Raw genomic sequence first — 57671 nt, 5'->3', positions numbered from 1 at the left:
TTTTTCAGCAGGCCAAGGGTCTCCTCGCCGCCTTCGAGGATGCCCCGCACCGAGGGCGGTACCCGCCGGGTGATCGGGCCGGATGCGGTCGCGGCGAGGTCGAGGACGTCGCCGGTGCCGAGCAGTGCTCCGGCGTGGCCGTCGGCGCCCGCGTCGATGGTCAGCAGTCTCATTCGTGCTCTCCTGTCAGTGCCGCCGGTCGTAGCGGTGGAAGGCCACCCGGTCGGGGTCCCACTCCAGCCCGATCCCGGGCCGGTCGGGGACGATCGCCTGGCTGTCGCGGATCTGCAGGGGGTGCCGCAGCAGGGGGCCGGCCCAGTCGACGTACTCCAGCCAGTGGGCGGTGGGGCCGGCCGCCAGGAGGTGGACGCTGATCTCGGGGAACAGGTGGGACGAGATCGGCGTCCCGCGCGCCGCGGCGAGCGCTGCCGCGCGCAGCCAGCCGCTGACCCCGCCGATCCGGGCGACGTCCGGCATCACCAGGTCGCAGGCCCCGCGATCGACCGCCTCGGCCAGTTCCTCGGGACGGTTGAAGTTCTCCCCGAGCTGGATCGGGACGTCGAGCGCGTCCGCCAGCCGGGAGTTTCCCGCCAGGTCGTCGTGGCGGATGGGCTCCTCCAGCCAGGCGATGCCCTCGTCCTGCAGGGCCAGGCCGCGCCGGAGCGCGTCCTCGACGGTGAGCGCCTGGTTGTAGTCGGCCAGGAGCCCGGTACCGGGTACCCGCTCCCGGATGGCGTGCAGCACCGCCAGGTCCTCGTCCAGGGTCGGGTGGCCCAGGCGGACCTTGAGCGTGCCGAACCCATGGGTCAGCAGCCGGGCGGCCTCATCGGCCGCGGCGTGCGGTGCCATCAGGCCCAGCCCGCTGGAGTTGTAGGCGGGCACGGCGGTTCGCGTGCCGCCGAGCAGCGCCGCGAGCGGGCGGCCGGCGGCGACGGCGAGCGCGTCCCACAGCGCGATGTCGATCGCGGACAGCGCCATGCGGACCAGGCCCGTCACGCCCACGAGCGTGGCACGGCGCGCCAGCTCCGCCGCCGCCTGCCGTGGCGTGAGCGGCCGTTGCGCGATGAACCCGGCGGCGTCGTGGAGCAGGAGGTCGAGGGCGCGCATCGCCGCGATGGAGTAGCAGAACAGGTACGCCCGTCCGTCGGCGCCCTCCCGCGTCCTGAGGGTGCACAGCAGCAGCGGGGCCGTGCGCACCGTCGTGGCGCTCGTGCCGAGGGGGAAGCGCATGGGTAATTCGAGTGGGATCGTCTCGATCGACTCGACGCTCAGCGGGCGCTCCGCCCGCTCAGCCTCGTGCATGGCCGTCGGCGTGCGGGGCGAGGATGTCGGCGACGGCCCGGTTGAGCGGGGTGCCGACTCCCGTCCTGCTGCCGAGCTCGACGACGCCGCCGGACAGCCACCGCACTTCGAGGGGACGTCCGGCGTCGAGGTCGTGGAAGAGGGAGGAGGTCATGTCGTAGGCGACGTCGTCGACGAGCTTCAGGCACTCGCGCGCGTAGTCCTCGGCGAGTGCGACGCCGGACGCCCGCCCGACCGCGACGACCTCCCGCATGAGGTCGAGCAGAAAGGCCCTGGTCTGCGGGTTTTCCCGGACGGCGCCGATGGGCAGGCGGGTGGTCGCGGTCGTGGCCGACAGGCCGGTGAGGAACACGAACTTCTGCCAGATCTGGCGCCGGATGTCCGGGCTGACCTCGGCGTTGATCCCGCCCGCGACGCATGCCTGGTGGAAGGCGGTGACCCGGGCCGAGACGCGGCCGTCGAACTCGCCGAAGACCAGCCGCTGCAAGGAGCCGGTCTGTGCGATCACCCCCGGGCGGGAGATGCGCGTGGCGACGTAGGCGACCCCGCCGATCACCCGTTCCGCGCCGAAGGCGTCCCTGAGGTAGTCGTCCTTGAGAACGCCGTTCTGGAACGACACGACCGTGGTGTCCGGCCCGATGAGCGGCCGGATCTGCTCCAGGGCCGCCTCGACGCCCCACAGCTTGACGCACAGCATCACCAGGTCGGCCGGGCCGGCCTCGGCCGGGTCGTCGGTCGCGCGCACCTCCGGAAGGTGGACGGGATGGGCGCCGCCCTCGATGCGGAGGCCGTCCCGCCGCATCGCCTCCAGATGGGCGCCCCGGGCGACGAACGTGACGTCCGCGCCGCCCCGGGCCAGCAGCGCGCCGAAGAACCCGCCGACCCCGCCGGCGCCGACGATCGCGATCCTCATCGCAGCGCCCCGTCCGGCACGGTACGGACGCCGCTGTCGGTAACGGGTGTGCTCAGCCAGGAGCCGAGCAGCCCGGGCAGCCTGCGCGGGTCGTCGGCGCGGAAGGCGAGATAGCCATCGGGCCTGACCAGGAACACATCGCCCGGTCTGGCGCCGAGCTTGTGCAGCACCTCGCGCCGGGCGTCGAGGAACGTCGGCACGTCTCCCTGGCGGGGCAACCCCTCGCCCAGCACCATCAGGCACTGCAGCGAACCGGCGTAACGATCCTTCAGCCGGGCCAGCTCGGCGGCCATCGCCTCCTTCTTCCGGCTGGAGGTGTAGGAGGAGGCGTACCCGATGAGCACGAATCCCGGCGTGCGCATCAGGTCGTACAGGCGGACGCCGAGGCCGTCGCTGTCGGCCAGGTCGAGGTCGGGGACCCGGTCGCCGGCGTTGATCGCGCTCTTCGGCAGCCCGCCGAAGCGCTGCGCTTTCGACAGCGCCGTGTGCCGGTACTCCACCCCCGTCTGGGAGACCCGGCCGCTCATGAGGTTCTGCACCGGGGTCGTGGACAGGGCGAGCCCCATGACCTTGCTGCTGATCTTGCGGTACGTCGTCGAGCGTGCTTGTTTGATGAACAGCTGGAAGAGCAGGTCGGAGAGCTTGCGGGTCCGCTCGCCGATGAGGTGCCGTTCCTCGTTGTAGCTGTCGAGCAGCGACTCCGGCGCCCGGCCCCGGCACACGAAGCTCAGCTTCCACGCGAGGTTGAAGGCGTCCTGGATGCCGGTGTTCATGCCTTGGGCGGCCACGGGGATGTAGAGGTGCGCCGCGTCGCCGGCGAAGAACAGCCGTTCGTTCCGGTACGTGCTCAGCAGCCGGTTCTGGGCGCGGAACCTGGTGATCCACTGCGGGTTCCCGATGCGCAGGGGATAGGGGACGATCGCGTCCACGGTCTCCTGGACCTCCTCGATGTCGAGGGGTTCCTTGGGTGAGATCTCCATCTTGGCCAGGTCGAAGGCGATGACCCGCACGTACTCGTTCTGGAAGGGCAGCAGAGCGAGGCCGCCCCGTTCGTTGGTGTGCAGGCTGACGAATCCGCGCGGCAGGTCCCCCTCGACCAGGACGTCCGCGATGAGCGCGGTGCCGCGGAACAGGGGGCTTTCCTCGGTCGTCCCCCATTGTTGGCTGAGCACGCTGTGCGATCCGCTGCAGTCGATCAGGTAGCGGGCCGTAACGGTGCGCTCGCCCGACTCGCCGGTCAGCTTGGCGGTCACGCCCTCGCGGTCCTGGGCGGCGCTGACGAGCTTGAGCCCGCGGTGGAGGGTCCCGCCGAGTTCGCCGAGACGCTCGGTGAGGGCTCGTTCCGTCTCTTCCTGCGACAGGGTCAGCATGAACGGGTAGCGGCTGCCGGTGTGATACATCTCCACGATCGCGGGCGTGCGGTCGTCGGCGCCGAAGTTGAAGCCGGGAGCCAGGTACCCGTCGCGGACGAACGCGTCGCTGAGGCCGTGCAGCTGCAGCAGCTCCAGGGAGCGTGCCTGCAGGACGAGCGCGCGCGAGTAGCGTGCGGGCTCGCTGCGCTCGTCGATCAGCATGCAGTCCACGCCCTGCCGGAGCAGCTCGATCGCCGCGGTCAGCCCCGTGGGCCCGGCTCCCACGACGAGCACCTGTGTGTCGTGGACGGTCATGACGTCGCCTCCTTGGTCATGGTGCAGGTGAGGAAGTAGTCGAGATGTGCCTCGACGAGGCTCCTGGCGCCGATGAGCTCCTCATCGGAGGCGTCCGGCGGCAGGCGCAGGAACCAGATGGTGTCGAGCGGCGCCATCAGCTCCCACACCAGTTGCTCGGGAGGCTGGTCGGCACGGAGCAGGCCGGCCGCCTGCCAGGCCTTGAACGGCCCCGCGAGCCGGTGCTTGGCCGCCTCGATGGCGGTGTGCAGCCCGCGGACGCCGTCCTGGCCGGAGCCGTCGCGCTGGATCACCCGGGCGAAGCGGCGTCCCCGCGGGCTGGACCACACTTCGAAGAGGCGATCGACCAGCTCGCGGATGGCCTGGTCGGGTGCCGTGGACGCCATGGCGTCCAGGTCGGGGCACAACGCCTCCAGCGAGGGCGGGCCCATCTGCTCGAACAGCGCCGTGTACAGGGCGTCCTTGTTGGCGAAGTGGAAGTAGATCGCGCTGTCGTGCACCTCGGCCTGCTTGGCGATCTCGCGCACGCTGGTCGCGGCGTACCCCTTCAGCGCGAACAGCTCCAGCGCGGCATCCAGCAGGAGTTGCCGGGTGTCTTGTCCTTCGTCTCTGCGCGGCCGTCCGGGCCGCCGCTTTCTCTCGTCCGTCACATCCGCCATTAAAACCAGCGGTTGCTTAATTAGTCAATTCAGCGGGCGCTTAATTTTTGCCGGGGGCGGGCCGGGCGTCCGTCTCCGCCTCACACGAAGGGGCCGCCCGGCGTCACGCTCCATCGGGATCAGCGCACCACGGGAGTGAGCAGCGCCTCGCTCGCCCGGGACAACATCACCTCGCCGGTGAAGGTGTGCGTCTCCTCCACCTGGAACTCGGCCAGGCTCAGGCGGATGTCCCGCGCTCCCTGCTCCGCCCGCCGGCAGGCCTCCTCGGTCTCGAACAACGTCACGGTGATGATCGTGTCGTCGCCTGCGGCGATCGCCTGGTAGCTGACGATGCCGGCGGGCACCTGCACGGGGGCGCCGGAGGCGGCGTCGCCTTCAGGGGAGAGCTGGCTCGCGAACTGCCTGTTGACCTTGCTCATGAGGTCGTCGATGGAGCCGGTCCCCATGCGGTACCGGCGGATGAATGCGTGCATGATCGGTCCTTTCGTAGGATGGTCCTGATACTAGGACTTGTCTTGAGTCAAAGACAAGTGTAAGTTCCAGGTATGGAGACCGACGCCTACGTCGAGGAAGTGGCCACGGCCGTACGAGGCCATCTCACGCGGACCGGGAGAGAGGCGAGCGAGCTGACCCTGGAGGACATCGCCGCCGTGATGGGAGTGTCACGGAGCACGCTCATCCGCCGCATCGGCCACCGATCCCGCCTCGACGAGGCCCTGGCCAGGCAAGGCGCGAACGTGGCCCGCCGGTCGGCGCGGGACCGGGCAGTGGAGTCCGCCGCCCGCCTCTACGGCACGTACGGGGTCGGCGAGGTGACGCTGGAGATGATCGCCGCCGACGCGGGATGCACGGTGCAGGCCATCCAGGGGCAGGCGGGCGGCCGCGACGGTCTCCTCGCGGCGGTCTTCGACCGCTACAGCCCGATGCCACGCGTGGAGGAGGTCCTGGCCGACCCGCCGGCGGGCCTCGAGCCGGCCGCCCGGCTGCTGTACGAACCGGTGCTCGACGCGATGATGGGCGAGGCGCGGGTGATGGCCGCGATGTTCGCCGAGATCGCCTCCCGGCCCGGCGGCGCGCTGGCCGTGCACGTGCGGGAGAACTACGCGCCCCGCTTCGTCGGCCTGATCATGGGCTGGCTGAGAACGCACATCGACGCGGGGGCGGTGCGTGACCTGCCGGAGAAGACACTGCTCAGCCAGTTCGCCGGCCCGGTGCTGGCCAGGAGCGTGGCCGCGCTGGCCACGGGCGAACACCTGAGCGCTGCGGCACGCGCCCGGCTGGCGGCCGACCTGGCAGAGGCGTTCTGCCGCGCCGTGCGAACCTGAAGTCCTGGTGGCGTCCCCGAGGAGGCACGGCTCCATGTACAGCTTCTACCTTTTCGAGGGGTCCTTCTACCAAGGGGGTGGCGGATGGGCTTGCTTCGACATCCGCCACGATCTGCCCGCCATCACACGGGCGGCGATGCGCTACATCCGGCAGGGGCACTGGCTCGGATCCTGGGGCGACACCTGCGTGATCCGGGTCTACCAGCGCGACGACGTCGACCTCGAACTGCGCGTCTACCCGTTCGCCAGGGTGAAGATCCCGGGCTTCTCCGAGATCTGCTTCGACCCTGAGGGGCTGACGGTCGGAGGCGTTTCCGAACCCGGCAGCGGCTATGAGGACGTCGCGGAGATCGACCTGGAAGGGGCGGTGCTCCTCGATCTCATCAACGAACATCCGGACGAGATCCAGGTGACGATCGACTGGGGCGACGTCACCTGGCCAGACCTCGAACCGCCGCTGCTTCCCGAGGACGCCTCGGTGCTCGTGGACCTGTCCGAAGGCACCGCGGACGCCTTTGGCCACGACCTGCCTGACGATGAGCATGACGCACTCAGCGACAGGCTCATCGAAGAGCTGACCAACGACCAGCGCATTCTCCGCTTCGGACACAACCGGGTGCTCTGACGATCTCGCTGTCACCGTTGGATCAGGGCGGCGCCGGACGGAGTGGCGCCGGACGGGGGCGTGCTGAGCGGCATGGGGCTGGTGCCACGGGGCTGAACGAGATCGTGCTCCTCGACGTCGATGAGCCCAAGCTGCGGCTGCTCGGCGGCGTTGCGGCCCACCTGGCACGGCGCCACGGCGATGTGCGGGTGGTGGCCACCACAGACGCGCGGCGGGCGCTCGACGGCGCGGACTTCGTGGTGACCACCGTACGCGTGGGCGGGGATGCGGCGCGTGTCGCCGACGAGCGGATCGCGGTCCGGCACGGCGTGCCCGGGCAGGAGACGACGGGCGCGGGCGGACCGTCGGCATCTGTGACAGCGCCAACCTGGGCCAACCTGGGCCAACCTGGGCCAGCAGGCCATGGCCGCCGTGCACGGTCTCGACGCCAGACCTGCGGCCCGAGGCCCTGGCCACCTGTCGTGGGGACGGGCGGTCCGCGATCAGCAGGGTCGCGACCTGCCGGCGCCAATGCCGGCCGGCCCCCGCTTCCACGCCGGTACTCACAGATCGCGACCCGGGCCAGCGCGCCGCCAACCTCCGGCGGGACGCCGGGAAGGACCTGCACCCGTTCGAGACGGGCCGTGGTGCGCTGTTCGTCCTCCCATGACGCGGCCGCGTGGCTGACGAAAGGTCCGCCACGAGCGCTGTCGACGTAGGCCTGCAGCCAGCAGACGAGCCTGCCCTGGGCGATCAGCCCTCTCCGGAGGTCCACCTCCGTCCCTTCCCTGGCCAGCCAGGCGCGGCCGCGGTCGCATGCGAGGGGACCGAGCTGATGAAGAAGCCGGGGGGATGGAGATCAGGGGCGTCGCGCGGGTCCAGCAGGACGTACTCGTCTCGAACCGTCCGGTGTCCCCTGCGGACCAGCCCGGTCGCGAGTTCCTCCGCGAGCCGCCCCTCGACGTCCGCGGCCCATTCGGCCGCCGCGTGCACCGGCAGGCCGGTCCACGGGCTGCGCGGCGCCGCCGGGTACTCGACCGCGAAAAGCGTAGAGGTTCGGATCCCGCCGCCAGCGAAAGAGCACGACCATGCCGTCGGGCTCCGTCCGGACATCGACATAGGAGTAGCCGTCCGTCACGGCACCCGCCCGTGACAGGCACGTCCTGACCGCTGCGACAATCTCCTGCCGAGACCACCCGATCGCTATGCTTCCACGCTCCCACACCCGTCTCGCCCCAATAAGTCGGTAGGACCAGGTGAACGCTGGATCCTCTTCCGTTGCACAGCCGGCGGGCGGCGTGCAGGCCGCAGCGCCAGCAGGTCGTAGAGCACTTCCAGTCCCTGCCCGGCCCTTGGGTGCCGGGCACCGGACGCTAGCGCGCGGCGGGGCGGTGGCGGTTCGCCCAGATGGAGCGGGCCACAGTGGCAGGTGTCATGAGGGTGGCGGGGTGGGCGGTCATGTTGGTCACGTCGGCGAAGCGACGCGAGATGGTCTCGTCGGCCAGCGAGGCGTCGACGATCTGCTCGCCGATCCAGCGTGCGAGCCGCCTCCGGACGGGGAGCACCGCGCCGCTCTGCTGCCGGGCGAGGTCGGCCGCCGTGGACAACTGCCAGGCGGCGTCGACGATCACTTGCTGCAGGTCGAAGAACTCGTGGGCTGGCATCCGGGCGTCCGGCGTGCGCCACAGGTAGGCCGACAGGCTGGAGGCGTGCAGCGTGGCCGATGTGATGCCCTGGCCGTAGATGGGGTTGAAGGAGGCCACCGCGTCGCCTACACTCACCAGGCCGCCGGGCAGGCGCGTCAGCCCGGCGTAGTCACGGCGGCGGGCGTCGGCCTGGCGGTAGGTGGCGATGGGCTTGAGCGGCTCGCCCGCGACAGCCCGCGCAAACGCGGGCGGCAGGTCCTCGCGGCAGCGTAGGAGAAAGCCATCCAGGGTACGGTTCGGGCGGTCGTCGTCGTAACCACCCAGCATGACGAGCCATGCGCCCCCTTCCACGGGGCTGACCGCGCCGCCGGCGGTGCGGGCCGCTGCGAACGCGGAGCTGCGGCGGGCCAGCGCCCCGAAGATCGGAGCGTCCGGTGAGCGGGCGAAGAGTCCCGTGGCGTAGTTGACGTTGATGGGCACCCGGTGCAACGACGGCTTCTGCCAGCCTGCCTCTTCCAGCCAGTCTCCGAGCTTGCTGGCGCGGCCCATCGCGTCCACCACGAAGTCGGCGTCCTCCACCGCCTCCTCGCCTCCGCTGACCCAGCGCACCCCCTGCACCCGTCCGCCGCCAAGGCCCAGCCCGGTGACCCTGCCCGGCATCACCTTCACGTTCGGCAGATCGAACGTACGGCGGCGAATCACGTTCTCCAGGAACGGGCGGGTGCCACTGAGCAGGTCGTAGGGGGCCGTCGCGGCCTGCGGGACGTTGTCGACGTAGGTGCGCACCTCCCTGCCGGGCAGCAGCACCGCGCCCTCCTGGCGGGCCTGCGCGGTGATGCCGGGGAACCAGCGTTCGAGCTGCCGGAGCCCGCCCACCAGCAGCGCGTGCGACTGGCTGCCCTGCGGCACACCTGGACGCGGAATCCGAGTCTCGCCCAGATCGTCCCGCTCGATGATCACGACGGTCTCGGCATGGTCGGCGAGCACGCGCGCGGCCAGCAGCCCGGCGACGCTCCCGCCCATGACCACCGCCTTGCCGGCGACGATCCGGGTTCGCTCGATCGGCCTCGCCGCGCTCAGGGCATTGAAGATCTGCACAGGTGTTCCAAGCGGCATAGGACGACCGTACAAGCGCCGTCCGCCTGGAGAATCAGTCAGATGACCAGCTGGTCGGCCGCCTCACCCATTCGGCCGGACCACGCCTGCCCCAGTCGTCCGACGGATTCGGGGGCCATGCGCATCTTCGTGGCGTGATGCGATGATCGAGAGTTCTGATCCACCGAGCCCCCGGGCTCCGGCGGCGCTCTTGATGTCGTGGAGGCGGTCCGCCTGGGGAGCGACGGACCCAGCACAAGCTGGTCTGCGAGTGGTTCGACAATCGGGGCCGCCGTGCCACCGTGACCTGGCCGGTCCGGAAGGGCGATGAGCTGACGGCGGATGCGGCGATCCTGCACGCGGAGCGGAAGATCCGCGTGCAGGAGGCGTTCACGCGGCGCGATGAGAACTCTTGGGAGCACACCGCGCGGGTGGACTTCGGCCAGGGCTGGGTGCAGACGGAGGCCCAGACCTGCGGCGGCTGAGGTGGCCCTCGTCATGTCAACCGGGGGAGGGGGCGCAAGGGGCGATCCGGTAGGCGCGGATGATGGTCTGCTCGATGGTGTTGCCCGCGCTGTCCTTCGATCGGGCGCGCAGTGAGACGAACCCGTCCATGGCCGGGTGGCGCAGCGGGACCGTGCCGTTCGCCCCGGACCAGGTCACCTTCCAGGAGGCGCCGTCGTCGTAGGAGACGTCCACGGACAGGTCACGGGACCTCGCCAGTGGTCGATCCGGCCTGTGTCCGTACGGTCAGCGGCACGGTGAACGGCCGGCCGGTGCGGTGTTGCGCCGGTCCAGTTCGGGGGAGAAGCCGACCACCGACAGCGGTAGCGCCGTGGTGCCGTCCTGGACGGTGGCGGAGCGGAACGTCCAGGTGACCGACACGCGGGTGGACAGCGTGGCCGCCGGCGCGCCCGGCCTCGGCCTGGAGGTTGTAGGCCGCGTCGCCGGGCGGCACCTGCACCGCTTGGAGGAACGGCCGCGGCGCCTCGGTCACGAGCCGGCCGTCACGGTTGAGGGCGATCGGCGCCGCGGTGGCGCTCGAGGTGCCCGTGCGTCCCGCCCCGTCGCCGAAGAGCGCCGGCAGATCCACCGGTACGTCGCGGGCCGGCTGGGCACGCAGGCGGCCGACGGCCTCAACGGGGAGATCTTCCTCGCGGCCTTCCACGATCGCGCCAGCTTCGACGCCCGCCAGGGCGTGGTCCGTGGCTGTACGGCATCGCCACCAACATCGTCGCCCAGCACCGCCGCAGGGAGATTCGCCGGTTACGGACGCTGCGGCGGGCCCCCACGAAACGGTCGATCCCGGGCACGAGTCCGCGGTGGTCGGGCGTGCGGCGGCCGCGAGCGTGGCGGAGCTCAGCTACGAGGAGATCGCGCAGGCGCTCGACATCCCGACAGGGACCGTGGGGTCCCGGCTCAACCGGCCCGCAAGAAGGTGCGCGCCGCTTTCGGCGGCGTCAACCCGATGAAGGAGGAGACGGATGGATGACCTGGCTGCGATCGGCGAGCTGTTCTGGGCTCCGTCGGCCGGCGCGACGTCGAGGCGGAGGGCCGGGCCCGGCTAATGGCGGCCCTGCGCCGTACCACGCGGCGAGCCTCTATCGAGTTGCCAGCCATTCGGTACTGCAAGTACCACTACCTTGAATGGTACTTGTAGTACCGGAACTGGTCAGGAAGGCGCTCACGGAATGGTCGGGACGACCGGCCACCTGAAGCCGCTGTGCACCGACTTCTGTCGCCCACCAGTCACATGACAGATACGCGGCCGGTCCCCCCACAATACCCTGTGCGTCGGGTCGAAACATGAAGCGGAGGTGAACAGAAATGCGTTACATTTCGCTAACTGTCGAGGAGCTCGAGCGCTCCGACCGCAACAACTGGCATTGGAGCCATTAGCCGCGATCGCGAGGGATCGCCTGTCGAGCGGGCCGCAGCCCACTCGACAGGCGCATCTTCACGATCGGGATGAGGATTTAAGATTCACATGCGCTTGCGCAGAGCACGATGCCTGGTCTGCTATTGGCACAACGGGGCATTCGTCGCCCACCCTTTCCTGCGAGGAAAAGGCCTCGTCCTGTCGGTCGCCATCGCGGAAGTACTGGACGCCTTCACCGATTGGCGCACCGTGGACGAGGCCGTCGAATGCCTGCCGCACGAAGCTCGCGAATCGGTGGCCGTGGTCATTCCCGAGCTGGTCTCGCGCGGGCTTCTGCTCGCCGAAGGCAGCCAGGAGGATACGCGAGACGAGGCGCTCGACGCTCGATGGGGGCCATGGTCTCCAGAGGCGTCGTTCTTCCACTTCGCCACGCAGAATCACATCTACTCCGAGGCGAGCGGCGACGACCGCGAGGCGCTGGCGGCCCAGGGCCGGCCGCCCATCTTCACCACGTATCCCGAAGCCGATCGAATCCTGCTCCCGCGCGTCCCCGGCCGACTCGACGAGCCGTTGGGACAGGTGCTGTACCGGCGGCGCACCCACCGCTCCTTCACGTCGGCTCCCGTGCCGTTAGTGCCTTTCGCCGCCCTGCTGAGCAGCACCTTCGGGCCCGCCGACTACATTGATGCCGGCGCTTTCGGCGCCCTCATCCGCCGCACGAGCCCATCGGGCGGCGCCCGGCAGGAACTGGAGGCCTATCTGGGTATCCGCCAGGTCAGCGGCGTCACGCCCGGGTGGTATCACTACAACTCTTTGGAACACTCGCTGGAGTTGATGGCCGAAGGATGCACCGGCGAAGACCTTTCAGCCATGTGCGGAAATCAGCAGTGGGTGGAAGACGCCGCGTTCATTGTCGTCCTGACGGCGGAAATCGAGCGTATGCTCGCCAAATACCGGAATCCGCGTGCCTACCGCGTCTGCCTCCTCAACGCCGGCCATCTGGGCCAGACCTTCGCCCTCTCCGCTGTGGCGCTCGGGCTCGGTCCTTTTCAGACAGGCGCGTTCCACGACAAGGCCCTGGCGGAACGGCTGAATCTGGACAATGTTTCTCGGACGCCGCTCTATGTGCTGGGCGCCGGCCTCCCGGAGGGGGAGTGGGCTTCGATCCCGGCCGGAGCAGACATGGAAACCTTCGGCCTGACAACTCTCCAGGCGAAGACCACAACGCCTCCGGCCCGCCCAGCATGACGACCCGCGTCATCAAGATCACCACCCGCTTGCCGCCGCAGGGCTGAGATGGGCCCGTCATCGGCGCCTCTTCTGGACGGACGGCCAAACGCAGGTCAGGCATGCGGCGCAGGAGTGCCGCATATGCAATCCGCATTTCGATCCTGGCCAAGTGCTGGCCCAGGCACTGGTGGATACCGTGCCCGAAGGCGAGGTGACCGGCCGCAGGGCGAGAGACATCCAACTGCTCGCCGTCAGTGAACTTCGCGGGGTCGCGGTTTGCCACGGGGAAGTACAACGTGACCGCGTCACCCTTCTTGATGACCGATCCGCCGATCTCGACGTCCTCAAGGGCGGTCCTGAAGGGGCCGACATGGACAATCGTGAGGTAACGCAGCAGTTCCTCCACCGCGTTCTCCATCAGGGACGGATTCTGCCGCAGCGCGGAGAGTTGGCGGGGGTGGGTGAGCAGCGTATAGGTCCCAAGAGCGAGCATATTGGCGGTAGTTTCGTAGCCGCCGTTGAGCAGCAGAAGCGCGACACCGGTGAGCTCCTCGTCGTTGAGGTCACCACGTTCGATGATCTTGCTGATGAGATCGTCGCCGGGCTTGGCGCGCTTGCGTCCGACATGAGTGCGCAGGTAGCTCGCCACTTGCTCAAGTGCGCCGCTCGCTTCTTCGAGGGAGATGTTGATGGCGAAGAGCAGTTTGACGGCGGTCAGGAACCACTGATTGTCGTCGGAGGGTATGCCGAGCAAGTCACTGATCACCAGTGCTGGGATTGGTTGCGCGAAAACCTGCACCAAGTCGGCGGGTTGGTCTGATCTCTGCATGCGGTCGAGGCAGACTTCGACGATCTCAGTGATTCGAGGCGCCAGCAGATTCATTCTGCGGACAGTGAACAAGCCTGCGAGCAGGCTGCGGTAGCGGGTGTGGTCGGGCGCGTCCATTCGCAGGAAGAATCCGGGAGGCACTTGCCTGATCAGCTCTGCTCGGCCTGGAACCGGTGAACGGAACAGCTCCGGCCGATTGCTGAAACGCGGATCGGACAGCACCGCGCGGGCGGCAGCGTGGCCGGTGATCAGCCAGCCCATGTGGCCGTCGGGATACACCAAGGAGTGTAGGGCCGCTTGCTCTTGGTGCTCTTTGTACCTCTGAGGCGGATCGAGCGGATGCTCTCGCTCCATGATCATGGCGATGGTGGACACACTGCTCCTTCTCAGATAGACAGGGCCCTGCGGCGCAGTAGTGGCAGACGATTCGGCTGGAGGCGGCAGCCGAAGGACCTCCTCAGCAAGAAATTGGCCTCAAGCGGACACACCGACATCTTCGCCCAGCGAAGCATGTGTCGAATCCGTCATTTGACTTGTTCGATGAAACGCATTTGTCGGATCGCGATCGCTAACCTTCTTGGTTGCCAGTCCGAACCGAATCTTTCCGGGCGGAGCGCCGGTCACTCATTCCAGTAGCGTTTGAGTCGCGGAGCATCGCCGGAGGTAGAGGTGTCGCCCGCGTCGCCCGCGCTGTCTGTGCTGTCTGCGGGGGAGGCGGTGTCCGGGGTGGTCCATCGGCGCAGCCCGGTCGTGGCTGGGTAGGCGGCGGGCAGCGGTTCGTCGTGCAGGGCCAGCAGGGTGTCGACGACGGTGGCGCGGGTGGCGAGGCGGCCGCGCAGCTGTTTGCGGCGGGCGTTGCGCGCGGCGGTGATCTCCTTGAGGCTGACGGTCTCGCCGGACAGGTGCGGGCAGATCGCCCGGCACAGGAAGGTGGCGTCGGTGCCGTCAGGTGCGCGGAGGTAGACGCGGATCTCGGTGATGTCTCGGGGGTCGTAGCGGATGGCGACCTGTTCGCCGACGTAGTCGGCCAGGACCGGGTCGATGTAGCGCAGGGCCAGGAACTGGATGCCGTCGGTGTGGACCTTGCGCGGTTTGGCGACGGTGCACAGCAGTAGGTCCAGCTGCTCCAGGCAGTCGGGCATGCGCGGGATGAACGCGCCGGCCTCCCAGCGGGCCTGCGGCGGGAGGCCGGTTTCCGAGTGCGGGCGCAGGTTGTAGACCTCGCGGATGAACCGGCCGATCGCGGCGTCGAGCTCGGGAAGGGTCAGGGTGGCTTGGGCGGCGCGATCCTTGCTGCCCTTTGGGGCGTAGCCGGGCAGGTGGGCCAGGCGCATCTGGTTCATGGTCTCCATGAACCGTTCGATCTTGCCGTGGCCGTGCGGCTGCCCCTTCTTGCTGAACATCGGCCGCACGCGCAGGTCGGCCATCACCTGTTCCAGATGGGCGGAGGTGAAATCCGGGCCGTGGTAGAGGTGGAAGATCTCGGGGATGCCGCACACGTGCCAGCCCGGTTCGGCCTTGCGCCAGATCGCCTGCCGGAAGGCCAGTGCGGTGGACAGCGCTGAGGGCGGCTCCAGGTTGAGCGCGTACCCGGCGATCGCGCGGGAGTGGTCGTCCTGGATGGCGGTCAGCCACGGCCGGGCCGGCCGGCCCTTGGGGTCTATGACCCACAGGTCCAGCTCGGTGTGGTCGGCCTGCCAGATCTGGTTCGGCTGGGACGCTTCCCTGCGATGCACCAGCTCATACACCTCCCGGTAGCGTTTGCTGCCCTCCACGCCGAGCGCCACCAGCGCCGGGTCGAGGTTGCGGACGATTTCGTGCACGGTGGAGTAGCCGGGGACCCGCCAGCCCTGCGCGGTGGCGACGCTGGCGGCCTGCCGGTGGATCACCGCCACGCTCTGGCGGGGCGGCCGCAGCGCCAGGCCCTCGATCAGCAGCCGCAACGGCTCGGGCATCCGCACCTGGCCGCGGTCCGAACGCGACCGGCGCACCAGCGCGGCCAGGCCGCCGGCCTGGTAGGCGGCGCGCCAGCGGCGCAGCGTCCGCTCGGGGACCCCGCAGGAGGCGGCGACCTGGGAAAGGGGGACATCGTCTTCGAGGTGGGGCCGCAGCAGTCGCCAGTGTTCGAGCGCCTGCAGGCGTTGCGCGTCGCTGAAGCCCGTCAACGGGGGGTCGCCGTCCGGCGCGGCTGCTTGCATGAACCGTCCCTCCCTGACCGCCTCACTGAGCTGGCCTCCTTCGCAGTGTGCCCGGTGCGCTCACGAAACGTGCCGGCAGGTGGCTGAAGGCGCTATGCGTGCTCGTCGGCGGCGCCGCCGTACCGGCGACCATCGTCATTTGGTGTCGGTTTGTGGAGATCGGCGGGAAGTGCGGCGCCGCAGGCGTTCGACGGCCTACGATCAGGTTCCTGACCGGGTCCCTGGTGCGGTGGGAGGGCGTGTGGCAGAGCTTGGGCTGCCGGAGGCGATCGAGCAGATCCGTCAGGAGTTGCGGGAGGCGATCGCTGCGGGCGCCGATGCGGAGATCCAGTTTCCTGTCGGGGAGGTGACGCTGGAGTTCCAGGTCGGGGTGAAGAAGACCGGCGAGGGCAGCGGCAAGGTCAAGGTGTGGGTGCTGGAGGCCGGCGCCGGCGGCAAGATCGAGCACGACCGGGTGCAGAAGGTGACCGTCGTCCTGCAGCCGCCCGTCGATGCGCAGGGTGACCCGGTCAAGGTATCCCGTCACTCGTCCGCCAAGCCGGGTTAGCCACGGAGGCAGCCGTGCTGGTGGCGATCCAGGACCGGTTCGTCGAGGTCATCGCCCAGCTCACCGTCAGCCGCGGCTCGGGGACCCGGACGGAGTGGCAGGTCGCCTCGGGTTTCCTGATCGACGGCCGCCACGTGCTGACCTCGTTGCACGCCGTCGCTGACGGCGACATCGAGGTGCGGCGCGCCATCCCCTGGCCCGACGGCCCGAAGAGGAGCTGGCGGGCGCGGGTGCTGCTGCGGGGAGATGTCGGGCACGCGGATCTGGCCGTGCTGGAGCTCGCCGAGGACGCGCCGGCGGAGATCGGGCTGCTGCCGATGATCGGGTTCGCGCGGGTCGCCGATCGTACGGAGCGGCTGGAAGTGGTCGAGGGCTGCGGCGCGGTGGGGTTCCCGCGGTTCCTGGAGCGCGGCCAGGGCGCGGCGGCGGTCCGGCAGGCTGCCCAGGTCAGCGGCCGGATCCCGGTCTCGCAGCGGCCGGGGCCGGGCCTGCTCACCCTGCAGACCGGGCATCGCCCGGAGGGGCCGCCGCTGCCGTCCGCCGGAGCGACGCTGGCGGGCTCGGCCTGGTCGGGCATGTCCGGGGCAGCGGTGCTGGCCGGCGACCTGGTCATGGGGGTGGTGTCGGAACACGCGCCGCGTCAGGGCGCCTCGGACCTCACCATCGTGCCGATCACCCTGATCGACACCCTCTCCGACCGTGATGCCTGGTGGACGCTGCTCGGCACGAGCTTGGGTCGGCTGCGCACGCTGCCCGCGGCGGGCGGCGGCGTGGTGTGGACCGACGGCTGTCCCTATCAGGGGCTGGCGCCGTTCGGCCCGGAGCAGGCGGTGCTGTTCCACGGGCGGGGCCAGGCCACTGCCCGGCTACAGGCGATGGTCACCGCCGAGCAGGCAGGCGGCGGGCTGATCATGGTGACCGGCGCCTCCGGGGCGGGCAAGTCGTCGCTGCTGCATGCCGGGCTGCTGCCCGCCCTGACCGCCGCCTTCGGCGATCGCAGCGGTTGCTCGTCGTGGCCGCAAGTGTGCTTCACCCCCGCCGAGCGGCCGTTGCAGGAGCTGGCCGTGCAGTTGGCGGTGCGGTGCGGTGCCGACCCCGATGTCGTGGTGGGCGAACTGCGTGCCGACCCGGTCCGGGCCCGGGCGCGGGCCCGGCAGGTGCTGGCCGCCGAGGCGATCCGCCGTGGCCAGCTGGGCGGGTCCGGCGAGCCCCCGCGTCGGCTGATCATGGTCGTGGACCAGTTCGAGGAGCTGTTCACCTCCTCCTTCAGCGGGCACGCCGAGGAGGTGGACGCGTTCGTGGCCGCGCTCGACGCGATCGCCACCCCTGCTGCCCCGCCAGAGGCCAGCCCGCCAGATCCCGGCCCGCACGTGGTCGGCCGGGAGGAGGCCGGTCGGCAAGGCGCGGACCGGCACGATCAGGAGCCGGCCGGGATCGTGGTGCTGGCGGTGCGCGGCGACTTCATCGACCGGTGCGCCGCCCACCCGGCGCTGGCTCGGGCGCTGGAGCAGCGGGCGTTCGTGCTGGGCCCGATGAGCGAGCCGGAACTGCGCCGCGCGATCACCGGGCCGGCCGCGGCGGCCGGGCTGCGCATCCAGGACGGCCTGGCCGAGCAGGTGGTCCGCGACCTCCTCACCCACACCCAGGTCACCGCCGACGGGTCGCCCGGCGGCGGCTCGGTGGTGGGGGCGCTGCCACTGTTGTCGATGGCGATGGTGCGCACCTGGCAGCACCGCCACGACGGGCAGCTGACCCTGCACGGCTACGACCGCTCCGGCGGCGTCGCCTCCGCCGTCGAGGATGCCGCTGAGGACGCCTACCGCGGTCTGCCCCCGCGGCAGCGGGAGGCCGCCCAAGGGGTTTTGCTGGCGCTGACCCTCATCGGCGCCGACGGGCAGTCCGTGCGGCAGCGCGCGAGCGTCAGTGAGCTGGCTGCCCGCTGCGAGCCGGCCGAGCCCGAGGTGGCCCGCCACGTCGTGACCGCCTTCACCCGGGCCCGGCTGATGGTGACCGGTTCCGCATCACTCGCCCCCGTACCCGCGCCCGCCGATGCACCGGGCGTGTCCACCACGGCGGAGGGCGATCCTCCGGCCGAGCTCACGGATCCGGCACCAGACGGCACTATCGAACTCGCCCACGACGTCCTGCTCACCGCCTGGCCACGCCTGCGCTCCTGGCTGTCCGAAAACCAAGCCGATCGCCGACTGCACGGCGAGATCTGCCAGGACGCCACCGAATGGGCGCAAACCGGCCAGGACGCGTCGTTCCTGTACCGCGGCATCCGGCTGGAAACAGCACAGCACGCCGCGGCGAGCTGGCACGCCAGCCCCGGCCGCCACCTCAAGCTGCCCGAGGTCGCCACCGCCTTCCTGCACGCCGGCGCCCGGGCCGCCACCCGCACTCGGCACCGCCGCCGGACTCTGTTTTCCGCCCTGGCCGGACTTCTGGTCATCGCCATCATCACCGCGATAGCCGCCGTGCGCTCCGCCCAGGACGCCGACCGGCAGGCCGCCGAAGCGGACCGGCAACGCACCAGGGCACGGTCCAGCGAGATCGCCGCCTGGAGCCAGTCCTGGCCCGACGACGACCCGGTGACGTCGGCGCGCCTGGCAGCGGCGGCCTGGGCGATCGCCCAGACCAACGACGCCCGCACAAGCATGTACACGGTGGTCAGCCGGCCTGCACGAGGCGTCTGGAGGGGCCACACCGGCGGCCGGGTGTCCGCGGTGGCGTTCAGCCGGGATGGCAAGTACCTGGCCAGCGGCGGCAACGACGCGACGGTGCGGATCTGGGATACGGCCACCGGCCGCCAGATCCGCACCCTCACCATCTCGGTGGACGCGGTGGCGTTCAGCCCGGACGGCAAATACCTGGCCGGCGGCAGCTTCGATGGGACGGTGCGGATCTGGGATACGGCCACCGGCCATCAGGTTCGCGAACTCACCAGCCTCAACGGTCCGGTGTTAGCGGTGGCGTTCAGCCAGGACGGCAAGCGCCTGGCCATCACCAGCAACGACGCGACGGTGTGGATCCGGGATACGGAAACTGGCCGCCGGATCCGCCAGATCGGCCCCCCTCTCATCGGCCACACCGGTCGGGTGGTCTCGGTCGTATTGAGCCCGGACGGCAAGCGCCTGGCCACCGCCAGCGACGACAAAACGGTGCGGATCTGGGACGCGGATACCGGCCGCCAGGTCGGCGCCCCCCTCACCGGCCACACCGACCGGGTGGTCTCGGTGGTGTTCAGCCCGGACGGCAAGCGCCTGGCCATCACCAGCGACGACAAAACGGTGCGGATCTGGGACGCGGATACCGGCCGCCAGATCGGCGCCCCCCTCACCGGCCACACCGACCGGGTGGTCTCGATGGTGTTCAGCCCGGACGGCAAGCGCCTGGCCACCGCCAGCGACGACAAAACGGTGCGGATCTGGGACGCGGATACCGGCCGCCAGATCGGCGCCCCCCTCACCGGCCACACCGACCGGGTGGTCTCGGTGGCGTTCAGCCCGGACGGCAAGCGCTTGGCCAGTGCCGGTAACGACGAGACGGTAAGAATGTGGGATGCAAACGTCGGCCGCCAGGTCCGCTCCCTTACCGGGCACACCGACATCGTGTGGTCGCTGGCGTTCGACCCGGATGGCAAGCGCCTGGCCGGCGCCAGGGGGTTGTTCGACCCGGATGGCAAGCGCCTGGCCAGCGACGAGGCCAGCGTGTGGATCTGGGATGCAGATGCCGACCGCCCGGTCCGTACCCTCACCGGCCACACCGATGAGGTGGGCTCGGTGGCGTTCAGCCCGGATGGCAAGCGCCTGGTCAGCGCCGGCTTGGATGCGACGGTGCGGATCTGGGATGCGGACACTGGCCGCCAGATCCGCAGACTCGCCGACGGGGGGGCCTTGGTGGCGTTCAGCCGGGATGGCAAGCGCCTGGCCAGCGTCGGCTTGGATGCGACGGTGCGGATCTGGGATGCGGACACTGGCCGCCAGATCCGCAGACTCGCCGACGGGGCGCTCTTGGTGGCGTTCAGCCGGGATGGCAAGCGCCTGGCCACCGCCAGCAACGACAATACGGTGCGGATCTGGGACGCGGACACCGGCCGCCAGGTCGGCGCCCCCCTCACCGGCCACACCGACCAGGTGACCTCGGTGGCGTTCAGCCTGGACGACAAGTACCTGGCCAGCGCCAGCGACGACAAAACGGTGTGGATCTGGGACGCGGACACCGGCCACCCACACCGCACCCTCACCGGCCACACCGATGAGGTGAACTCGGTGGCGTTCAGCCCGGATGACAACCGCCTGGCCACTGCCAGCGACGACAAAACGGTGCGGATCTGGGACGCGGACACCGGCCGCCAGATCGGCGCCCCCCTCACCGGCCACACCGACCGGGTGGTCTCGGTGGCGTTCAGCCCTGACGGCAAGCGCCTGGCCACCGCCAGCTATGACAAAACGGTGTGGATCTGGGACGTCGCCCGGCCGCCCGATCTTCTGCGAGAGGTCTGTAGCATCGCGGTTCAGCCGTTCACACCTCAGGAATGGCAGCAGTACATCCCCGGTGAGCAATACCGGCCCAGCTGTCCCGCTCGCTGAGAGGAACGCCCCGAGGCCGGCCTACTGCAAGTGGCTCGCTGACAGGGGAATTCGCATCCCCTGTCACAGATGCCGTGTCAGCCCGACGTTCACGCAGCTCGGCACTCGCCCGGGCAGGGACGACTCAGTAGTGTTATGTGTCACATCACCCTGGGAGGCTCGTCATGCCGGTCGTCGCCTTTCCCGGCACGCCCGGCGCGGACGAACCCGCCATGCTCCCCAGCGGCCCCGCCGGTGACCGCTCGACCGTGGCCGGCGCCACCGCCCGCTTCCTCGACGCGCTCCAGGTGGCTACCACCCGCCGCAGCTACGCCCGCACCCTGGCCCGCCTGGCCGCCGTCACCGGCCCGCAGCACCCAGTCGCCGACCTCGATCCCGACCACTACGCCGCCGTCATGGCCGCCTGGGACGATGCGGCCGCCGCCACCTGGAACCGGCACCTGTCCGCGCTGGTCTCCCTCACCACCTGGGCCCAGCGCCAAGACCTCCTCGCCACCAACCCCGCCCGCCGCCTGACCCGGCGCACCCCCGCCCGCCGCGGCGACCGCGCCATCCCGAAGACGCGGCTGGAGAAACTGTTCACCGACGACCAGCACCCATTGCGGGAACGAGTGCTGTGGCGGCTCCTCTACGAAACAGCGGCCCGGCCGGAAGAGATCCTCTCGCCCAACGTCGAAGACTTCGACTTTGAGTTCCGGCGCGCCCGCGTGATCTCCAAGGGCGGCGCGATCGAATACGTGTACTGGACCACCGCCACCGCCCGCCTGCTGCCCCGCCTGCTCGGCGGGCGCGAGGCCGGCCCCGTCTTTCTGGCCGACCGCCGCGCCCCCACCTCCGGACCCCGAACCCCCGCAGCCGCCGACATCTGTCCCATCACCGGCCGGGGGCGCCTGTCTTACCCGCGCGTCGAGTACCTGTTCAAGACCGCCTCCGCCAAGCTTGACCCGCACGGCGAGGGATGGACACTGCATCAGCTGCGCCACAGCGCGCTGACCCACCTGGCCGCCGCCGGCCGGACCGCGCCGGAGCTGCAGGCCAAGTCACGTCACCAGCACCTGTCCAGCCTCGGCCGGTACGTGCGCCGGGGTGAGGAGACCTCCGTCCGCATCACCGCCGAACACGACCCCGCCGCTCGACGCCGCAAGCGCTGACGTCAGGTGGGACGCCTGCACCACGGCAGTGCGTTTCTGCCAGTGCCGCACCAGCTCGGCCAGATAACGCCGGAACTTCCTGGCCATTAATCACACTGGAACTCACAGCTGGAGACCATTGAGGGGCTGCTCTCAGCGATGGCCGCCGGTCCACGACCGGTGGACCTCGTGGAGGCGTTCGCGCTGCCCGCTCCGTCGATGGTCACCTGCCGGCTGCTCGGCGTCCCGTACGCCGACCACGCCTTCTTCCAGCAGCACAGCAGGATGATGCTGGATACGCGAGCCGACCCCGATGACGCGGCCGGCGGCGCCGCGCCCTGGCCCGCTACCTCCACGAACTGGTGGTCGCCAAACAGGCCGATCCTGGTGACGACCTGATCGCACGGCTGATCGAACACCACGGACGCACGGGCGAGCTCACCACCCGGCAGATGGTGGCCATGGCGGTCCTGCTGCTGGTGGCTGGCCACGGAACCACCGCGAACATGATCGCCCTCGGCACCCTCACTCTGCTGCAGCACCCCGAGCAGGCTCGACGGCTGCGTGACGGCGAACCCGCCTACGTCAGGGGTACCGTTGAGGAGCTGCTCCGCCTGCTGACCGTCACCCACACCGGCCGCCGCCGCCGACGCCGCCAACTGCGACCCCGAGGTCTTCGCCGACCCCGACCGCTTGTCCCCCGAGCGACCCGCCAACCACCATGTCGCCTTCGGCTTCGGCGTCCACCAGTGTCTCGGGCAACAACTGGCCCGGCTGGAACTGCAGATCGCCTACCCCGCGCTGCTGCGGCGCTTCCCCCGGATGCAGCTCGCCACCGACATCGCACGGCTACGCCTTCGCGATGAGATGCCCGTGTACGGCGTGGACACCCTTCCCGTCACCTGGTGAAACTCCGGTGCCACCGACCGGGCCCCCAGGCGGCTCAGCCCCGGGGGCCGGGTCATTGACGGCAAAACCGCGTCACGGAGCGCAGCGGCCGCGGCTCAGGACACTAGCCGCCGAAGCGGGCGGGGCGGCGGGCGGTGAAGGCCTCGATGCCCTCCAGGAAGTCGCCGGTGGCCGCGCTCTCGCCCAGCGCGTCCTGTTCGAGGTCGAGCTGCCGCTCCAGGTCGCTGCCCCCGCTGAGCGCGAGCAGCCGCTTGATCCGCGCGTAGGCGCCGGCCGGGCCGGTGGCCAGGCGCTCGGCCAGCGCGCGCACGTGCTCGCCGAGCTCCTGTCGTGGCACCACCCGGTTGACCAGGCCGAGCCGGTGCGCCTCCGCGGCGTCCACGGTCTCGCCCAGCATGATCAGCTCCGCCGCGACGTGCCGCCCCACGACGCGCGGCAGGAAGAAGGTGCTGCCGGAGTCGGGCGTGGCGGCGAGCTTGACGAACGCCTGGCAGAACGTGGCATCGTCGGAGGCGACGACCAGGTCGCAGGCGAGCGCGAGGGAGAACCCCGCCCCGTACGCCTGGCCGTGGATGCTCGCGATCACCGGTTTGGGCAGCCGGGCGATCCCGGCGACGGCCTGGTGCACGGCGCCCGCCATCTCGCGCAGCACCGGTGCGCCCCGGCCGGCCCGCACCCCGGACAGCATGTCCTTGACGTCGCCGCCGGCGCAGAAGCCGGCGCCCTCGCCGCGTACGACCACGACCCTGGTACGCGCGCGGGCGCCGAGTTCCTTGACGGCGGCGGCCAGCGCGTGGCCCGCCGCGGTGTTCAGCGCGTTGCGCCGGTCGGGGCACGCCAGCACGATCTCGGAGATCGGTCCGTGGTGCTCGACCCGTACGCGGGCGTCGCGGCCGTTCGCGGTCATCCCGTCACCACTTCCTCATGATGATTCACACAGCCCAGCAGGGCGAGCAGGGCGGCCTGCCTGACGGTCTCCAGCGCGCCCGGCATCGCGCGCAGGTGAGGGGTGCGCGCGATGTCGTTGACGACGGCCAGCGCGGCGTGCACGCGGGCCCGCGCCTGCATCGCCGTCGTCCTCGGGCGGGCGAGGCGCAGCCGGTGCTGCCACTCGCCGAGGTAGTCCTGCTGGGCCTGGACGACCGCGGCCCGTTGCTCGCCGGGCAGATGCCGCACGTCGCTGATCAGCACGTCGATGAGCGCGCTGTTGTCCGCCGCGAACCTGACGTAGGAGTCGGCCAGCCTGCTCAGCGCGTCCGCCGGGCCCGAGGCGCGGGCGAGCGCTCGGTGCAGGTCCTGGCGCAGCCATTCGCTGCCGCGGTTGAGCACCGCGTGCAGGATGTCCTGCTTGGAGGTGAAATGGTGGTAGACGCTGGGCCCGGCGATGCCGGCCCGCGCGCCGATGTCCTCCATGCGCACGCCGGCGTAGCCCTGCGCGGCGAACAGCGGGACGGCGGCGGCGAGCAGCTTCTCCCTGCGTGAGCGCGGGTCGAAGCCGTCGTCCGGCTCTGCGGGGGCCGTGGCCTGCGGCGGGGGAGTGAGGGCGAGTACCGGCCGGACGATCTGCTCCAGGAGCGAGGCGTACTCGGCCCTGGGCAGCTCGACGCTGCTGTGGCCGGCGCTGTTGAGCACCGACCACGCGCACCACGACAGCAGGTCGGCGCCGGCCGGGCCGAGTCCTGGGCGCTCGGCCAGCAGCGCCACGGCCAGCCGGCCCGCGGTCGAGCGCAGCGCGTCGCGCAGTACGCCGCGTTCCTCCTCGGGCAGGGCGCGGGCCTCCCGCTGCCACAGCACGCCCAGGCGGCGATGTTCGAGCGCCACGTCCGCCAGCCGCGGCACCAGGCGGTCGACTGGACCGCCGGTCGCGAGCACCCGCTCGAAGGGCTCGATCTCGGTCAGGACGACGGCGGTCAGCAGCCGCGGTTTGCCGGCGAAGTGCCGGTACAGGGCCGAGGGGCGCACGTTCATCGCGTCGGCGACGTCGCTCATGGCCACCTGGTCATAGCCGTGGCGCGCGAACAGCTCGGCCGCCGCCTCGATGATCAGCGTGCGCCGGTTGCGCGGCCGGGTGCCCCGCGCCGGCGCCGCAGCCGCCGTCCGCTCTGCCGTCACCCATCGTCCCTTCGTCCGCTGCGCGGTCGAGACCGTCTGCTCCACGGTCGACACAGTCTGCTCCGCGGTCGAGACAGTCTGCTCCGCGGTCGAGACAGTGCGCCCCGTGGTCAAGACAGCCCGCCTCGCGGTCAAGACAGCCCGCCTCGCGGTCAAGATACCTGGCGCGCGCCGCCGCTCCAGTACCGGCGGCGCAGCTCCCGCTTGAGGATCTTGCCGGCGCCCGACAGCGGCAGCTCCCCGGCGAAGGCGACGCTGCGCGGCAGCTTGTACGCCGCAATGCGGTCCCGGCAGAACTCCCGCAGCTCCTCCTCCGTGGCGGCCAGGCCGGGCCGCAGCACGACGACCGCGTGCACCCGCTCGCCCCACCGCTCGTCGGGCACACCGATGACCGCGCACGCGGCGACGGCCGGGTGCTTGGCGAGCGCGTTCTCCACCTCGGCCGAGTAGACGTTCTCGCCGCCGGAGACGATCATGTCCTTGATCCGGTCGACGACGAACACGTAGCCGCGCTCGTCCATGTAACCGCCGTCGCCGGTGTGCATCCAGCCGCCCCGCAACGCGGCCGCGGTCTCCTCCTCCCGCCGCCAGTAGCCGGGCGTCACGTGGTCGCCGCGCACCACGATCTCCCCCACGGTGCCGCGCGGCACCTCGGCGCCGTGGGCGTCCACCACCCGGACCTCGGAATGGGGAGCGGCGCGGCCCGCCGCCCGGCGCAGCGCCGGGTCGTCGTGGTCGGCCGGCAGCAGCAGGGTGGCGATAGGGGACAGCTCGGTCATCCCGTACGCCTGGACGAACCCGGCACGGGAGAACACCACGCGGGCGCGCTCCAGCACCGCTTCGGAGATCGGGGAAGCGCCGTACACCAGGTGCTCGACGCTCGACAGGTCATACGACAGGACGTCCGGGTGGTCGATCGCGAGCTGGATCATCGTCGGCACCCAGAGCGTGTCGGTCACGCGGTGCCGCTGGATCGCCTCCAGCGCCCCGGCGGGCGTGAACGCCGGGATGATGACGTGGGTCGAGCCCACGATCATGCCGGCCGTCCAGGCCGCGATGTCGGCGAGGTGGAACATCGGCGCGGCGTGCAGCAGCCGCCCGCGTGGTGTGAGGAACTGACCCGTGGCCAGGCTGCCCAGCGCGGAGGCCGCCAGGTTGCGGTGGGTGAGCATCACACCCTTCGGATGGCCGGTCGTCCCGCCCGTGTAGAAGATGCCGAAGAGGTCGTCGCCGCCGCGCCGGGCGTCTTCGGCCGGCATGCCGTCCTCGATGAGCCGTTCGTAGCCGATCATGCCTTGCGGCGGGTCGCCGTCGCCGCAGAAGATCACGGTGGCAAGGTCGTCCAGCTCGGCGCGCAGCGACGGAACGAGGGGCGCGAACGTGTCGTCCACCAGGAGCACCCCGGTGGCCGACTCGCGCAGCGCGTGGACGATCTCCGCAGGGCTCCAGCGGACGTTGAGCGGCAGGACCACGGCGCCCGCCCACGGAGTGGCCAGCAGGTACTCGTGGTAGCGGTCGGAGTTCATGGCCAGGGCGCCGATCCGGTCGCCGGGGTTGACGCCGAGCGAGCGGAACGCGCCCGCGAGCCGGGCCACCCGGTCGGCGGACTCCGCCGCGGTGCGCACGCGGTCGCCGTGGACGGTCATCGGGGTGGCGGGGGTTTGCTGCACCGCCTGGTGCACGGTCTGGGTGAGGTACATGGGGGCCACTCCTCGAACGGATGGGTCCGATGGCGGGTCAGATCGTGAGGCCGCCGCCGCAGACGAGGGTCTGCGCGCTGATGTAGTCGGATTCGGGTGAGCACAGCAGGTAGACGGCCCCCGCCGCCTCCTGGGGGGTGCCGGCGCGGCCGAGCGGGATGTCGCGTTCCATCCTCTCCATCAGGCCGGTGCCGATGCCGACCCTGATGCGCCTGCCCTGGACGTCGATGGCCGCGCCGTCGGCCGCGGCGGTCTCGGTCAGCCGCGTCCTGATCAGCCCGAACGCGACGGTGTTCACGGTGACGTTGTAGCGGCCCCACTCCTTGGCCAACGTCTTGGTCAGCCCGGTCACACCGGCCTTGGCCGCCGCGTAGTTCGCCTGGCCCGCGTTGCCGCTGAGCCCGGCGATCGAGGAGATGTTCACGACCTTGCGGCAGGGGATCGGCTCGCCGGCCGCCGCGGCCCGCTTGGCGGCCGCCGCGATGACCGGCTGCGCGGCGCGCAGGATGCGGAACGGCGCCTTGAGATGCACGTCCAGCATCGCGTCCCACTGTTCGTCGGTCATCTTCTGGATGACGCCGTCCCAGGTGTAGCCGGCGTTGTTGACCACGATGTCCAGGCCGCCGAAGGCGTCGAGCGCCGCGCCGACGAACCGCTCGCCGAACCCGGCGTCGGTGACGCTCCCGGCGCAGGCGACCGCCTCGCCACCCAGCTCCCGGACCGCCGCGAGCGTCTCGGCAGCGGGGTCTGGGTCGAGATCGTTGACCACGACCCGCGCGCCGTGCGCCGCCAGCTTGAGCGCCACCTCGCGCCCGATGCCCCGGCCGGAGCCGGAGACGATCGCGACCTTCCCGTCGAGTGATCCCATGGACGACGCCTCTCAGTCTTGCGGGGGTGTGGCGGGAAGCTCGATCACGGCTTCACCGGTGAGGGTGACGGTGCCGTCGGCGAGGGTGACCGTCAGCCGGACGGTGGCCACCCCTTCGGCGGTGACGTGGACGACCTCGCCCGTACAGGTGGGCCGGGCGTGCACGGGTGTGAGGGCGGCGAAACGGACGCGGAAGGAGCGGATGCGCTCCTGGGGCACCCAGCCGGTGAGCAGCCGCCCGAGGTAGGCCATGGACAGCATGCCGTGCGCGAACACGTCGTCCAGGCCCGCCGACCTGGCGACGTCCGGATCGAGGTGGATGGGGTTGTGGTCGCCTGAGGCTCCGGCGAACAGCGCGAGCGTGGCCCTGGTGATCGGCCCGGCCTCCAGGACGCGCCGGCCGCTCACCGCGCGCCCGCCGGGTCGCGTACGACGATGACGCTGGTGAGGTCGGCGACCGGGGAGCCGTCCGCGCGGGTCACCGCCGTCTCCTTCACCAGGAACTGCAGGGCGCCGCCCTTCTTGCTGTAGACGTCGGCGATGCGCGGGCGCAGGACGAGCCGGTCGCCCGCGTGCGCCACCGAGTGGTAGGTGAACGCCTGCTCGCCGTGGAGCACGTGGCGCAGGTCCACCCCGAGATCGGTGAGGTAGCCGAACGGGTCCGGCCGCTCCAGCTCCAGCCCGAACAGGAAGGTCGGCGGCACCGGCAGATCCGGGTGCCCGGCCGCCCTGGCCGCTGCCAGGTCGAGATAGACCGGGTCGGTCTCCCCGACGGCCTCGGCGAAGAAGCGCAGCCTGCCGCGTTCGACGTCCACCGTGACGGGCGGCAGCTCGGTGCCGGCGGCGGAGCAGGGGATCGGCACCTCAGGACATCCTCTCGTAGAGCGTGACGACCGCCGCGCCGCCCAGCCCGATGTTGTGCTGGAGGGCGACCGAGGCGCCCTCGACCCGCCGCGGACCCGCCTGGCCGCGCAGCTGCCAGACCAGCTCCGCGCACTGCGCCAGGCCGGTCGCGCCCAGCGGGTGGCCCTTGGACAGCAGGCCGCCCGACGGGTTGGTCACCACCCGGCCGCCGTAGGTGTTGCCGCCGTCGAGGACGAACTTTTCCGCCGTGCCCTCCGGGGTCAGCCCCAGCGCCTCGTAGCTGAGCAGCTCGTTGGTGGTGAAGCAGTCGTGCAGCTCGGCCACCCGGATGTCGCCGGGGTCCACCCCGGCCGCCTCGTACACCTGGGCGGCGGCCTCGGCGGACATGTCGTAGCCGACGAGCTTGATCATGTCGTGCTCGGCGAAGCTGCCCGGCCTGTCGGTGACCATGGCCTGCGCCGCGACGCCGACGCGGGCGTCCAGGCCGTGCGTGCGCGCGAACTCGTCGCTGCACAGCACCGCGGCGGCGGCTCCGCAGGTCGGCGGGCAGCACTGCAGGCGGGTCAGGGGGCCGTACACGCGCGGCGAGGCCAGCACCTCCTCCAGGGTGACCGGGTCGCGGAAGACCGCGTACGGGTTGCCCGCCGCGTGCGCCCGTGCCTTGACCGCGATCCGCGCGAACGTCCCCGGCGCCGTGCCGTGCCGCTCGGCGTAGGCCTGACCGGCGGCGCCGAAGTAGCGCGGCGCCATGGGGGTGGAGCCGTCGGGGCCGAGGGCGGCGTCCGCGGCGGCGTCGAACCGGTCGAACGGGCTCGGCCGGTCCTCCCACTGCGCCGTGATGGCACCCGGGCGCATCTGCTCGAAGCCGACCACCAGGACGCAGTCGGCGGCGCCGTGCTCGACGGCCTGCCGGGCCAGCCACAGGGCGGAGGAGCCGGTGGCGCAGTTGTTGCTGACGTTGACGACCGGAATGCCGGTCATCCCCACCTGGTAGACAACGTTCTGCCCAGATGTCGAATCGCCATACACATAACCGGCATAGGCCTGCTGGACGGCCTCGTAGCCGATGCCGGCATCGCGCAGTGCATCCCTGATCGCCTCCTCCGCCATGGCCAGGTACGTTCGGGCCTTTCTCGGGGTGGCGAAGGGCGCCATCCCCACTCCCGCGACCCGGGTGCGCCTGCTCACAGCGACCTCCTGAACGCGCTGATCGATGTCCGATCACCCTACGCGAGATTCACTTACGCGGCTAGGGGGCGGCCGGGAACGGTGCATGTGGGGGCCTGAGCGGCTGACCGGAGCCGACGGCGCGGAGAGACTACGCAGCGGTCAGCGGGGACGGCGTGGTCGTCGCGGTGGGCGGGCACACGACATTGCGGACGCCGGGCGGGGGTTGGTGACACCGACCGGTGAGCCGCGCACGCCGGCGACTCGCCCGCAGTGAGCATGGCGAGCGTGGCGCCGCTGGTTCTCTCCGCCGCCGGCAAGCCGCCATTGACGCTGGGCGGCAGCTCGTCCGCATATCCGGGCGCCTCCGGCACGAACACCGGCCCCATGACCGACGCGCGGCTCGGCTCGACTCCGGTGCCGATCGGCGGCGACCCCCGCTGAGCAATATCGTGCAGCTCGGAGGTCCCGCCGCGTCCTGGGGGACCGGCATCCACGCCGTGGGCCGGGACGCGGTCGTGGTGGCGGGGACAAGGCGGGCCAGCCACGCACGCGGGCGGCCAGTAGCCCGGCGACGCTCCCGCCCATGACCACTGCCTTGCCATGGACAATCCGGGTTCGCTGGATCGGCCTCGCCGTCCTCAGAGCGCCGAAAAGCGCGCAGGCATGGGTTTCGACATGAGGCAACCGTACGAGCGCCGGCGGGTGCGGAGAAGCCGTCATGCCTCGGCCGGCCGGTGGGAAGGCTTGGACGGCCGACGGTACGGTGGGATGGGCAACAACTTGGAGGACGCCGGTGTCCACCCCGCATCACGACGACGAGGCTTTGATCCCTCGTCCGCCGCTCACGACGGCGGAGTTGCGGGCTGCTGTGGCTCAGATCGCGCCCGCCTACCTCGGCCAGTTCGTCGACCATCTTGACCAGGCGACGGAGCAGGCCGCGCGGCAGAGCACCGTCGCGCCTCTGCATGGATTCCTGGCTCAGTGGGGTGAGTTCGTCGCGATTCACCGCCACCCGGCGAGAGCGGCGCGCCTGCGAGAACTCGAACAGCAGGTAGCCGATGCCACCGACCGGCGTACCGTATCGGCGGCCCTGGCCCAGATCAGAGAGATCACCGCCGCCGCACGCTGTGACGCCACCGGCGAGTGACGCCTGGGCCTGGGAGTACGACCCGGACGAAGAACACGTCGCTCCAGGACTGCCCGCTCCAGTCCTCGCCGAGGTTGAACGGCTTGCCGGCCAGCTCGTGATCCTGGGCAGGGACGCGGCCAACGCGGGCAGGGCCCGCTGCACGGAGGAGGACTGCGAACGCTGGACCTGTTCGGCGGCAGAGCCACTCCGGCGATGTCGAACACTCCGAGCGGGAACTCGACCGTATGGAGGTGCTCGCCCGCCAGGTGCCCCCTCCTGCCGAGACGACGCAGAACCTGCTGCTTCCCGCCCGGATGGCCCCAGCCTTCTCACCGCCGGGAACACCGCGCACGCCCGCGAACCGCTGCCCTGCCGTCCGCGCGGCCCGGGCGAACGTGGACGCCCCCTCCGCCGCCCGGTTCCTGGCCCGGCTGCTGCTCCTGGAGGACGACCCGGCCGCCGCCGCCACTGCACTTGGCCTGAGTCAGGTTCTCCGCGGCGTCTTCGACCATGGCGACACCGAGTTGCGCTCCCTCATTCAGGCGCTCGTGGAACGGCTCGGCAGCGCCGGCTCCGACACCGCATACCGGCGGGGCGCCGCCATGACGCCGCACGAGGCCGGTGACCGGCTGGCGAAGCCATGCGTATGAGACCGCGGTGTCAGACGTGAGGCACGTACCCGCCCCGCCCTCACGACGGCAGCTCCGCGCGCAACTCGAAACCCACGGCCTTGTTGCCGCTGACGAGCCTGCCCCCCAGTGCCCTGACACGGTCGCCCAGCGAGGTCAGGCCGAACCCGTCGCCCTGGCCGGCCTCTTTGCCGTCGTCGGTGACCGCGAGCACGATCCTGCTCTTCTCGTACGTCAGCGTGCCGTGCATGGACCTTGCCTGCGCGTGCCGTACGGCGTTGGTGAGCCCCTCCTGCAACACCCGGTAGAGCACGAGTTCGGTGTCGGGGTCCAGCGGGCGTTCCGTTCCCTGCACCTGGAAGGTCACGGTGAGGCCCGTACCGGAGAAGGAGTCGGCCAGTTTCCGCAGAGCGGCACTGCCCAGGTCGCCGCTGAGTGCCAGCGGGCGCAGCGCGCGCACCCAGCGGCGGGTGTCGGCCAGCGCCGCCTGGGTGAGCTCCTTGGCCTGGCGCACCTCTTTCCAGGCGGCCTCCGGCCGGCGGTGGCGGAACCGCTCGGCGTTCTCCAGGCCCAGGTTGATGACGGTCAGGTGGTGGCCGATCGAGTCGTGCATCTCCGCCGAGATCCTGGCGCGTTCCTCGGCGACGGTCAGCTCCCGTACGCGCTCGGCCAGTTGCCGGGCCCGTGACACCGCCACGGCCATGCCCAGAGAGAAGGCTGCGAGCACCGCGATGGCCGCCAGATCGGCCAGCGTCTGGACGACCGTTCGGCCGTAGAACATCAAAGAGGTGACGGTCATGATCGCGACGAAGGCGGCGAGGATGGGGCTGGCGATGCGCAGGCCGTACACCAGGGCGAGGTTGGCCACCCCCATGAGCACCAGGGGCGCGTGCGTGCCGGCCGCCCCGACCAGCCCCAGGAGCAGGGTGCCGGCCAGGAAAACAGGAGTCGCCAGGAGACGGACGCCGTGTACGGGCCGCCACGGCATCACCGGCCACAGCCCGCACAGCAACCCGACGTCGGCCAGGAACAGGACCCGCTCCAGGACGGTGCCGGGCGCCACCGCCAGGTTGATCGCGACGGTGGCCCCGAGCGTCAGTCAGAACACCACGCTGAGGAAAGCGGGCCGGTCGGGATCACGTCGCCACACCATAAGACGACCCTATGATCGCGCCGGGGCGCCTGTGATCCACCAAAGGTCATCATGACGTTGGTCATGGCCGAGGCATGACCGGCTCTATCGCACGTCCGATGCGCCGCGTGTCCGCGCAAGCCTAGCGTTCCCGGCATGAAGCCTCTGTGGACCGTCCTGCTGGCCGTGGTCGTCATGTTCGTCCAGGTGTTCTTCGGCTCGCTCCTGTCGTTACTGGTCCCCGACCGCGCCGGCCCGGTGCTGCAGCAACTTGCCGGCGCGGCGGGGATCACGCTGACCGCGCTGCTCGTGGTGTATCTGGTGCGGCGATTCCTGGACCGGCGGCCTTGGCGGGCGCTGGGCTGGCGGCGGCCGTGGCATCTCCTGTCCGGTGTCCTTGCCGGTGGGTTGCCGATACTCGCCGCCCACGGGATGGTCGTGGTCGTGGGGGCCGGGACCTGGGTGTCGCTGGACGTCTCTGCCGTGCTGGCGTTGCTGCCGGCGTTGGCCGTCGCGCTGCTGCTCGGCCAGGCCTTCCCGGAAGAGCTGCTCTGGCGCGGTCACGTCTTCGACAGCCTGCGGCAGTGGCTCTCGCCGCGAGCGACGCTGATCATCACGTCGGTCGCGTTCGGGTCGATGCACCTCATCTCGATAGGCTCGGGAAGCGCCTTCGGGACCAAGCTGCTCTACGCGCTCATGGCCACGACGCTCGGTTTCGCGGCCGGGGCGGCCCGGGTGCGTGGCGGCGGGCTGTGGATGGCGGCCGGCGTGCACTGGGGCTTTCATCTGGCCTGGCGCAACGTGCCGGTGAAGGCGGGGAGTTACGAACTCCTGCTCGTGCTGATGGCGGTTGGGCTGGCGCTGACGGGAGCCGTCCTGCTCTGGGGGCGGGACGGCGTCAAGGCGGCTCCACGGGAAAGCGGCCGGGTGGCGGCCTAATCAGAAGCCGGCGAGCATCGCGCTTCGGCTCCCGACGCCCGCAGCGCCGCGCGTCTTCGCGCATCGGTCAGCCGGCCGGGCTCGCGGGGGCGTTCGCATCAGAATCGGTAGTGCGCGACCACGGTGCCCAGCCTGGAAAGGGACGTGCTGAGCGCCGCCATGCGGGTCCACAGGCGCAGGGCCGGCGGATACTGGGCGACCTCCGGCTCGCGGACCAGCATGATCTCCTCCATGAGGGTGAGCTCGGGGTTCCAGTGCACGATGTCGCGGCTGCCGAAGCCCGCGGACTTGAAGAGGGGGACCAGGAACCGAGCGCTGGGGGCGAGTTTCGCGGCCCGGACGGTGAACGTGTTGTAGACGTTGAACGCGATCTCCCCGCTGCGGAGATGGTCGGTGAGCCACCGCAGCAGGGAGATCATGTCGGCTTCGGCGAGAAACGCCATCAGGCCGTCGGCGACGATCACGGCGGGGCGGTCGGCGGGGAGGCTCTGCAGCCAGGCCGGGTCGGTCAGGTCCGCGCCAATGGTGTGGACGTGCGGGCGGTCGGGGATGAGTTGCCGCCGGGCGGCGACGACGTCAGGGAAGTCGACGTCGTACCAGTCGACGGTGGGCGGTGTGTCGATGCGGAGCGCCCGCGTGTCCAGCCCGGCGCCCAGGTCGATACCGATCGCGTCGGGGTGGCGGGCGATGAACCGCCGCGCCACCTCATCCAGTTTCTTGGCGCGGTGGGCGACTTCGACGCAGGAAGCCTTGGTCCAGCGGAGCTTGTCGTTGGTGTAGCCGGTCTTGCGGACGAGTGCGTCGGCCATCGTGTCGCCGAGGATCGGGTCCGGCTGGCGGCTGTCGAACGCCCGGCCGGTCAGGGTGATCCACAAGGTTTCCTCCACGGGGGTCAGAGCGGGAAGGGAAAGAGTCATGGGGTTTCCGTCCTTTCTGCGCCGACGTGCGTGCCGACTCGTCGACACCTTCGATGAAATGACACTCGGACTAAAAGTAGTCTGAGTATAATCATATGCCTGGTGTAGGCTCTCGTGCTATGGCGGATGAGACGCGGCGCGAGCGCAAGAAACTCCAGACGAGGCAACTGCTGGTCGACACAGCGCTCAGGCTGTTCGCCGAACAGGGATACGAGCAGACCACCATCGCGCAGATCACCCAGGCGGCCGACGTGGCCAAGAAGACGTTCTTCAACCACTTCCCCACGAAGGAGGACGTGCTGTTCGCCGACACCGGCCAGTACGTCGAGGCGGCCGTCGAAGTGATCCGCGAACGGGCGCCGCGGGAACACGTCTCCGACGTCCTGCTCGAGATCTACGAACGAGTCTTCGCCCGGCGCCTGGCCGAGGGGCCGCTCGCCGGGGCCGGCAAGGACCTGAAGCGCCTCGACGACACCGTCATGAAACTGCCCGCCGTGCAGGCCAAGGCCCTGCACGTCATGTCCGACCTCCAGCAGACGATCGCCGGCGCCCTCCTGAACGCCTACCCCGGCGTGCTCGACCCGGTCACCGCCGCTGCCGCCGTCGGATCTTTGATGGGAGCCGCTCAGGCCGCCGGCACGGCCAGCCTCCGCCAGGGACCGTCCATGGAGGAGTACCTGGTCTCGATCCGGCGTGCCCTCGACGTCGCCCTGCAGGGGCTGCGCTCGTTGTAGATCGAACAATCCGCGGGAGCGTCGGGATGACCCACGAGGCGCTGTCACCGTGTGCCGGTGTGCCGGTGTGCGTCGAGGCCGGCGCCGTCCTGCTCCTGCCGCTCAGCGACACCCGCGTGGCCGCCGCGGCACCCACTCCCGAGCCGCAGCAGCCCGCGGCGACGACGGCCGCCACGGCCAAAGGCCCCGCTGAGGCCCCCGATCGGGCGTTGGCGCGGCTCATGGCCATGCGGGTTCGCGGCCAGAACGTAGCCGTGACGCAGTGACACGGCATCCCGTTCCGTCACGAACGCCGCCAACCGCGGATCTCCATCGACATGCTTCGCCCGGCGATCTCTTGTCACCATGGAGAGAGCGGGAGCGGGCGAACATGTCGAACAGGCCAGGCCCTCGGCGTTCAGTGAAGCTGCCGAAAGGCCCGGCGGTAGTCGCGGGGCGCGACGCCGCGGCGTGCGACGAACCGCTCGCGCAGGACGGTCGCGCTGCCGTAGCCGACGCGGCGCGCCACCTCCTCGACCGGCAGGTCAGTGGTCTCCAGCAGGTGCTCGGCCCGGTCGAGGCGCTGGGCCAGCAGCCAGGCGTGCGGGCTGGCACCGGTGGCGGACTTGAAGGCGCGGGCGAACGTGCGGCGGCTCATCAGCGCCCGCGCGGCCAGCTCGGCGACGGAGACGCGGCGGTCCAGGTTCGCGCGGGCCCAGGCGATGACCTCGGTGAGCCGCCCGTCGTCGCCGTCGCCGGGCATCGGCGTGCTGATGTACTGGGCCTGGCCGCCGGCCCGGTGCGGCGGGGTGACCAGGTCGCGGGCGACGCGGTTGGCGAGCGCGGCGCCGTGCTCGCGGCGGAGCAGGTGCAGGCACAGGTCGAGCCCGGCGGCGGCGCCCGCCCCGGTGGCGACGCTCCCGTGGTCGAGGTAGAGGGCGTCCGGCCTGACCCGTACGGCGGGGTGGCGGCCGGCGAGCTCGCCGGCGTACCGCCAGTGTGTCGTGGCCTCCAGGCCGTCCAGCAGGCCGGCGGCGGCGAGCGCGAACACCCCGGTGCAGTGCGCGGCCACCACCGCCCCCGCCGCGTGCGCGCAGTGCAGCGCGTCCAGCACAGCCGCGGCGGGCTCGGCGCGGAACGAATCACCCGGCAGCACCAGCACCAGGTCGGCGCCGCGGAGCGCAGCCAGGCCATGCCCGACCTGGAGCCGAAGGCCGAGGTCGGTCCGCAGCTCGCCGGGCCGCTCGGCGCAGATCACCGTCTCGAACGCCGGACGGCCCGCCCCGGCGCCGAACACCCCGCTGACGATGCCCAGCGCCAGAGCGGTCACCCCGCTCGGCGCGTAGGCGACGACCCGCTCAAAACCCATGGCCCGCCATCCTGGCACAAAACCCGCGATCAACGGCAATACGGCCACTTTTCCGCAATGCCCCATCCCGCCAGGCTGGCGCCGGACCTCGATCGCGTCGAAAGGGCGGCATCATGGCGGAACACCACCACAACAAGGTCATCCTGGTCACCGGGGCGACGGGCAGGCAGGGAGGAGCGGTCGCGTACCGGCTGCTCGCCGACGGCTGGACGGTGCGGGCGCTCACCCGGTCCCCGCACTCACCCCCGGCCAGGAAGCTCGCCGCGGCGGGCGCGCAGATCGCGCAGGATCGGCCCGGTGACCGCACGACGCTGGAGGCGGCGATGGCCGGGGTTCACGGGGTGTTCAGCGTCCAGGCCGGGGTGCTGGGCGCGACGCCGGTCCCGTACGACGCCGAGATCGCCAGGGGGCGCCTCATCGCCGACGTCGCGCTGGCGGCGGGCGCGGCACACCTGGTGTTCTCGTCGGTGGCGGGCGCGCCCCGGGCCGGGGGAGTACGCGCGTTCGAGCCGAAGCTCCGGATCGAGCACCACCTGCGGCGCATCGGCGCGCCGGCGACGATCCTGCGGCCCGCGTCGTTCATGGACAACTACGCCGATCCCTCCTCCGGCCTCGGCTCAGGAACGCTGGCCACACCGCTTGCCGCCGGCGTCCCCGAACAGCTCATCGCGCTCACCGACATCGGCGCCTTCGCGGCCCTGGCCTTCGGCGACCCGGAGGGCTATCTCGGCCGAGCCGTCGACCTCGCCGGCGACCAGCTCACCCCGCCGCAGATCGCGCGTGCCTTGAGTGCCGCCCTCGGCCGCGACATCCCATACGTGCCCGTCCCGATCGAAGCGGTACGGGCACAGAACGCGGCGTTCGCCGAGGCCGTCGGCTTCCTCAACCGCAACGGCGGCTACGGCGCCGACCTGGCCCGCGCCCGGGAGCTTCATCCCGGCCTGCTGACCTTCGACCAGTGGCTGACCACCGGCGGAGCGGCCCGCATCGCCGCCCTCCTGCCCTGAGGCTCCCGCGCCGGATGTCGGACCCCTGCCCTACGCTGCCGCCGTGGCTGACATGGAGCAGGACAGCCTCGCGCGAGTCGAAGTAGCGCAGCACATTGACCTTGGCCAGGCCGACGCGCCGGCTCAGTTCGTTCAGGCTCAGCTTCGCGACCGGCATCTCGGCCAGCATCGCGGCCGCGGTCTGCAAGATCTGCCGGCGTCGTTCGGTCCGCTGCTTCTCGGGGTTCCCTAGCTTGGGCCGAAGATGCAACAAATATTCTGGCCTGTCTCAATGGGCGGGCCTCGAGTCTGGCCCATCGGCCTGAGGCCTCTGCATGAGCGCAGGTGAGAGGCATATTTGTTGGATCCTGCGCCATCGCCGTCGGGACCCCCGGTCCTGGCGCCGCGGCGGTCATCGCTCAGCTCCATCGGCGAACTCGGTAGCAGTTCGATCCTTCAGCATCGGTTCCATCCTCGTATGGAGGACAATGCCTTGCTGATGGAGAAACGTGGTGACGATGACCATCCCCGCGGGTTGTCCATCCGGGCCTGGCCAGGACGCGGGTCACCTCGAGCCTGTCGAGCTTGGGCATCGTGATGTCGAGCAGGCACACGTCCGGCCGAAGCCGCCGCGCCACGGAGACGGCCTCGGCCCCATCGGAGACGGCGGCCACGACCTCCATGTCGCTTTGCCGAGTACCTTTCGACCTGGAGGCGCAGGACGGTGCCCTCGATGATAGGCAGTTCGCCGGGAAGCCGAGCCAGGCGGCCCGGCGGGTGAGGCGGGGGTGCAGCCTGTCCCAGGCCTGGGCAGCGCCGTAGCGGGTGGTCTCAGTGATGGTGGCGGCGTGGGGTTCTCCCCGGTCGCGGAGTCGCCGAAGACGAACTCCGTGCCGTGTTTCGGCGGCGTGTAGTCGGTGTCGCCAGGCCGCATTGTGATGGCCTTGCCGGCATCCGGGTCTCGGCTCAAGAAGGAAGAATTCACGACGCATGATGCAACCGTTCCGGTGAGCGGCGGTATCTGGGAGATTGTGGATCTCTTGAGTGCGGACGCGGAGTACATCGCGTATGTCCGCGGCCGCCTGCTCTGGTTACGCCGGATCGCCTACTCCCTGTGCCAGGACTGGCATCGTGCCGACGACCTGGTGCAGACGGCGATCACCCGGCTGTACGTCAAGTGGCGCCACGCCCGCCAGGCCGACGACCTGGACGCGTACGTACGGGTGATCCTGGTGCGGATCTTCCTGAAGGAGCAGCGGAGCGGCTGGTTCTCGCGTACGAGACTGGGCGCTTCCCCTCCCGAACCGGCCCCGCCCGAGGCCGCCGCGTACGGCTGGGACGCCGACCTGTCCATGGACCTGCGCCGGGCCCTGGCCCTGGTGCCGCCACGGCAGCGGGCCGCTCTGGTGCTGCGCTTCCACTGCGACCTGAGCGTCCAACAGACCGCCGCGGCGCTCGGCTGCTCGACCGGGACCGTCAAGAGCCAGACCGCACGCGGGCTCGCGACCCTGCGCGCGCTCCTCGAGGTGACTCCGACCAAGGAGGATCGATGAAGGACCTCAAGCCCCTGTTTGAGAACTTGGTGCCGGACGAGCATCCGCCGTCGCAGGTGGACGTGGGCGCGGCCATGCGGGCCGGACGCCGGCTGCGTCGCCGTCGCCGGGCTCTGACGGTCTCGGTGCCGCTCGCCGCCGCGGCCGTGACCGCGCTGGTGCTGGCGACGGGATCGCTGGCCGACCTCGGCCGCCGCGACGCGTCCGCCACCCCTTCGCCCGCAGCCATCTCCGCCGTCACCTCCGCCTCCGCCTCCACGAGGGGCGTCTGGTCGTCCGCGATGACCACCATCCCGGCCGCTGCGTCCGATGGCTCGACGTACACTCCGGTGACCGCGTTGAGCACCACCGAGCTGCTGCTGCGCGCTGAGACGTCCTTCGACAGGGGCGGGCGGCTGGAGGTGTACGACACCGCGGCGGGCACGACAAGGGTCCTGGGCGACATGCCGCAGCCGGACGGTGCACGCGACTACGACCCGCAGGCCATCGAGCCAGGCCCGGAGCACATCGCCTGGTGGGCCCAGGACGTACACGCCCAGAAGTCCACGGACGTGTGGGCGCTGCCTCGCGCCGGCGGACAGGCCGTCCTCCTGGCACGCCTCAGTGGACCGGCGGCGGCGGTGGAACGCCTCGGTGTCCTGCGCGATCGCATCGTCTGGTCGGTCCGGCATGGCGGGTTGTACGCCGTCCCGATCACCGGTGGCGCACCCCAGGCCCTGCCGGGCACCGACGGCCTGCATCTGGTGTCCTGGCCTTGGGCATCCGATGTCCGCCAGTACGACACCGACCTCAACCAAGGCGTGCTCGTCAACCTGGAAACCGGCGAACGCACCTCCCTGGCTACGCCGCCAGGGGCGAGGGGAATGCGCTGCAGCCTGAACTGGTGCGTGGCCACGCTGGAAGGTCGTACCGTGATGTGGAGTCTCGCCGGTGGCGCATCGCGGACCGTACGCGGCCATCTCACCCCGGCATCGCAGATTCGCGCAGATCGCTTCGTCGACCTCGGCGCGACCGTGCACGATTTCGTCACGGGGCAGAGCCTCGAGATCGGCCTGAAGAAGTCACCAACTGGAGCCACCTGGCACAGCGGCGTGTCCTCCTCCCCTGGGTTGGTGTTCAGCTGGCAGGCGCCGCCTTGTGGTTCGCCCGGCTCGACGTCCTGCGGCTCCGGCCATGGGCCTGAACTGGCCGTGCTCAACCTGGCAGCGGTTCAGCGGTGAACCTGCATCCCCAGAGCCTTGCCCGAATCACGGTGCGCCAGCTGGTTCCGCCCATGCCGGCCGACGCGTGGTGGGGATGGGTGGGGCCGCTCTTCGTCACCGTGCTCGGCGGAGCACTGCGATTTCTCCGGCTGGGCGAACCGTACGCGGTGGTCTTCGACGAGACTCACTACATCAAGGGGGCCTATTCACTGCTGACGTTCGGTGTCGAGCGCATGACGTTGGGCACCGAAGAGGACCCGATCGCCAACCGGATGATCATGGCTGGCGATCTTAACATCTGGCGGCGGTGCCCGACCGTCGAGGAATGCGCCGAGTACGTCGCGCACCCGCCGCTCGGCAAGTGGATGATCGCCATCGGCGAGTGGCTGTTCGGCATGACGCCCTTCGGCTGGCGGTTCGCCGGCGCGGTGGCGGGCACGTTGTCGATTCTGATCATGGCGAGGGTGGCGCGGCGGATGACCCGGTCCACGTTGCTGGGCTGCCTGGCTGGTTTGCTGCTCGCTCTCGACGGCCTGCACTTCGTGCTCTCGCGGACGGCGCTGCTTGACGTGTTCCTGATGTTCTGGGTACTGGCCGCCTTCGCCTGTGCGGTTGTTGACAGGGACTGGGTCAGGCAGCGGTTGCCCGAAATGTCTCCCCTGGAGGGGGCCTGGCCCCAGGTGGGCATGAGGCCCTGGCGGCTGGCCGCGGGAGCCTGCCTGGGCGCAGCGTGCGCCGTCAAATGGTCGGGGGTCTTCTTCTTGCTCGCCTTCGCCGCGCTCTCACTGATGTGGGATGCGGGCGCGGGGCGGGCGCTGGGACTGCGGCCGCGCCTGTCAGCGGCCCTGCAGGGTCTGACGGGCGCGTTCGCCCTGGTCCCCGCCACGGTCTACGTGCTGAGCTGGAGCGGCTGGTTCCTGCGCGCGCAGGGCTGGGGACGCAACTGGGAGCAGGCCACCCAGGCTGGGCCCGGCTTCTTCGTCTTCGACTCGCTGCGCTCGTGGCTCGGTTACCAGGTCCAGGTGCTCGGCTTTCACACCGGCCTGGACACCCGGCATTCGTACATGTCGGAACCGTGGCAGTGGCCGCTGCTGCAACGTCCCGTCGCCTTTCACTACCTGAGCCCGCCGAACGCCTGTGCGGCCAAGGATTGCTCACAAGCGGTGCTGGGCGTCGGCACGCCGGCGCTGTGGTACCTCGCGCTGCCCGCGCTCGTCGTGCTCATCACCCGGTACACCGCCGTTCGAGACTGGCGAGCCGGGGCCGTGCTGCTCGCCTACGGCGCGGGGTGGCTGCCGTGGTTCTATTACGCCATCGCGGACAACCGCACCATGTACCTGTTCTACATGCTCCCCGTCGTGCCGTTCATGGTGCTGGCGCTGGCGATCGCCGCAGGGCTGGCACTCGGGCCCGGCGCAACGGCGTCGATCAGGAGAGCCACCGGGGCGGCCATCGTCGGAGCGGGAGCCCTCATTGTCCTGGTCAACTTCTGGTGGCTCTATCCAATCTTGTCCGGCGAGACGATCCCGCACGCGGCGTGGTGGGCCCGGATGCTGATGCGCTCGTGGATATGAACGCGACCGAGGCCGGTGCCCGGTGGATACCAGCAGTGTGAGTGAGGTCTGCCCACACATTTCGACCGACTGAGCCGTCCGGCATGCCGGTCAGGAACCGCAAGCATGTACGTGATAATAGATGATTATCACGTACATGAGCGATCACGGCGCCGCGCCGACCAGGAGAACCCTTCGCCGGAGTGGTGCGCGACTCCGGCACGTTATCCGGTACATCGCGACGGGCGTTGCCGGGCGACCGGCATGAGCGCCGCGCCGAAGGTCGCCGCTCTCCGGGGTGGGCATGTCACGCTCGCCGCGGCCGCCGACGCCTTTCTCGCAATCCCGCGCACGGCCAACCCGAACACCCACCGCGCCTACGCCTCCGCAATCGACCGCGTTATAGACCGGCTCGGCCGAGACCGATCGCTGGCCGAGGTTGCCGACGCCGAGATCGGCGCCACGCTCGCCGAGCTGTGGGGCGCGAGCGCGCCGGCGACCTGGAACCGCAACCGCGCCGCCGTCACCTCCTGGCTGGCCTGGTGCCGCACCAAGAAGCATTGGGCTGCGCCCTCGGTCCCGGCCGACGCCGAACGCCGCAAAGAGAACGCCGACGAGACCCGCGCCGTCGCCAAGACCACGATCCACCGGCTGCTCTCACGCCGCGACATTCCGCTACGCGAGCGGGCGCTCTGGCGGATGCTCTACGAAACGGCGGCCAGAGCCTCGGAGATCCTGGCGCTCAACGTCGAAGACCTCGACCTGGAGCACCGCCGCGCCCCCGTCCGCTCCAAGGGCGGCGCCACCGAGTGGGCGTACTGGGAGACGGGCACCGCCCACCTGCTACCCCGCCTCCTCCGCCTTACGGACGGCGACAGGCGCACGCACGGCCCGCTGTTCCTGTCCGAACGCCGCCCGGTCCCGGCCCGCCGCCCCGCGGCCGCCGACATCTGCCCGCACACCGGCCGCGCCCGCCTGGGCTACGACCGCGCCCGCGTCCTGCTGGACACCCACGCCGGCCTCGATCTGCACCAGCTGCGTCACAGCGCCGCCACCCATCTCGGCGAGGCCGAGGTCCCGTTGCAGCTCATCATGGGCAAGACCCGCCACAAGAACCCCCGCACCGCCATGCGCTACGTCAAGCCCGGTGCCGAGGCCATCGCCAAGGTCACCGAGGTCCTGGCACCCCGCCGCCGTACCCACTGATCAATAACTTCTCCGAGGTGGGAGGGGACACTGCCCCTTTCTCTCGTACTTGGTCTGGCCCCGCCCGACAGTGTCGGTGACGTCGTGAACCCGGCGCACGAGCACCGGCGGTGGCGGCGCCGCGGGCGACACTCCTCGACCGGCTGGACGAACAAGCCGGCTGAGTCTCTCCGCGCACGTCAGCGAGGCGTCCATCCTTGCTCCAGCAGTTGTGTGCGGATCAGCTCGACGAGGGCGCGATCTGCTTCGGCTTGGTGCGCGGCCTCGGGATCCCCGAGGTCGGCGGTCACGGACGACCAGCGCTCCAGCGCGGAAATGACCAGCTCCCATTGCGCTCGGCCCAAAGTCAGTGTCGAGGTCTGGCCGGGAGCCGGCCAATGCTCGAACCCGGCCAGGTCACGCGGCCAGTCCGGAATCTGGGCCCAGCCGGCCTGACGGATGCTGTCACCGAGGTCGGCCACGTTCCGCGGGTCGCCCTCGCCGGCTTCCACGCTTGCTTCGTTGTCCATCGTGGCATCGATGATCGGCCACTGGCTGGTCTCCATCCGCACTCGAAAGCTGGTCTTTTCAGCAGCGGGATGACTCATGCGATGTGATCGTCACGGCCTCGTGCCGGTGCGTCAACAGCTCAGGCCTTGACGATGAGGTCCACATGTCAGAGGGCCCCCACCGGGAAGCTCCGCTACGACGACCTCAGATCCGCGGACGCGGTCGCGCCGGAGGCCCGCAAGGCCGCCGACGCCGCCATCGACTCCCCGCTCCAAACGAAAGCCGCTGCAACGGCGGGCGCACGGTTGTGGACAGGGCATCGGCTGAGGGCCTGGTTCGCCACCGCACTGACCACATGGAGCTCATCCTCACCGCCGAAGAAGGAAAACGGCGGCGCGGCCGGCACTCGGTGCCGAACGTGATCGAGGCGTCGCCAGCCGGCACGTACGGCAAGGTCGCGTGGCTGACGTTGCCACAGGACTACCTCTTCAAGAAGGGCCACAGGATCGGTTTGTTGATCGCCGGGACCGACCGCATCGACAGCGGCGAGAGCGGGACAGCCGAGCCGGGCGAGACGGGGGTCTTCGGCGCCGGTCTGCATCCACAGGGCGGGTGCCGTGCCCGCCGCGAACAGCACGGCCAGGACGGCGGGGACGCCGGCGGAGCTCTCGATGCGGGCGATCAAGTCGTAGCGGACCAGCGCCGAGCCCAGCAGGAACAGCACGGGCACCATCGTGTAGAAGCCGCCGGCCAGCAGCGCGGCCATCAGGAGGATCGCGGCGAGCGCGGCCACGGCCCAGCGGGGCAGCCAGGTCGAGGGCAGCAGCGCGATCAGGCCGGCCACGGCGTAGAAGGTCAGGATCTCGCCCTGCCACAGCAGCACGAAATGTGCCAGGCCGATCGTGAGCAGGGCCAGCAGTCGCCGCAGCAGCAGCACTCGGGGGTGGCGTGCGCGCTCGGAGGCGGACTGCAGGAACAGCGAGAAGCCGATGCCGAACAGCAGGGAGAAGATCGGGAAGAAGCGCTGGTGGACGAACAGGTCCAGCCACGAGCGTCCGGTGACGACGTCGCCCGCGCCGGCGATCGCCTGGATGTTGGCCGGCAGGATGCCGCACAGCGCGAATCCACGCAGATGTTGAGCGCGGCGATGCGAGCCTGGCCCGGCGGCGCGGGCCGGGGTGGGCAGTCAGGTTGCATGAGCCCACCTTGCCCTCACGGTCTTCGTCCTGCGATCGGACGAATGACTATGATTGAGCCGGCGTTCTGGCCGAGCCGGCGGATGAGCCCGTACAGCTCATAACGGACGAGCTGCTCGACCGCCTGCCCGGTCAGTCATCCAAGCCGTCGGCGGCGGGCAACCGGTCATGTGACTGATGCGTTCCGCCCGTGGCTCTCACTACGGTCGTCCCATGTCGAAACGACGCCTGCGCAGATCTTCGGTGCGGCCTGGGACGTCTCCACGGTGGCGAACCTCGCCCGGCAGCAGAACGGCGCGGCGCCCCCGCCAGGGGCGCGGTTGTCACGCCGGCTGAGCGGTCATCCTCCGGCCTGTGGTTCAGGGGGAAGAACCGCACCACCGTCCGGCGCTCATGCCCAGCCCCGCGGCCGCGTCTGGGCTGCGCACCTCCGGACGCCGTCGTGATCCTGCCCCGCCGCGGCCGTATCCGCGCCGGCGAATCGCTCACGGACCGTCGGAACCGCGAGCCGATGGCGCCATGACCCATGCCGGATCGCCAGGGATTTCCCTTTCCCCGCCCTGACAGATCCCAAAAATCGTGCACGGAAGGCGCGGATCACCGCAACGGGAACGAGCGCGCACGCGACCAGCGGTGATCCGTGCCCTTGTGATGCCACCCCTCATGAAAGGACGTACATGCGATTTTCTGCTGCGGTAGGAAAACTGGCCTTGGGCCTGACGACCGTCGTCACGCTCGCCGCTGCGACCGGCCTGCCGGCCGTCGCGGCAGTGGAGCAGAGCCCGGAGGCGGCCGCCTCTGCCCGCGCCGCCGAGACCGGCACCGCGGTGCCTGTGCCCAGCCTGACCGACGAGAGCAGCACGACCGTCGCCAACCCCGATGGCAGCTTCACCGCGACGATCACCTCGGGCCCCTCCAACGTCAAGCGGTCCGACGGCACCTGGGCGGCCATCGACACCACGCTCGTGGCGGAAGGCTCGGTGCTCAAGCCGCGCGTCTCGCAGGCGGTCGTCGAGGTCTCCGGCGGCGGCGACGGGCCGGCGGCCAAGCTCGTCGACAGCGTCGGCCGGGTGTTCATCCTCAACTGGGCGAATCCGCTGCCCAAGCCGTCGGTCAGCGCCAACGTCGCCACCTACGCCGACGCGGCCGGCCCCGGGGCCGATCTGGTGGTGACCGTCCTGCCGACCGGCTTGCGCCACGACGTGGTGCTGCGGGAGAAGCCCAAGGGCCCGCTCGAACTGCGCATCCCCATCCGCACGCAGGGCGCGGACCTGACGCGGAGCGCAGATGGCGGCCTGCAGCTCAAGAGCACCGGTGGTGACGTGCTCGCCTCGTCGGCCCCACCGGTCATGTACGACTCCAGCGGCCGCGGCAAGCCCCGCGGCGACGCGCTCGCCGAGGTTCCGGCCACGGTCGAGTCCCAGGACGGAGCCCAGGTCCTGGTGCTCAAGCCGGACACCGGCTTCCTGTCCGACCCGGACCGCGTCTACCCGGTGCGCCTGGTCCCGGGGATCACGATGCCCACGGTCGTCACCGACACCGACGTGGCCACCTCGTGGGCGTCCCACCCCGGCGACGCGATGATCATCGCCGGCACGATGCTGTGGGAGAACGGCCAGGGCGGCGACATCATGCGCAGCCTGGTCTCGTTCGACACGGCCACGCTCAAGGGCAAGCGGGTGGTCCTGGCCGGCCTCGGCATGTGGAACCTCGAGACCAACGCCTGCGGTCCAAGGGTCGGTTCCGGACTCACGGCCGAGCGCATCACGAGCCCCTGGACGGAGACCAACCTCACCTGGAACAACAAGCCCACCACGACCTCGCAGGGGGCCAGCACCACTCAGGCGGGCCGCGGCCGCACCTGGACCGAGCCCTGCCCGGACGGCGCCGGCTATCTCGCCTGGCCGGTGACCGACATCGTCAAGGCATGGGCGGACGGCGCCCCCAACTACGGTATCCAGCTCCGGGGCGCCGACGAGAGCGAGAAGACGAACTGGCGGGCCTTCGCCGCCTCCGAGAACAAGGACGCGGGCGTCAAGCCGCCGACCCTCACGGTCGTCTACTGGCGCTAGCCGCACCCGCGCGCCGTCGGCGCCTGCCTGCCAGGCGCCGTCGGCGCGCTCTCGGCTCCGGCCGGGCCCGGCCTTGAGGGGAGCAGCCGCGCCGGCCGGACATCGCGGTCGACGGCCGAGGACCCTCCGCAAGGGAGAGCCCTCGGCCGAGCAGTCGCTGACCCCTTGCCTTGGCCTGGCCACGGCGTGGTTCGACTGCGGCGCAGAGCCGCACGACCTGAGCGTGCTCGGCGCCGACGACATCATCGTTGTGGGGGTCAGTCCGCTGCGGCGGCCCCGTAGTCCTCCTCCCGCAGCCTCTTACCCAGCTCCTTGGGCCTGACGAACTCGTTGATCCGCACAGTGACGGTCCCGTCGGGGTTCTTGGCGACAGCCAACTCCGGCGCCTTCGATGCCAGCGGTACGGCGACCACCACCATCGCGACCACCGCCCCGGCCACCAGCCGCTGTGCGGGCCAGTGCGCCAGTCGGATTCTGGCCGTTCCGACCCTCATGTCCAGGACTTGGAGCCGCCTCCACTACCGTCAGTTGGCTGATGACCCCACGAACTCGAGCTACGCCCTTTCCCGCCCGGCAGGTCGGCCGTGGCTGACAGCGCGCGGGGGCGGGTTCTTCGGCGTCGATGCGGTCGGTCAGGCCGGCGATGCCGTCGCTGCCCAACAGGCGGGGTGACGATCCGTTCGACGCGCGGGCCTCGCGCTCAGTGCGGCGTCGCTGGGCCAGCAGCAGGTTGCGCGCTACCCCGTACAGCCATCCGGCTTCGCTGCCTCGTCCTGGCCGGTAGGTGTGCCGGGAATGTAGTGCCGCGAGGAATATCTCCACCGTGAGGTCGGCCATCGTGTGCGGGTCGGCTGTCGGCCATACGACGAACCGCGTCACCGTGCCGAAGTGCCGCAGGTAGAAATCTTCCAATGCCTGCGTTCGTGTCAACGGGTCCGCCGGGTTCCTCCTGGTCGGGCCGCACGAGCCGGGGTCCTTTCGGTCAACAGTGCTTACGCCATGTACTTGACCGAAGCTCGCGATGCAGCATGAGGCGGCTACAGACGCGGGCAAGCGCCGGCGGGCACGCGAAACCCCACGTCGCTGCCCAGCCGGCATGCGTCTCCATGCCGGCTGGGCAGCATCTCTCCACTCCTTTGCCGAAGTTGCCCAGCACAAGTTCCGTGATCTGTTTTCCCATTGTGAATTTACTTTGTAAAGGCAATCAGATTAGAGAGCAATTCGCTTTTTCTCACAACAGTACGGGCTTCGCCCGTCCCTCCTTCAACAACCCCAGCCTCTCGATCTGTCTTGCCCCATGCTTCACCGTGGGGCGGCCAGACAGATCGAGGCATTCAATCGGACAATGCTCCTCGGCCCGATCGCTGACGGTGTCATATACGAGTCCAGCGTCGATCGGGTCGCTGCCACCGCGCGGAACTGCCGCGACGGTTCGCGCGGGAACCTGTCACCACTTCCCGCGCCGGACGTGGTCACGGCAGGTCTTTTGACAAGCCGGTCCGGGGATGTACTGACGCCATTCGGCCGCGGACAGCCCGCCGTCATTGTTCGTCTCCGCGTGGAGGCGGAACCGCCACCATTTCGATGACCGGCCAGTGCTCGCCGCCGAGACCGGCAAGCCCATCGCCTGATCTCCGCCGGCTACCGCGGTTGGTGGAGACGAAATTCCACTCAGCGGCGAACGGCCGGTGGCTACCTTCGTCGTGAAGTCGGGCATCACCGCGTGGGGGACGGACGGGTTCGCCGGCGTGCCATCCAGCTCTGCTGGTGTTCGCTGCGGAGCACCGTGTGACTTTCTGCGGTAGTTAGCGTGGAATCTTGGCCGCTATGTGGCGCGGATGACGAGGGTGTTGCAGGCGGCTTGGACGACGTCGTCGGTGATGGTGGCCAGCTCGTCGATCGCCGGCGACGGCTAAGTGATCGTCGTTCAATCGGCCCGCTGCCCTGCCCTGGCCATGGCCGACATCACCGGCGACCCCGTCGCCCAGGCGGTACGACTTCCGCCCGTTCCCCGGCAACAATCGACCAAGGTCGCCATCGCCGCGGCCGGTGCGGGTACGGGCAGCTTCGAGCCGTTCCGCCAACAAGGAGCCATGTCATGTCCAAGACGACGTCCGACCTCGTTGTGGAGCGGCTGCTGGGCTGGGGGATCGACACTTGCTTCGGCATCTGCGGCGACGCCGTCAACGGCTTCTTTGAGTCCCTGCGGACCCATCCGGAGATGCGGTTCGTGCACGTGCGGCACGAGGAGTACGCCGCCATGGCGGCTGTTGGTTTCGCCAAGTTCACCGGGCGCCCGGCGGCTTGCGTGGCCACGTCGGGGCCGGGCGCGCTGCACCTGATGAACGGCCTGTACGACGGCAAGATCGACGGCGCGCCGGTGCTGGCCGTCACCGGCATGACCTACCACGACTTGGTCGGCACCCACTTCCTGCAGGACATCGACAACGACAAGGTGCTGGAGCCGGCCTGCGTGTTCAGCGAGCGCGTGATGGGACCGGCGCACGCGGTCGCGGTGACAGACCGCGCCGTGCGTGCCGCGCTCTACCGCCGCGCGCCTGCACACCTGACCATCCCCATCGACACCCAGTCCTGGACCGAGGAGCAGGACACGGTGTCGGAGAAAAACGTGCCCGGCCACACCTCGGCCGTCGGCCAGCGGCACGTCCAGATCCCGGCCGAGGACGACATCCAGCGCGCGGCTGAGCTGCTCAACTCCTGCGCCAAGATCACGATCCTGGCCGGGGCCGGGGCCCGGTTCGGCGCCGGGGAGCTGCTGGAACAGGTCGCCGAGGCGCTGGGCGCGCCGATCGCCAAGGCCGGGCTCGGCAAGGACGCCGTCCCCGACGACAGCCCGTGGTGCACCGGCGGGATCGGTTTCATCGGCACCCGCGCCTCGCAGTGGGCGATGGAGAACTGTGACGGCTTCCTCATCGTCGGCAGCAGTACCCCGTTCTACGACTTCTGGCCCAAGCCGGGCCAGGCGCGGGCGGCGCAGATCGATGTGGCGGGCGACCGCATCGGCATGCGCTACCCGGTCGAGGTCGGCCTGTGCGGCGACGCCGAGGCCACGCTGGCCCGGCTGCTACCCCTGCTACGGGTGCGCGAGGACCGCTCCTTCGCCGAGCGGGCGCGCGAGCTCTACGACCAGTGGTGGGAACTGCAACGACAGCGAGCCGCCGACCCCGCGGTGCCGATGAAGCCGCAGGCAGTGACGTGCGCGCTGAGCGACGTCATCCCCGACGGCACGATCCTCACCGGTGACGCCGGAACGGTCAGCTCCTGGGGGTCACGGGTGATGTTGCGCCGCGGCATGCAGTTCTCCTTCTCCGGTACGTTGTGCTCGATGGGCTCGGCGCTGCCGTACGCGATCGGTGCTCAGGTTGCCTACTCCGACCGGCCGGTCGTCGCGTTCGTCGGCGACGGCGGGCTGGCCATGTGCATGGGGGAACTGGCCACGCTCGCGCAGCACCGCCTGCCGGTCAAAGTCATCGTCCTGCGCAACGACACGCTCGGCCTGGAGGTATGGGAGCAGAACGCCTACCTGGGCAACCCGCAATACGGGTGCGACCTGTCGCCGGTCGACTTCGTCAAGGTCGCAGAGGGCTGTGGCCTGGCCGCCTTCCGCGCCGAGGAGACCGGCCAGGTGAGAGACGCACTCACCCGGGCCTTCGCCCACGACGGCCCGGCCCTTGTCGAATGTGTCGTGGACCCGTACGAGCCGCCCTTCGGCGAGACCGTCAAGCCAGCCCAGGTCGGCAAGATGCTCCAAGCGTATGAACGAGGAGAGAAGGGCGCGGCTCCCATGTCTGCCAACCTCCTCGCCCCGGGGCGTCCCGCCCTCTCCCCGGGCGTCGACCAGCACAAGGGCGACCTCGCCCGGTACGCCCGCGGCAAGGGGTGACAGGCCGAGCAGCACCAGCTGACCAGAAGCTTCGCTGAACTGCCTGGCATGTCGCTGACGAGGCGCCTGGTATGCAGATCCTTTCCAGTGATCTCCCGGCCGCCACCGGATTTCGTCGGAACGCGACGACCCGGCGATCTGGGCGCGTGGCCGCCCTGAGTCGGCAAGGTTGCGGTCCGCAGGGTGTTGAGAATCGAACGGTTTCCGAACGCGATGATCGGATTCATAGGGAGCCGATGACGAGGGATTCGCGGGCGGTTTCGACGACTTCCTTGGTGATGGTGTGCAGGTCGTTGATCTCGACCGTTACGGTCAATACGTGAGGATCATCGCCGTAGAGGATCATTGGCCCGAGTACGGAACGATCGTCGTCAGGGACACTCCTGGCGTCGACCCGGCATCCAGATCGCGACCGGAGTTGCCCCTGCTCGACGAGCACGCGGTGGACGCGCAGCCTGGCGGTACCATCGCCAAGGCGGGCGATGGATGGTTGCAAGCGTCAGCTCGCGACACGCACCATCACGTGCGCTTGGAGGCGCATCACGGTCCTCCCCCATTGGACGACGTCTGGCACGACGTGGTCGAGACTCCGTACTACGCCAACACCGGTTCCGTCATGCTGACGACCGTGCTCTACGGCGAAAACTACGCAGACAGACCGCTCCGGCTCGGAGCACCGGGAATGTATCGAGTCCGCGTCTCCTGCCTCAGGACTACGCCGGAGATCCCCGGATTCGAGGCATCGGAGGGTGACCTCTGGCGGATGCAGTTCTGGGTGGCCCCCGGGACTCCTCAGCCTCCCCGCTGGTTGGCGCGGAGCCGACCCGCCGTACCGTCCGGGCGTACTGGATGGGAGGCGGTCCTCGGGCTGCCCTGTCAGGAGGTGCTGCACGCCGTCCAGGTCGCGGCCGCCGCCGGTGACGCCACCGAGGAGCAGATCGCCGCCGCGTACCGGCCATGGTCCAGCAGCTCAGGCGACTGGAGCGGCCCTCTTGCCGAGGATCTGTCGGACTACGCCGTGCAACTGGGTGTGCCCGCACCGGCCACGCGGCAGGAGTTACTGCGGCTCTTGGTGGCGGCCGGCCTGGTGATCACCGAAACCTCCGCCGAGGTGACCCGCTATCGTCCCTCCGCGAGCCCACCGCCTGTTGAGGAGGTGCTGCGCCTGCCGGACGAGCAAGTGACCATGATCCGGCGCCAGGACGCATTCCACCGTTACACCTCGTTCGCCGCCGACCTGGCCGCCGTGGCGGTGTGGAGCCGGGGTTGCACCGTCTCGGCAACGCTGGAGGAGCTCTCCCGCCAGCTCCTGGCGACGGAAGAGGAGATTCACGGGGCGATCCGTTACGGCACCGAACGGGGCCTCTTCAGCACCTCCGGAGACGAGGGCGTCTTTACGGCGATGCCACGTCTCCCGCCGCCCCCCGAGGTGGGTCGCATAGCCCGAAGGCTCGAGTGAGGCGGTTCGAGGGCGGTCGCGCCATCTACCTCTGAAGCCGCACCGCCATCAAGCACTCGAAGTCACAAGCACCGGCCGGCCAGGGGTGGGCTTTTCTATGCAGGCCCGTGGGGTTCGCTGGGGGGGCTGAGAGATGGCCGTTCGGTGATGGGGGCCGTTCGCAGTCGGCCGGGATCATGGTGGCGGGCGCGGTGCTGGTGTCGGTCATGCCGGTTCCAGCCACCGGGGGGATCCGCTGAACGAGGCGGGAGACGTCGACGCCCGCGCGGAGACCATCAGCACCGGCAGGTCGTACTCGCGCCGCAACGCCCGGCACACGTCCAGACCGTCGACCCCAGGCATCATCACGTCCAGCACCAGCAGGTCGGGCCGCTCCCGCCGTACCTCGTCGATCGCCGAGCGCCCGTCGGCGACGGCTCGCACGACGTGCTCCTCCCGGCACAGGTACGGCGCATCAGCTCGGCCTGTTTCGGAGCGTCCTCGGCCACCAGGACGTACGCACACATGGGGGATTCCTCCTGGCCGGCTCGCGTCATCACGCCAAAGACCGGGACCGGACGCGGCGCTGCCGGACATCCGGCTGCGGGCCGCGGTCTTCGCGCTCTTGTCATACTCCGCGCATTCTCCTATGACGTCCGCTGCTCCGCCGGCGGTCGTGGCGTAGTCGGTGGGGGAGGCGTGGGCGAAGTGGCCGCTGTCGGGGAGCTGCCAGCGGGCGGTGATGTCCGTGATCGTCATGCGCGGGTGCGGTGCGGCGAGCGGGCGGCGTGCCTCGTCGAGGCGGCGATTTCAGATGTAGGCGCTCAGGGGCTGCCCTTCGTGCGCGAAGGCCCGTTGCAGAGTGCGCGCGCGGCAGGACGGCCGAGGACGCCTCCGCCCTGGGTGATCGCCGGCTGACGCAGCCGGCGACCATCCAGAGCGAGAGGTGTTTCACGTGCCGGCCATTTTGAAGTGCGTGGCCGGGAGGTCACGGTCGGTGGCCCGCGGCCCAGAGATCAGGCTGACGGCCAGTGGATTTACCAGCGTTTGTAGAACGCACTCTTTCCGAACTTGTCCACCGACTGGTAGAAGCTCCAGGCCGCTCCCTTGCACGCTCTCTCGCTGAACCAGTTCTTCGGCTTGCAGATGTGCTTGTACATGTCGTTCTTGAACCGCTTGTCGATGCGGTGCCGACGCGATTCGGAGGTGTTGCGACGCTGCTTGCGATAGTTGCGGTAGCCGAAGTCATGCCGCTGGCACGGCCAGCTGAATTGCTTCTTGTAGTGCTTCACGGCGATGCCACCGAGCACTTTTGGCACCGAACACCCGTCGTCCTTCCAGACCAGGTCCTTGCGCCGGCAGGAGTTCGAGCCCCAGTTCTTGTAGTCCTTGAAGGCCCACAGGCTGGCGCTGAACAGCCAGTAGTCGGTGGCCGATGCCCGGGAACCCGACGGCGAGTACAGCGGCGTCACGGTCTCGGCCGTGGTCGGCGCCTCCGCGTCGTCCAGCAGTGTGGCCTGGCAGCCCAGACACTGCGCCAGCAGCCGCGCCGGGCTGATGGCCTCCTCGCCGGCGACGATCTGGGCGGGCAGGCTCGTCATCGCGGCGTCGCTCATGTCATGGACGATGAGCTCGCCGCTGCTGGTGATGTACTCGATCTCGCCATCGTCCGTGACCTCGTCGAGTTCGAGGCTCACGGAGCCGTCGGGCCGCACTGTGGCGATGCCGTTGAGGTCCTCCACCGGTGAGAGCACCGTTCGGGTCACGTCGCCCGCGCCGTCCACGCTCCAGACGACGTCCTCGCCGTCGTAGTGGGACAGCATGGTCGCGGTGCTCTGCCAGGTGCCGGTGGCGTTGCTCTCCACCACAGCCCGGCGATGTTGTCCTTGCGGGTCCAGCGTCCAGGTCTGGCGCAGCCCGCCGGCCGTTTGCTGGTGCAGCTCGTCGTTGGCGAAGTAGGCGCTGGTCAGCCCGTCGGGAGTGGCGGTGAGCCGGCCGAGGGCGTCGTAGGCGTAGCCGGGGTCGACGATCCGGCCGGCGCTGTCGTAGGCGTGCGTGACGGGCGTGGCGGTGGTGGTGGGGCATGCCGTGCCGGAGTTCGAGGTCGCCGATGCCTCGCTCTTGCGGCTGCCGTTGGCGTTGTAGGTGTAGGTGTGCAGGATGCAGGCCGCGCTGCCGTCCTGTTTTTCGGCGAGGCTTTCGACCAGGCGGCCGGCTGGGTCGAACTTCTGCCGCACCCGTGAGAGGCCGGTTCGTTCGGTGACCTCTTCGTGTACGGAGGTCGAGCCGGTGCTGGTGAAGAAGGGTTCAGCGGCGCCTTGCAGGGTGTAGGCGCGCGAGTACGGTTCCTCGTCGGGGCCGAGGGTCTGCCGCATGGTCACGCCACCGGGCAGTCCTTGCTGGATGACGTTGCCGCCGCCGTCGTAGACCTGGGTGAAGACGCCGGCCGCGGAGTCGGTCATCTTGGTGGCCAGGCCGCGCGGTTCGATGCTGGTGTCGTATTCGTAGGTGGTGGTGGATGGGGCCGAGCTCACGGTGCGCAGCACCCGGTCCAGGGCGTCGTACTCGGTCGTCGTCGTGGCTGCGTCGGCGTCGGTGAATGTCACCTTGCGGCCGAGCGCGTCGTAGTCGTAGGAGACCTTGCTGCCGTCGTCGGAGGTGATCGTGGCCGGTTTGCCGGTGACCGGGTCGTAGGTGGTGGTGGATGCCTGCACCGGGACGCCGGGGCCGCCGGTGACGACGCTGCGGATGGCGCGGCCGGCCGGGTCGTAGGAGATCGAGGTGACGCGCGTGGCGCCGTTGGCGGTCTCGGTGATCTTTGCTGGCTGGCCGTGGCGGTCGTACTCGGTGCTGACCGTCACGTCCTCGTCCGGGTTGCCGTTGACATCGGTGATCTTGTCCTTGGGGCTGACGCTGCAGGCCAGGTCGGCCCATTCGGGCCGTCCCGCACAGGCGCCGGTGCCGCTCGCGGTCCAGTGCCGCACCACGGTCGTGCCGGCGTCGTCCCCGTCGGACAGGGGTGTGGCGGCCTGGACCGCCCGCCCGGCCGCGTCGTAGGTGGTGGTCCGCGTCAGGTTCAGCCCGCCCGGGTCTTCGGTCTGGCCTACGGGCATGCCCTTGGACCAGTCGTAGGAGCTGCTCTGGCTGCGGCGATCAGTTTCCGGGTAGCCCCGCACCTGCAGGCCGGTCGTCGTCTTGGTGATCACATTGCTGATCGCGGCCGAGCCATCGGTCGGGCGTCCGCCATCGTATTCCTGGTGGATGTGCTGACGTCCGGGGATCTCGGTGCCGTCAGGAACGGCCGGAAGGGTTGCGGTGGCCTTCAGTCCGGTGGTGACCGTCGTCAGCCGCAAGGGTGCGTAGGAGTCGATCTCCCGGCGCCCGTCGTCGCTGTAGAGGTGGGTCGAGGACAGCAGTTGGGCGCGCTCGGCCGTGCTCAGCTCGGCGAGGTCGAGGGACTCGAGCCGGGCCTGCGCGTCCGGTCCTTTGCCGAGGGCCAGTTCTCGGTTGGCGGCGGTGAGTTCTCTGACGGAGTTGCCGAAGCTGTCGTATTCGACGCTCTCGGCATGGCCGCCTGGCTGGACGACGTTCACCCAGCGTCCGGAGGCGTCGGTGTAGACGACCGTGGCGCGTTTGTAGTCGCTCGCGGTCAGCTGGATGCCGGTGTGTCCGCGCGGGATCGCGTCCGGGGGGAACAGCGCGGTGGAGTCGGTGGGCGCGTCGGCCTGCGCCCAGGCGGCCACGTCGGTGCGGCCCATGGCGTACGGCGCCGTGGCGCCGGTCAGCGGAACCTCGTAGACGAGGCTGTAGGTGGCGGTGCCGTCGGTCTGCGTCTTGGACCCCGGTCGCAGGGCCGGTTGTTCGGCCGAGAGCAGCATGCCCTCTCCCGCCACTGCCGAGCCGCCGGCCTTGGCGTAGGCGAAGGTCCAGGGCAGTGAGCCGGGCAGGCTCAGTTTCTGCAGGCGGCCTGCATCGTCGTAGTCGTACTGGGTCCTGAGCGCCGGGGAGATCCGCGGATCCCAGACCTGGCGCAGGCGGCCGTTCGGATCGTAGGCGTAGGACGCGAGCGTGGTCGCGGTGGCCGAGCCGGCGCCCGGGTCGGTCGCCCACAGCCGGATGCCGTCGACCTGGCCGGCGAAGGTGCCGAACTGGCCTGCGGTGGCGGTGGTGGAGGTGGCGTAGAGGTATTCCAGCACCCGGCAGCCCTTTGTGGCGGGTGCGGTCTTGCAGGTGTCGTTGCTGACGGCCGAGGTGCGGGCGATCAGGTACTTCGGCCGGGCCAGCGTCTTGCCGCTCATGGTGACCGCCTCCGACACCAGCAGGACGCTGGGGCTGTCGTCGGCGGCGCGTGCGGTGCCGGCGAGCTGCCAGCTCGTGGTGGAGCCGCCCACCGCGGCGAAAGTGCTGGTGACACCGGAGGTGTCGGTGAGGACGAAGCCGCCGTCCGCGGTCTTGGTGAGGGCGAGTTTCTCGGCCCCGGGCTCCGGCCTCCAGCCGCCGTCCGTGGTGGCGGTGAAACCGGTCTGGCCGCCTTCGTTGTCTTTCAGCGCCACCAGGCCGGGGGAGATCGCCTGGATGGAGGTCCAGGTCGTTGCGGTGCTCTCCAGATCGCTGCCGAAGCCCCACTGAGGGCCGAAGATCGCTGCCTGGCCCGGGTTCGCGGTGCCGAGCTGGGGTCGGCGGGAGGAGGCGAAGCGGGTGACGGACATGCCGAACACGGTGGCGTCGGCGGCGTTGAGGGTGAAGTCGCCGGTCAGGACGTTGACGTTGCCCAGGCTGATCGGCAGGCGGGGGGCGCCGCCGGCGACGCGGTCGAGGACGACAGTGTTGTGCGGGGAGGCCGTCGACGTCGTGCCTTCGATGAAGACCGCGCGGACGTCGAGGGGGCCATCGTCGCGGATGCTGTCGGCGATGTTCCACACCAGTTCGGGGGTGGCGCCCTTGGTGACGGGCACCGGCCACGTGGTGGGGGTGGACCCGTCGGCCTTGGAGCGGACGTCGGTCAGGGGGACATCGTGCCAGGCGTCGGTTTCGCCCTGCCGATACTGGTAGCGGACGCCGGTGTCGGTGCTGCTGCCCTGAGCGAGCAGGGCGGTGCGTCGTGCCGGGCGCTCGCCATGGGCGGGTGCGAGCAGGGCCGCGCCTTTGCCCGCGTAGAAGGTGTAGGCGGTGGTGTCGGAGACGTTGCCCGCGCTGTCACGGGTGCGGGCGCTGATCGTGTGCGCGCCGGCCGGGAAGCTCAGCTTCGCGGTGACCGTGGCTCCGGTCGTGGCGAGATCGATCCAGTCTCCGCTGTCGATCTTGTACTGGACGTTCGCCACGTCGGTCGTGGGCGGGGCGAAGGTGAACGATCCCGAGAACCCGCCTGAGCCGTCCGGCGTTCCTGACCATTGCTCGGCGGGGAAGTCGTCGGAGGTGATGGTGGCCGGCCCGGGGCTGGCCGTGTCGACGGTGAAGGTTTGCCAGGGGGACCATTCGCTGCTGGGGTCCGTGCCGTCGTGGGCCGTCGCCCGCCATTTGTAGGCGCCTGGCGCCAGGGCGGCGCTGGGGGACCAGCCGGCCGTGGCGCCGGAGGCCACGAACGGTGACGTCCCGCTCGTCAGGGCCGTGGTGCCGGTGGGGGTCCAGATCTCGAAGGTCAGCTTCACCGTGTTGCCGTCGGGATCGACGGCCTTGCCCGCCAGCGCCGGTGTGGTGTCGTTGGTCGCGGCCTGCGGCAGCGGGGAGACCTGGCTCACCTTGCCGGGCCTGGTGTTGTACTGCACCGTCAGGGACGGCTCGGTGGCGGGGTCGTGCGCGCCGGCGACATGGTTCGCCGATCGATACCGTCTCCAGCTGTAGGTGTCGGTGTCGCTGACACCTGCCAGCCTGAGCCCGTAGTTGGGCTGGCCGTTCGCCCACGCCTGCCCGATCGCGTCGATGTCCCAGGTGTTGTGGCCGGCAGGGCAGGAGGAGTTGTAGCCCTTGGCGTCGGTGATGGCGACGGCGCCGGTCGTCGTCGTGCT

At 70.3% G+C, this 57671-nt stretch carries 49 protein-coding genes and 4 pseudogenes (1 of these 53 running past the window's edge); 24 read left to right on the top strand and 29 right to left on the bottom strand.

The window, feature by feature from the left end; translation table 11 throughout:
* The 6 genes from HCN51_RS36125 to HCN51_RS36100 form a co-directional block, all read right to left on the bottom strand.
* Positions 1–173 carry the beginning of a fumarylacetoacetate hydrolase family protein gene (locus HCN51_RS36125; protein WP_168015953.1) on the bottom strand. 808 nt of this gene lie to the left of the window's left edge, so only the first 173 of its 981 coding nucleotides appear in the window; it begins with the start codon at positions 171–173; its stop codon lies beyond the left edge, outside the window.
* 13 nt (positions 174–186) lie between these two features.
* Positions 187–1302 carry an enolase C-terminal domain-like protein gene (locus HCN51_RS36120; protein WP_168015951.1) on the bottom strand — a complete coding sequence of 372 codons (1116 nt, stop codon included), beginning with the start codon at positions 1300–1302 and terminating at the stop codon, positions 187–189.
* The gene (locus HCN51_RS36115; protein ID WP_168015949.1) at positions 1289–2215 is read right to left on the bottom strand and encodes a ketopantoate reductase family protein; all 927 of its coding nucleotides are present in this window, start codon (positions 2213–2215) and stop codon (positions 1289–1291) included. Before HCN51_RS36115 ends, HCN51_RS36120 begins: the two co-directional genes overlap by 14 nt.
* On the bottom strand, positions 2212–3882 hold the full coding sequence (locus HCN51_RS36110) for an FAD-dependent monooxygenase (protein WP_168015947.1): 1671 nt from the start codon (positions 3880–3882) through the stop codon (positions 2212–2214). The genes HCN51_RS36115 and HCN51_RS36110 overlap by 4 nt, the downstream gene beginning before the upstream one ends.
* Positions 3879–4532 (bottom strand): TetR family transcriptional regulator, encoded by a 654-nt coding sequence (locus HCN51_RS36105; RefSeq protein ID WP_168015945.1) that lies wholly within the window; start codon positions 4530–4532, stop codon positions 3879–3881. The genes HCN51_RS36110 and HCN51_RS36105 overlap by 4 nt, the downstream gene beginning before the upstream one ends.
* Positions 4533–4660: 128 nt before the next feature.
* Positions 4661–5014, bottom strand: coding sequence for a hypothetical protein (locus tag HCN51_RS36100; RefSeq protein ID WP_168015943.1), 354 nt, complete (start codon positions 5012–5014; stop codon positions 4661–4663).
* A 72-nt stretch (positions 5015–5086) separates the two neighbouring features.
* On the opposite strand from HCN51_RS36100, the gene HCN51_RS36095 reads away from it, so the two are divergent.
* From HCN51_RS36095 to HCN51_RS63110, 3 genes are all read left to right on the top strand, one after another.
* On the top strand, positions 5087–5866 hold the full coding sequence (locus tag HCN51_RS36095) for an RNA polymerase sigma factor sigma-70 region 4 domain-containing protein (RefSeq protein ID WP_168015941.1): 780 nt from the start codon (positions 5087–5089) through the stop codon (positions 5864–5866).
* A 34-nt stretch (positions 5867–5900) separates the two neighbouring features.
* Entirely contained in the window at positions 5901–6491 is a 591-nt protein-coding gene (locus HCN51_RS36090; RefSeq protein WP_168015939.1) for a hypothetical protein, read from the top strand.
* A gap of 104 nt (positions 6492–6595) precedes the next feature.
* Complete coding sequence (locus HCN51_RS63110) at positions 6596–7189, top strand: family 4 glycosyl hydrolase (protein WP_206068292.1); 594 nt, start codon at positions 6596–6598, stop codon at positions 7187–7189.
* Between the two features lie 654 nt (positions 7190–7843).
* Here HCN51_RS63110 and HCN51_RS36080 read toward each other — a convergent pair.
* Positions 7844–9214 (bottom strand): FAD-dependent oxidoreductase, encoded by a 1371-nt coding sequence (locus tag HCN51_RS36080; RefSeq protein ID WP_168015937.1) that lies wholly within the window; start codon positions 9212–9214, stop codon positions 7844–7846.
* 299 nt (positions 9215–9513) lie between these two features.
* On the opposite strand from HCN51_RS36080, the gene HCN51_RS36075 reads away from it, so the two are divergent.
* A complete protein-coding gene (locus HCN51_RS36075; RefSeq protein WP_168015935.1) occupies positions 9514–9696 on the top strand; it encodes a hypothetical protein in 183 nt (60 codons plus the stop codon).
* Positions 9697–9712: 16 nt separating this feature from the next.
* Here the strand turns inward: HCN51_RS36075 and HCN51_RS36070 are convergent, their stop codons facing one another.
* The gene (locus tag HCN51_RS36070) at positions 9713–9910 is read right to left on the bottom strand and encodes a hypothetical protein (protein WP_168015933.1); all 198 of its coding nucleotides are present in this window, start codon (positions 9908–9910) and stop codon (positions 9713–9715) included.
* Positions 9911–9917: 7 nt separating this feature from the next.
* The gene (locus tag HCN51_RS36065) at positions 9918–10379 is read right to left on the bottom strand and encodes a hypothetical protein (protein WP_168015931.1); all 462 of its coding nucleotides are present in this window, start codon (positions 10377–10379) and stop codon (positions 9918–9920) included.
* Positions 10380–11198: 819 nt separating this feature from the next.
* Between HCN51_RS36065 and HCN51_RS36060 the strand changes: the two genes are divergently transcribed.
* Entirely contained in the window at positions 11199–12338 is a 1140-nt protein-coding gene (locus tag HCN51_RS36060) for a SagB/ThcOx family dehydrogenase (protein ID WP_206068291.1), read from the top strand.
* Between the two features lie 163 nt (positions 12339–12501).
* On the opposite strand, the pseudogene HCN51_RS60165 reads toward HCN51_RS36060, so the two are convergent.
* Together HCN51_RS60165 and HCN51_RS36050 are read right to left on the bottom strand one after the other, a co-directional pair.
* A pseudogene (locus HCN51_RS60165) lies at positions 12502–13149 on the bottom strand (cytochrome P450); the annotation flags it as partial.
* A gap of 620 nt (positions 13150–13769) precedes the next feature.
* Positions 13770–15347 (bottom strand): Mu transposase C-terminal domain-containing protein, encoded by a 1578-nt coding sequence (locus HCN51_RS36050; protein WP_168015929.1) that lies wholly within the window; start codon positions 15345–15347, stop codon positions 13770–13772.
* A gap of 241 nt (positions 15348–15588) precedes the next feature.
* On the opposite strand from HCN51_RS36050, the gene HCN51_RS36045 reads away from it, so the two are divergent.
* The 5 genes and pseudogenes from HCN51_RS36045 to HCN51_RS36025 form a co-directional block, all read left to right on the top strand.
* Complete coding sequence (locus HCN51_RS36045) at positions 15589–15894, top strand: trypco2 family protein (RefSeq protein WP_168015927.1); 306 nt, start codon at positions 15589–15591, stop codon at positions 15892–15894.
* A 14-nt stretch (positions 15895–15908) separates the two neighbouring features.
* The gene (locus tag HCN51_RS36040; RefSeq protein ID WP_346433917.1) at positions 15909–20486 is read left to right on the top strand and encodes an nSTAND1 domain-containing NTPase; all 4578 of its coding nucleotides are present in this window, start codon (positions 15909–15911) and stop codon (positions 20484–20486) included.
* Positions 20487–20650: 164 nt separating this feature from the next.
* Complete coding sequence (locus tag HCN51_RS36035; RefSeq protein WP_240973601.1) at positions 20651–21637, top strand: tyrosine-type recombinase/integrase; 987 nt, start codon at positions 20651–20653, stop codon at positions 21635–21637.
* A 138-nt stretch (positions 21638–21775) separates the two neighbouring features.
* Positions 21776–22015, top strand: coding sequence for a hypothetical protein (locus HCN51_RS36030; protein ID WP_168015923.1), 240 nt, complete (start codon positions 21776–21778; stop codon positions 22013–22015).
* A gap of 270 nt (positions 22016–22285) precedes the next feature.
* Positions 22286–22525, top strand: a pseudogene (locus HCN51_RS36025) (cytochrome P450); the annotation flags it as partial.
* A 103-nt stretch (positions 22526–22628) separates the two neighbouring features.
* On the opposite strand, the gene HCN51_RS36020 reads toward HCN51_RS36025, so the two are convergent.
* The 7 genes from HCN51_RS36020 to HCN51_RS35990 form a co-directional block, all read right to left on the bottom strand.
* Positions 22629–23432, bottom strand: a complete 804-nt coding sequence (locus HCN51_RS36020; protein WP_168015912.1) for an enoyl-CoA hydratase/isomerase family protein — start codon at positions 23430–23432, stop codon at positions 22629–22631.
* Entirely contained in the window at positions 23429–24691 is a 1263-nt protein-coding gene (locus HCN51_RS36015; RefSeq protein ID WP_168015910.1) for a TetR family transcriptional regulator, read from the bottom strand. The genes HCN51_RS36020 and HCN51_RS36015 overlap by 4 nt, the downstream gene beginning before the upstream one ends.
* Positions 24692–24789: 98 nt before the next feature.
* Positions 24790–26337 carry a long-chain-fatty-acid--CoA ligase gene (locus HCN51_RS36010; protein ID WP_168015908.1) on the bottom strand — a complete coding sequence of 516 codons (1548 nt, stop codon included), beginning with the start codon at positions 26335–26337 and terminating at the stop codon, positions 24790–24792.
* A gap of 37 nt (positions 26338–26374) precedes the next feature.
* Complete coding sequence (locus HCN51_RS36005; RefSeq protein WP_168015906.1) at positions 26375–27205, bottom strand: SDR family NAD(P)-dependent oxidoreductase; 831 nt, start codon at positions 27203–27205, stop codon at positions 26375–26377.
* Positions 27206–27217: 12 nt separating this feature from the next.
* Positions 27218–27613: a MaoC/PaaZ C-terminal domain-containing protein gene (locus tag HCN51_RS36000; RefSeq protein ID WP_168015904.1), complete on the bottom strand. Its 396-nt coding sequence runs from the start codon at positions 27611–27613 to the stop codon at positions 27218–27220.
* Complete coding sequence (locus tag HCN51_RS35995; RefSeq protein ID WP_168015902.1) at positions 27610–28068, bottom strand: FAS1-like dehydratase domain-containing protein; 459 nt, start codon at positions 28066–28068, stop codon at positions 27610–27612. Before HCN51_RS35995 ends, HCN51_RS36000 begins: the two co-directional genes overlap by 4 nt.
* Before the next feature lies 1 nt (position 28069).
* Positions 28070–29257: a thiolase C-terminal domain-containing protein gene (locus HCN51_RS35990; RefSeq protein ID WP_168015900.1), complete on the bottom strand. Its 1188-nt coding sequence runs from the start codon at positions 29255–29257 to the stop codon at positions 28070–28072.
* A 267-nt stretch (positions 29258–29524) separates the two neighbouring features.
* Between HCN51_RS35990 and HCN51_RS35985 the strand changes: the two genes are divergently transcribed.
* The 3 genes from HCN51_RS35985 (at position 29525) to HCN51_RS35975 (ending at position 31018) form a co-directional block, all read left to right on the top strand.
* Positions 29525–29680, top strand: a complete 156-nt coding sequence (locus HCN51_RS35985; RefSeq protein WP_168015898.1) for a hypothetical protein — start codon at positions 29525–29527, stop codon at positions 29678–29680.
* 352 nt (positions 29681–30032) lie between these two features.
* Positions 30033–30386, top strand: a complete 354-nt coding sequence (locus HCN51_RS35980; protein ID WP_168015896.1) for a DUF6247 family protein — start codon at positions 30033–30035, stop codon at positions 30384–30386.
* 227 nt (positions 30387–30613) lie between these two features.
* The gene (locus HCN51_RS35975) at positions 30614–31018 is read left to right on the top strand and encodes a hypothetical protein (protein ID WP_168015894.1); all 405 of its coding nucleotides are present in this window, start codon (positions 30614–30616) and stop codon (positions 31016–31018) included.
* 40 nt (positions 31019–31058) lie between these two features.
* On the opposite strand, the gene HCN51_RS62555 is transcribed toward HCN51_RS35975, so the two are convergent.
* Complete coding sequence (locus HCN51_RS62555) at positions 31059–32060, bottom strand: histidine kinase (RefSeq protein ID WP_168015892.1); 1002 nt, start codon at positions 32058–32060, stop codon at positions 31059–31061.
* A 225-nt stretch (positions 32061–32285) separates the two neighbouring features.
* On the opposite strand from HCN51_RS62555, the gene HCN51_RS35965 reads away from it, so the two are divergent.
* On the top strand, positions 32286–33068 hold the full coding sequence (locus tag HCN51_RS35965) for a CPBP family intramembrane glutamic endopeptidase (RefSeq protein ID WP_168015890.1): 783 nt from the start codon (positions 32286–32288) through the stop codon (positions 33066–33068).
* 98 nt (positions 33069–33166) lie between these two features.
* Here the strand turns inward: HCN51_RS35965 and HCN51_RS35960 are convergent, their stop codons facing one another.
* Complete coding sequence (locus HCN51_RS35960; protein WP_168015888.1) at positions 33167–33985, bottom strand: class I SAM-dependent methyltransferase; 819 nt, start codon at positions 33983–33985, stop codon at positions 33167–33169.
* A 119-nt stretch (positions 33986–34104) separates the two neighbouring features.
* On the opposite strand from HCN51_RS35960, the gene HCN51_RS35955 reads away from it, so the two are divergent.
* Both HCN51_RS35955 and HCN51_RS35950 read left to right on the top strand, forming a co-directional pair.
* Positions 34105–34719 (top strand): TetR/AcrR family transcriptional regulator, encoded by a 615-nt coding sequence (locus HCN51_RS35955; protein WP_168015886.1) that lies wholly within the window; start codon positions 34105–34107, stop codon positions 34717–34719.
* Between the two features lie 26 nt (positions 34720–34745).
* Positions 34746–34985 (top strand): hypothetical protein, encoded by a 240-nt coding sequence (locus tag HCN51_RS35950; RefSeq protein ID WP_168015884.1) that lies wholly within the window; start codon positions 34746–34748, stop codon positions 34983–34985.
* A 131-nt stretch (positions 34986–35116) separates the two neighbouring features.
* On the opposite strand, the gene HCN51_RS35945 is transcribed toward HCN51_RS35950, so the two are convergent.
* Positions 35117–36067: a GlxA family transcriptional regulator gene (locus tag HCN51_RS35945; RefSeq protein ID WP_168015882.1), complete on the bottom strand. Its 951-nt coding sequence runs from the start codon at positions 36065–36067 to the stop codon at positions 35117–35119.
* 113 nt (positions 36068–36180) lie between these two features.
* On the opposite strand from HCN51_RS35945, the gene HCN51_RS35940 reads away from it, so the two are divergent.
* Entirely contained in the window at positions 36181–37074 is an 894-nt protein-coding gene (locus tag HCN51_RS35940) for an NmrA/HSCARG family protein (RefSeq protein WP_168015880.1), read from the top strand.
* A 112-nt stretch (positions 37075–37186) separates the two neighbouring features.
* Here the strand turns inward: HCN51_RS35940 and HCN51_RS60155 are convergent.
* Positions 37187–37231, bottom strand: a pseudogene (locus HCN51_RS60155) (hypothetical protein); the annotation flags it as partial.
* A 241-nt stretch (positions 37232–37472) separates the two neighbouring features.
* Positions 37473–37736, bottom strand: coding sequence for a response regulator (locus tag HCN51_RS61650; RefSeq protein WP_168015878.1), 264 nt, complete (start codon positions 37734–37736; stop codon positions 37473–37475).
* Between the two features lie 357 nt (positions 37737–38093).
* Between HCN51_RS61650 and HCN51_RS35925 the strand changes: the two genes are divergently transcribed.
* The 4 genes from HCN51_RS35925 (at position 38094) to HCN51_RS35910 (ending at position 42567) form a co-directional block, all read left to right on the top strand.
* Positions 38094–38606 carry a SigE family RNA polymerase sigma factor gene (locus HCN51_RS35925; RefSeq protein WP_240973600.1) on the top strand — a complete coding sequence of 171 codons (513 nt, stop codon included), beginning with the start codon at positions 38094–38096 and terminating at the stop codon, positions 38604–38606.
* Complete coding sequence (locus HCN51_RS35920; protein ID WP_168015874.1) at positions 38603–39826, top strand: hypothetical protein; 1224 nt, start codon at positions 38603–38605, stop codon at positions 39824–39826. Before HCN51_RS35925 ends, HCN51_RS35920 begins: the two co-directional genes overlap by 4 nt.
* Positions 39823–41382 (top strand): dolichyl-phosphate-mannose--protein mannosyltransferase, encoded by a 1560-nt coding sequence (locus HCN51_RS35915; RefSeq protein ID WP_346433916.1) that lies wholly within the window; start codon positions 39823–39825, stop codon positions 41380–41382. Before HCN51_RS35920 ends, HCN51_RS35915 begins: the two co-directional genes overlap by 4 nt.
* A gap of 243 nt (positions 41383–41625) precedes the next feature.
* A complete protein-coding gene (locus tag HCN51_RS35910; protein WP_168015872.1) occupies positions 41626–42567 on the top strand; it encodes a tyrosine-type recombinase/integrase in 942 nt (313 codons plus the stop codon).
* Between the two features lie 179 nt (positions 42568–42746).
* Here the strand turns inward: HCN51_RS35910 and HCN51_RS35905 are convergent, their stop codons facing one another.
* Both HCN51_RS35905 and HCN51_RS35900 read right to left on the bottom strand, forming a co-directional pair.
* Positions 42747–43112: a hypothetical protein gene (locus HCN51_RS35905; protein WP_168015871.1), complete on the bottom strand. Its 366-nt coding sequence runs from the start codon at positions 43110–43112 to the stop codon at positions 42747–42749.
* Positions 43113–43249: 137 nt separating this feature from the next.
* Positions 43250–43993 carry a hypothetical protein gene (locus HCN51_RS35900; RefSeq protein ID WP_168015869.1) on the bottom strand — a complete coding sequence of 248 codons (744 nt, stop codon included), beginning with the start codon at positions 43991–43993 and terminating at the stop codon, positions 43250–43252.
* Between the two features lie 969 nt (positions 43994–44962).
* On the opposite strand from HCN51_RS35900, the gene HCN51_RS35895 reads away from it, so the two are divergent.
* Positions 44963–46324 (top strand): DNRLRE domain-containing protein, encoded by a 1362-nt coding sequence (locus HCN51_RS35895; RefSeq protein WP_168015867.1) that lies wholly within the window; start codon positions 44963–44965, stop codon positions 46322–46324.
* Between the two features lie 257 nt (positions 46325–46581).
* Here HCN51_RS35895 and HCN51_RS60145 read toward each other — a convergent pair whose 3' ends face one another.
* Positions 46582–46818 (bottom strand): hypothetical protein, encoded by a 237-nt coding sequence (locus HCN51_RS60145; RefSeq protein ID WP_240973599.1) that lies wholly within the window; start codon positions 46816–46818, stop codon positions 46582–46584.
* Positions 46819–47032: 214 nt separating this feature from the next.
* Positions 47033–47422: pseudogene (locus HCN51_RS63105) on the bottom strand (RNA polymerase sigma factor); the annotation flags it as partial.
* 1000 nt (positions 47423–48422) lie between these two features.
* Between HCN51_RS63105 and HCN51_RS35885 the strand changes: the two are divergent.
* Both HCN51_RS35885 and HCN51_RS62550 read left to right on the top strand, forming a co-directional pair.
* On the top strand, positions 48423–50228 hold the full coding sequence (locus tag HCN51_RS35885; protein WP_168015864.1) for a thiamine pyrophosphate-dependent enzyme: 1806 nt from the start codon (positions 48423–48425) through the stop codon (positions 50226–50228).
* Between the two features lie 319 nt (positions 50229–50547).
* Positions 50548–51687 carry a DUF6042 family protein gene (locus tag HCN51_RS62550; protein ID WP_168015862.1) on the top strand — a complete coding sequence of 380 codons (1140 nt, stop codon included), beginning with the start codon at positions 50548–50550 and terminating at the stop codon, positions 51685–51687.
* 204 nt (positions 51688–51891) lie between these two features.
* Here the strand turns inward: HCN51_RS62550 and HCN51_RS35875 are convergent, their stop codons facing one another.
* Together HCN51_RS35875 and HCN51_RS35865 are read right to left on the bottom strand one after the other, a co-directional pair.
* Positions 51892–52110, bottom strand: coding sequence for a response regulator (locus HCN51_RS35875; protein WP_346433915.1), 219 nt, complete (start codon positions 52108–52110; stop codon positions 51892–51894).
* A 593-nt stretch (positions 52111–52703) separates the two neighbouring features.
* The coding region (locus tag HCN51_RS35865) for a phospholipase A2 (protein ID WP_168015860.1) at positions 52704–57671 on the bottom strand (4968 nt) is incomplete at its 5' end.

Source organism: Nonomuraea composti (assembly GCF_012034275.1).
In the GTDB taxonomy this organism is placed as follows: domain Bacteria; phylum Actinomycetota; class Actinomycetes; order Streptosporangiales; family Streptosporangiaceae; genus Nonomuraea; species Nonomuraea composti.
This window is presented reverse-complemented; position numbering and strand designations above follow the sequence as displayed.

Bases quoted from the DNA above. Each gene is read 5' to 3' on its own strand.
- HCN51_RS36120 (WP_168015951.1), bottom strand. From the start codon at position 1,302: ATGCACGAGGCTGAGCGGGCGGAGCGCCCGCTGAGCGTCGAGTCGATC.
- HCN51_RS36115 (WP_168015949.1), bottom strand. From the start codon at position 2,215: ATGAGGATCGCGATCGTCGGCGCCGGCGGGGTCGGCGGGTTCTTCGGC.
- HCN51_RS36110 (WP_168015947.1), bottom strand. From the start codon at position 3,882: ATGACCGTCCACGACACACAGGTGCTCGTCGTGGGAGCCGGGCCCACG.
- HCN51_RS36100 (WP_168015943.1), bottom strand. From the start codon at position 5,014: ATGCACGCATTCATCCGCCGGTACCGCATGGGGACCGGCTCCATCGAC.
- HCN51_RS36095 (WP_168015941.1), top strand. From the start codon at position 5,087: ATGGAGACCGACGCCTACGTCGAGGAAGTGGCCACGGCCGTACGAGGC.
- HCN51_RS36090 (WP_168015939.1), top strand. From the start codon at position 5,901: ATGTACAGCTTCTACCTTTTCGAGGGGTCCTTCTACCAAGGGGGTGGC.
- HCN51_RS36060 (WP_206068291.1), top strand. From the start codon at position 11,199: ATGCGCTTGCGCAGAGCACGATGCCTGGTCTGCTATTGGCACAACGGG.
- HCN51_RS36050 (WP_168015929.1), bottom strand. From the start codon at position 15,347: ATGCAAGCAGCCGCGCCGGACGGCGACCCCCCGTTGACGGGCTTCAGC.
- HCN51_RS36035 (WP_240973601.1), top strand. From the start codon at position 20,651: ATGCCGGTCGTCGCCTTTCCCGGCACGCCCGGCGCGGACGAACCCGCC.
- HCN51_RS36030 (WP_168015923.1), top strand. From the start codon at position 21,776: ATGGCCGCCGGTCCACGACCGGTGGACCTCGTGGAGGCGTTCGCGCTG.
- HCN51_RS36020 (WP_168015912.1), bottom strand. From the start codon at position 23,432: ATGACCGCGAACGGCCGCGACGCCCGCGTACGGGTCGAGCACCACGGA.
- HCN51_RS36010 (WP_168015908.1), bottom strand. From the start codon at position 26,337: ATGTACCTCACCCAGACCGTGCACCAGGCGGTGCAGCAAACCCCCGCC.
- HCN51_RS36005 (WP_168015906.1), bottom strand. From the start codon at position 27,205: ATGGGATCACTCGACGGGAAGGTCGCGATCGTCTCCGGCTCCGGCCGG.
- HCN51_RS35975 (WP_168015894.1), top strand. From the start codon at position 30,614: ATGGAGGTGCTCGCCCGCCAGGTGCCCCCTCCTGCCGAGACGACGCAG.
- HCN51_RS35965 (WP_168015890.1), top strand. From the start codon at position 32,286: ATGAAGCCTCTGTGGACCGTCCTGCTGGCCGTGGTCGTCATGTTCGTC.
- HCN51_RS35960 (WP_168015888.1), bottom strand. From the start codon at position 33,985: ATGACTCTTTCCCTTCCCGCTCTGACCCCCGTGGAGGAAACCTTGTGG.
- HCN51_RS35955 (WP_168015886.1), top strand. From the start codon at position 34,105: ATGGCGGATGAGACGCGGCGCGAGCGCAAGAAACTCCAGACGAGGCAA.
- HCN51_RS35950 (WP_168015884.1), top strand. From the start codon at position 34,746: ATGACCCACGAGGCGCTGTCACCGTGTGCCGGTGTGCCGGTGTGCGTC.
- HCN51_RS35945 (WP_168015882.1), bottom strand. From the start codon at position 36,067: ATGGGTTTTGAGCGGGTCGTCGCCTACGCGCCGAGCGGGGTGACCGCT.
- HCN51_RS35940 (WP_168015880.1), top strand. From the start codon at position 36,181: ATGGCGGAACACCACCACAACAAGGTCATCCTGGTCACCGGGGCGACG.
- HCN51_RS61650 (WP_168015878.1), bottom strand. From the start codon at position 37,736: ATGGAGGTCGTGGCCGCCGTCTCCGATGGGGCCGAGGCCGTCTCCGTG.
- HCN51_RS35920 (WP_168015874.1), top strand. From the start codon at position 38,603: ATGAAGGACCTCAAGCCCCTGTTTGAGAACTTGGTGCCGGACGAGCAT.
- HCN51_RS35910 (WP_168015872.1), top strand. From the start codon at position 41,626: ATGAGCGCCGCGCCGAAGGTCGCCGCTCTCCGGGGTGGGCATGTCACG.
- HCN51_RS35905 (WP_168015871.1), bottom strand. From the start codon at position 43,112: ATGGAGACCAGCCAGTGGCCGATCATCGATGCCACGATGGACAACGAA.
- HCN51_RS60145 (WP_240973599.1), bottom strand. From the start codon at position 46,818: ATGAGGGTCGGAACGGCCAGAATCCGACTGGCGCACTGGCCCGCACAG.
- HCN51_RS35885 (WP_168015864.1), top strand. From the start codon at position 48,423: ATGTCCAAGACGACGTCCGACCTCGTTGTGGAGCGGCTGCTGGGCTGG.